The sequence below is a fragment of the Massilia sp. CFBP 13721 genome, from assembly GCF_014842025.1.
Classification (GTDB): domain Bacteria; phylum Pseudomonadota; class Gammaproteobacteria; order Burkholderiales; family Burkholderiaceae_D; genus Telluria.
On record NZ_JACYUY010000026.1, the window covers coordinates 1 to 57182 of the forward strand.

Sequence of the window (57182 nt, forward strand, 5' to 3'; positions counted from 1 at the left end):
TCGTCCATTCCGGTAAGCCCTACGATCCAAAATTTGCGATGTAGGGCTTGACGGTCAAGACGGTATCTACAACGGCACCAGCACCTTCAACGCCGCCTCGACCTGCCGCAACCTGTGCGGCAGGTCCCCTTCCAGCAGCACGAAGCGGATGCCGCGCGCGTCCAGTTCCGCCACCAGCATGGCGAACACCTGCTGGCGCACCGCTTCCGATTCGCGCATCAGGCCATCGGCCACCCAGGGCGTATCGGGCGCGGTCACCAGGGTCAGCGCATAGTCATGCGTCGCCGCCAGCAGCGCCAGCTCCGCATTGACCCTGCCCCAGTACACCCGGCTGTAGAGCGCCGTCATCAGCGGCGTCGTGTCGCAGAACAGGAATGCGTTCGCCGCGGCGGCAGCGGCGTCCTCGCGCGCGCGCTGGGTGCGGGCGATGCCATACTGGTCTTCCTCGAAGGGCACGCGATCATGCGTGTCGACGAATTCGCGCAGGTATTCGGGCACCCATAGCGTGTCGTAGCGGCGCGCCAGCGCGCCGCACAGGGTCGACTTGCCGGACGATTCCGCGCCCAGCACGGCGATGCGGCGCACGCTCATGCCAATCCTTTCGGCTGCGCGATATTGCTCCAGGCGCGCAGGCCACGCGCCGCCAGCACCACGAACACCGCATACAGCACCGCCGTCACGTGCAGGTCCTTGACGATGTACAGGCCCACGTACAGCACGTCGACCACGATCCACACGTGCCAGTTCTCGACTTTTTTACGGGCCAGCAGCAGCTGGCCGACCAGGCTGCCGGCGGTCAGGAAGCCATCCATGTGCGGCACGTCGGTATTCGTATAGTTCTGCAGGAACCACGACAGCGCCAGGAAGGCTGCGCCCCAGCCGGCCAGCGCCCAGGCCCAGCCGGCGCGGCCGAGGCGCGTGACGACCAGCCTGGTCTCGCCCGTGCCACGCAGCCACTGCCACCAGCCCCACACGGAGGCGGCGATGAACACCAGCTGCAGGCCGCTGTCGCCATACAGGCGCGCATCGAAGAAGACAACCGCATAGGTGGCGGACGAGGCGATCGAGAACAGCCAGGCCCAGTGGTTCTGGCGGATGTTGAGCATTACCGTGGTGGCCGCCAGGGCAAACGAAACCAGTTCGAGCGGGGTGGTGGCGAAGCCGAATAAGGCGAGTTTGTCGTTCATGCGTGGGAAAATCGCGGCGACGCGAAACAGGGGGAAATGCCGCGTGCCGGAAGGAGACGCAACGGTCGAAGTCAACAGGGGATTATCCGGCCTCGTGGTCGAATGCGCAAGAACAACGCCGGCCGCGATGCTCGCGTGCCCCTGTGCATCGCGCGCCACAGCCAAAAAAATTATTAACACAATTATTTACTTCGTATTAACTTTGAGAAATTGTTTCGATATACTCATAGCGTTCCGGCAACACTTCCTGCATGCCGGAAGGTCTATCGAGGAGTGGTTCCATGTTTGTGCGTTCTGCCGTCCTGTGCGGCCTGTTGTTGTCGAGCCAGCCTGTCTTCTCCGCGCCCAGCGTGCCGCTCTCGGCATTCGTGCATGAGGACCAGTACTCCAAGCCGCGCCTTGCGCCTGACGGCAAGCACATTGCGATCACGGCGCGGGTCGCGCTGAACGACCGCTTCGTGCCGGTCGTGATGGTCTACAAGCTGCCGGAAATGAAGCAGACCGGCGCGATCCGGATGCCGCTGTTCGAAGTGCCGCTGGACTACCAGTGGGTCAGCCCGACGCGCCTGGCGATCGCCAAGGGACGCGAATTCGGTTCGCGCGAAGCGCCGATGGGGACCGGCGAAGTCCTCTCCGCCGAACTCGACGGCAGCAAGTCGCAATACCTGTTCGGCTACAAGATGTTCCTGTCGTCCAGCCGCGGCGACCGCTATGGCGACGACTATGCCTACGGCTATATCGAAGCGGTGTCGCGCAAGCGCGATGGCCACCTGTTCCTGACCAGCCATGCCTGGGAAGGCAACCACAGCCTGCTGTACGACATCGATTCGAACAAGGCGACCCGCCGCCTGATGGCCGACCTGCCGATGCCCGACCTCGAGTTCGTCCTGCAGCAGGACGGCAAGCCGCGTTTCGCCAGCGGCGTCGACGACCAGAGCCACGCCGTGCTGTTCCGCCTCGACGACGCCAGCGGACGCTGGAACAAGCTCCCCGGCGACAAGGTGCGGCGCTACGAGCCGTTCCAGTTCAGCACCGACGGTAAGGATTTCGTGGCCACCTATTCCGCGGACGGCGAGCCGGACAAGCTGGTGCGCGAAAACCTCGAGACCGGCAAGCGTACGGTGCTGTTCGAGGATCCGGTCGGCAGCTTTACGGGCGCGATGTACGGCACCTCGGCCATGCCCTTCGCCGCCCGTTCGACGGTCGGCTTGCCGCGCGTGCGCTATTTCGACGAGAACAATCCCGACAGCGTCCTGCACAAGCAGTTGAGCGCGCAGTTTCCCGGACAGTACCTGCACTTCATCGACGTCACCGACGACAAGAACCTGATCCTGTTCAGCGTCCGCAGCGACCGCGATCCGGGCTCGTACTACCTGTTCGACCGTACGGCCATGAAGGCCGACATGCTGTTCTCGGCGATGGAGTCGATCGATCCGGAGCAGATGGCCGAACGCCGTCCAATCAGCCTCAAGGCGCGCGACGGCCTGGCGCTGCACGGCTTCCTCACCATGCCGGCCCACGCCAAGGATGCCAAGGTGCCGCTGGTGGTGCTGCCGCACGGCGGACCGCACGGGATTTACGACGCCTGGTTCTTCGAGGAAGACGCGCAGTTCCTCGCCAGCCGCGGCTATGCCGTGCTGCAGCTGAACTTCCGCGGTTCCGGCGGCCGCGGCGTCGACTTCCTGGAAGCGGGCTACCGCCAATGGGCCGGCAAGATGATCGACGACCTGGTCGACGCCACGCGCTGGGCGATCGCCCAGGGTGAAGTCGACGGCGCCCGCGTCTGCTCCTACGGCGCGAGCTACGGCGGCTACGCCGCGATGATGCTGGCCGCGCGCGAGCCCGACCTGTACAAGTGCGCAGTCGGCTATGTCGGCGCCTACGACCTGAAACTGCTGGCCAAGCCGAGCAACAACCGCCACGACACGGTACGCGCCAGCTTCTACCGCAAATATGTCGGCGACGACCGCGAGGAACTGACGCGCAATTCGCCGATCGCGCAAGCGGCCCGGATCAAGTCGCCGGTATTGCTGGTCCACGGCGGCAACGACAAGATCACGCCGGTCGAGCACGCCGAATCGATGCGCGCCGCCCTGATCGCCGCCGGCCGTCCGCCGGAATGGTTCCTGGCCCCGAACGAAGGCCACGGCTTCTACGACACGGCCAACCGCACCGCGTTCTACGAAAAGCTCGAAGCCTTCCTCGGCAAGCATATCGGCACGGCGGCAGCGCACTGACCCGCACTGCAACCCTGCCCGGCATCCGCGGCGCCCCACGCCGCGGTTTTTTTTCGCCGGTTGCCCGAAATCGGACAGGATTGTCCGCAGGTTCACCGTCACATGGACGGCGACATTCGCTTCGCGTAGGGTGGACGGGTTCCCCGTCCACGCGGGTTGACAGCGAGATCATCGAGCCCGACAACGGAGCCGCTGACGATCGCCGCGTGGACGGGAGGACCCGTCCACCCTACAAAAAAGCCGCGAGGGATTTCTCCGGCCGCGGCTTGCTCTGACCAATATCCGAATTACTTCTTCGGATACTTGATCGTCATTTCCTTCAACAGGTTGTCGGCATGGTCGACTTCCTTCATCACCCACAGCATGTAGCGGATGTCGACGTGGATCGCGCGCGTGATCGCGGTGTCGAAGTACCAGTCCTTGGTAATCGATTCATAGGTCGAATCGAAGTTCAGGCCGACCAGTTCGCCGCGCTTGTTCATGATGGCCGAACCGGAATTGCCGCCGGTCGTGTCCGCGCTCGACAGGAAGTTGACCGGCACCGTGTTCAGCACCGGATCCTTGAACACGCCATAGCGCTTGGCTTTCACCGCCTCGGTGAGTGCCGCCGGCACCAGGAACGGATCCTTGTCGGTGGCCTTTTCGACGATGCCCTCGACGGTGGTGAACGGACCCTTGACCAGCCCGTCGCGCGGCGCGTAGGGCGAAACGGTGCCGTAGGTCACGCGCAGCGTCGAATTCGCGTCCGGGTAGACCGGTTTGCCCTGCGACTTCTTGTACGCGATCACGGCCGACATGTATTGCGGGATGGTGCGGTCGAGGTTGCCGTCGACTTCCTTGCGGCGCTCTTCCAGGCTATTGGCGACGTCGTTCATGCGCACGGCCAGCATGATGAACGGGTCCTTCGAGGCGCGGAAGGCGTTCACGTCCTGGCCGATCCAGGCCAGGCGCTTGGCGGTATCGGCCAGTTCGGTCGACTGGTACAGGGCAGCCAGGCCGTTCGCATCCGGTACCAGCGCGTCCAGTCCTTGCGGATGCAGCTTCGCACCGATCTTCGCATAGCGGTTCAGGGCCGCGGCGTAGCGTGCCTGGTCGACGCTGGTGACGAACGACTGTTCGAGGCGGGTCAGGCGCGCCTTGATGAACGAGAGGTCGCGTTCCTGGTAGCCGCTGTCGCGCTGGGCGTCCGGCTTCTGGCGTTCCTGCGCCAGGCGGTACAGCAGGCGCGCACTCTTGAGCAGGTCGCTGTGGGTCGCTTCGGCGTAGGCGGCTTCTTCGCGCGAGAGCGCCATGTCGAGTGCGATCACGGCGTCGAGGTCGGCCAGCAGCGTGGGACCGCTACCGTTCTTCCCATACCACGCGCGGAACTCCGCATCCTGCACGTCCTTGATCGCAGCGATGTCCTTGCGCGCGAAGCCGTCGAGCAGGCCCTGGCTCTTTTTCAGCACGTTGTTCAGGCTCTTGGCGACGCTGGCGTAGCGCACGTCCCAGGCCGGGTTGCCCTTGGTGGCCGAAGCAATCACGTCGAGGTCGGCCGTGATGGTGGACACGCGGCCCGGCAGGTCAGTGTCGCGCGCAAAGCGCACTTCCGACGGCAGCTTGTAGCGGCTGGTGCGGCCCGGATAGCCGGCCAGCAGGATCGGATCGCCATTCTTCAGGCCTTCGGCCGAGACGACCAGGAAGTCCTTCGATTTATAGGGCACGTTGTTCGGCGACGGGTCGGCCGGGCGGCCGTCCGGGCCGACGTAGGCGCGCAGGAAGGAATAGTCGCCGGTCTGGCGCGGCCATTCGTAGTTGTCGATGTCGCCGCCGAAGTTGCCGATCTTGTCCGACGGCGCGTACACCAGGCGCACGTCGCGGATCATCAGCTGCCTGATGCGGTAGTACTCGAGGCCGCGGTGGAAGGCCGGCACCGAGCAACGATACGCCTTGTCGCTCTCGCATTCGGCGATCAGGGCCTTGATGCGTCCCGAGATCGCCTCGTTGCGCTGGCGGCCGGTCAGGTCAGGTCCCAGGTCCTTCAGCACGCGCTCCGTGACGTTTTCGACCTTTTCGGTCACGTACACCAGCGAGTTCGGGCCGCCCGGCAGTTCTTCGGCACGGGTCTTTGCCAGGAAGCCGTCGACGATGTAGTTCTTTTCCGGGGTCGCGTTGCGCTGGATGGCGCCATAGGCGCAGTGGTGGTTGGTGACCACCAGGCCATCGGGCGACACGAACGAAGCCGAGCAGCCGCCGAGCGAGACGATCGCGCTCATCGGATGCTTCGACAGGTCGGCCAGCTTCTCGGCCGGCATCGTGATGCCGATGCGTTTCAGTTCGGATTTCAGTTGCGGCAGCTGGTGCGGCTGCCACTGGCCTTCGTCGGCCACGGCATTGGCCGCGGTGCCCAGCAGCAGGACAGGAAGAACGAGCGATTTGAACAAGGTAGACCCCGGTTGAGAAAAATTCAAGCGGGGAGTATAGCCCGGTTGGGGAGCGCCGGAAAACGATTTTTCGGCGTCAATACATGAGTGCGCGTGTTGAAACCGAACCTTGGAGGCGAGCATCCACGGCCAGCCACGCATCGGTCGCGCTCGGGCTAGAATGGCCGTTTCGCCGCCGGATGACACCATGGGACGTATCGCCTCTTCCTTCTCCACCCTGCTGCGCCGCCTGGCGCTGGACCCTTTTACCATCGGCCTGATGGGAATGGTGCTGCTGGCCAGCCTGCTGCCGGCCAGCGGCCAGGCCGCGCTGGTCCTCGGCGACGTCACCACGGTGGCGATCGGCCTGCTGTTCTTCCTGCACGGCGCCAAGCTGTCGCGCGAGGCGCTGGTGGCGGGACTGACCCACTGGCGCTTGCACCTGCTGGTGCTGGCCTGTACCTTCGTCATGTTCCCGCTGATGGGCCTGGCCATCCAGCCGCTGGCGCTGATGGTGCTCACGCCCGAACTGACGATGGGCATCCTGTTCCTGTGCGTGCTGCCCTCCACCGTGCAATCCTCGATCGCGTTCACGGCGCTGGCGCGCGGGAACGTGGCCGCCGCCGTCTGCAGCGCCTCGGCCTCGAATTTCCTCGGCATCTTCCTGACGCCGGTGCTGGTCAGCGCCTTCGTGCTGCAGGGCGCGCAGGGCGCGGGCGGCTCGGGCCTAGCGCAGGTCTGGAAGATCGTCGAGCAGTTGCTGCTCCCCTTTATCGCCGGCCAGTTGCTGCGGCCCTGGATCGGCGCCTTCATCGACCGCCACAAGCCGCTGCTGCGCTATGTCGACCAGGGTTCGATCCTGCTGGTAGTGTACACGGCCTTCAGCGAATCGGTCGCCGAGGGGCTGTGGCAGCACATCTCGGGCGCCACGCTGGCCGCGCTGATCGGTTTGTCCTGCGTGATGCTGGCGATTGCCCTCGGCCTGGCCGCCTGGACCAGCCGCCGCCTCGGCTTTTCGAAGGAAGACGAGATCACGATCGTGTTTTGCGGCTCGAAGAAAAGCCTGGCCAGCGGCGTGCCGATGGCGAAGGTGCTGTTCGCACCGTCGGCGCTGGGGATGATCATCCTGCCGCTGATGCTGTTCCACCAGATCCAGCTGATGGTGTGCGCGGTGCTGGCGCAGCGCTGGGCGCGGCGGGAGGAACGGGCCGAGTCGTGCGCCTTCGAACCCGGTAGTTAGGGCAACATGGGCTTGCACGAACCGACAACTCACAAGGCAAGCACGATGATCCCAACAACCACCACCCGCGTCGTCATCACCGGCGCCTCCAGCGGCATCGGCGCCGCCACCGCGATCGCTTTCGCCAGGACCGGCGCCATGCTGGTGCTCGCCGCGCGCGGCCAGGAAGGACTCGACGACGTCGCGCGCCGGTGCCGCGACGCCGGCGGCAGCGCCGAAGTGCGCGTCGTCGACGTGACCGACGCCGCCGCCGTCGGCGCCCTCGCCACCGAGGCGCAGGAGATCCTCGGCGAGATCGACCTGTGGTTCAGCGACGTCGGCATCGGCGTGGTCGGCAAGTATGACGAGGTCCCGCTGGCCGACCACCGGCGCGTGATCGAGGCCAACCTGCTGGGCCACATGCATGACGCCCACGCGGTGCTGCCGGTGTTCCTGCGCCAGGGTCACGGCATCTGGGTGAACATGATTTCCTTTGGCGGCTTCGTCGCCTCGCCCTATTCCGCGGCCTATGCGGCCAGCAAGTTCGGCCTGCGCGGCTTCAGCGAAGCCTTGCGTGCAGAACTGCAGGCGCATCCGGACATTCACGTCTGCGACGTCTATCCGACCTTTGTCGACACGCCCGGCTTCCGGCACGCGGCGAATTACACGGGCGCGAAACTGTCCTACCCGCCCGGCACGCTGGCGCCCGAAAAAGTGGCCGATGCCGTCGTCGCCCTGGCCCGGCAGCCGCGCGACACCACCGTGGTCGGCGCGCCGGCGGCGCTGATGAAGATCAGCGAACTGGCCGCGCCCCTGCCCGCGCTGCTGCTGGGCCGCTTCATGGACAGCTGGTCGAAACGGGCCGACCGGACCGGCAACACCGCCGGCGCACTGTACGCACCACAGGACGGCGTCAGCGGCATCCACAGCGGCCAACTGAAGACGCAGCCGCAGTCCAACACTGCGCTGACAGTTGGCGCCGGCCTGGCGCTCGGCGTGCTCGGCTGGCAGTTGCTGCGGCGGCGTGAGCGGTCTCGCTGAAGCGTCAAGGAGGTGTCGATTGCGGCGGATGCGCGGATGTCACTGCTGACTGAGCGCCCGTGGAGACGGGCGCGGAGGGATCGATACGCGTCCCCAGCCGATGTGCACACACCGGCTGGAGCAAAACCTTATTTACCCTGGCGACGCTTGCGCGAAGCGTACAGCATGCCCAGGCCGCTGAGCAGCATGGCGGCGGTTGCCGGTTCAGGCACGTCGGTTGGATCAGGGTCAGGACCCGGGCCAGGACCGGCGTCGAGGTTGGTTATGGTCAGCGTGTAGGTACCAGTACCGCCGAATTCGGTCATGCCGAAGGTGCCGAGACGGAAGGTCGGGGACTCTTCGCTACCGGTGTACAGCTGGGCGCCGTCAGTCACCAGCAGATAGGTATCGCTATAGAAATCAAGGATTTCCATGCCGCCGCCAATGTCGGCGTTGTAGAAAGTCAGGTCGACGACGTCAAACAGCGAACCTGGGAAATTACCCTCGACATCCCACAGGATAAAGCCTTCACCTTCGCCGGCAGCATCCGGCGAGACGGTGGAGTTGAGCTGCCAGCTGGCGGTGTAATCGCCGGTGAGGTTGAACTGGTACAGAGCAGCATTGGCTACGCCTGCCGAAAACAGCAAGGCAATGGCGGCGGCACTTTTCAAACTTTTCATCAGTTTCATCGAGTCGTTCCTGTCCAAGGGTTGGTCGCTAACCTGACCGTTTATGAAAATGTCGGGTGCGGTGCGGGTACTGCTCCGACTGCGCCCGATATGGTTACAACGCTTACAGGACGATTAGTTAGCATAAACTGTGCCTGGAAGAAATTTCCCCTTAAAAACAATTACTTGATGAACATTAATTAAATATAAATTCAATAATCGTAAGATTTTTCGACAACATTCGTTGCCGTAAATGTATTTACGCCCGCTATGGATAATGTCAGCGCCCAGGAGGATTGGCCTCCGGGGAAAGACCAGTCTGGTCACCGATCATTCGTGTCGAGAATGATGCCCCGGCCTGCAAGGTGGGCTGTTTTGAACACGTGCGCACGCTGCACGGATGCCGCGCACCTTGAAACATCGCGACAGATCTCTTGCTGGTTGAACGCGTGGGCGGCGCACACGCCGCTGGTCCGCAAACTGAACAGGTATAGCCGCCCACCCTACGAGTGTGTGAAAAAAACGCCATGGCGGCGTTGCATCGTCTCGCCGTACCCTCGTACTGTCTTCGACAATGCGCCTTGCCCTGACGATTTTTTCACAAACTCTACAGGTCCGAGCCTGCTTTCCTGGGAAAATCTGGCTTAACAGGCATCCTGCGCAGGGGCAGGATGCGACGCCTCGGGCTGGCCGGCCGATGCAGGCGGCGTCTCCACGATGAGCACCGTGCGCGACACGGCCTGCGTGGCTTTCTGCTGCACCACCTGGACGGCGACCGCGCGGCCGTCGATGATGGGTTTCGGATGGCGGAAGAAGAACATGGCGGGCCTGGTTTTAGTAATTGAACAACGGAGATGGGGACCAGGCCCGCTACTTCAAGGCGCGGCCCCCGCCTGCCAGCCGCCGCCGAGCGACTGGATCAGCGCGACGGCGACCGTCTGGCGGTCGCTCTGCACCTGCACCAAGTTGCGGCGCGCATTCAGTGCAGTCACCTGCGCCTGCACCACTTCGGTGTAGCCCACCTGCCCGGCCCGATAGCGGTTCATGATCTGCTGCTCGACCAGGTCGGCCGCTTCCGAGGCCTGGCGCCGCAACTCCTGCTGCTGGGCCAGTACGCGGGTCGCGCTGAGCTGGTCCTCGACGTCGGCAAAGGCGTTCAACACCGTCTGGCGGTATCGCGCGACCGCCGCCTGCTGGCGCGCTTCGGCACCCGCGACGCTGGCGCGGATGGCGCCGGCGTTGAAGATCGACTGCGCCGCCGACAGGCCGAACGACCAGGCCGCGTTCGAGGCCGAGAACAGGTCGCCCACGCGGCTGCCGCCGGAACCCAGGGAGCCGGACAAGCCGATGTTCGGGAAGTAGGCCGCACGCGCGATGCCGATCTCGGCGTTGGCCGCGGCGACGTCGCGCTCGGCGGCGGCGATGTCGGGGCGGCGCTGCAGCAGCGTCGCTGGCACGCCGACCGGCACCTCGGGCACCGTCACCCGCCATTCGGGACTGGCGGCCAGCGTGAATTCGCTCGGCGCCTTGCCGACCAGGATCGCGATCGCATGTTCGAACTGGGCGCGCTGGCGCGCCAGCGTCAAGGCGTCGCTGCGCGCGCTGGCGAGCTGGGTCTGCGCCTGCAGCACGTCGGTACGGGCGGCGATGCCGACGTTGAAGCGGTTCTGCGTGATCTGCAGCTCGCGCTCGTAGCCGGCGATCGTGCGGCTCAATAGCGCGCTCTGGGCGTCGAGCGCGCGGATCGTGAAATAGTTCGATGCCAGTTCGCCCTGGCTAGACAGGCGTGCGCTGGCCAGGTCGGCGGCGCTCGCCTCCAGCCCGGCCTGGGCGCTGGCGACGCCCGCGCGCAGGCGGCCCCAGACGTCCGGCTCCCAGCTGCCGCCCAGGTTCAGGCGATAGCTGTTGTCTGCGCCTTGCGAACGCACGCCCGAACGGTCGCCCGACAGGTTAAGCGAGACCGTCGGGAACAGCGCCGCGCGCTGCTGGGCGACGGCGGCGCGCGCCTGCGCATAGTTGGCGCTTGCTGCGGCCACGTTCTGGTTCGAGACTTCCACGCCGGCGACGAGTTCGTCGAGCAGCGGGTCGCCGAACAGCTGCCACCAGGGCCCGCGCTCGAGCGCGTCGGCGGGCGCGGCCGGCACCCAGCCGTCGAGCTCCTTGAAGGCGGCCGACGGCGGCGCCTCGGGACGCACGTAGGCGGGGCCGACGGCGCAGCCGGCCAAACTCAATGCGAGTGCCAGCAGGGTCAGTCGGAACGGGGTGGATGTCTGCATACAGGATCTCATTTCGAAATGGAAGGAACCGCCTCGTCCTCGATCGGACGGCGCGCCAGTTCGTGTTCGTCGGGCTTGTGGCTGCGCAGCTTGTCGAGCAGGACGTAGACCACCGGCGTGGTGAGCAGCGTGAGCAGCTGGCTGGCGATCAGGCCGCCGATGATGGCGATGCCCAGCGGCCGGCGCAATTCCGAGCCTTCGCCGAAGCCGATCGCCAGCGGCAGCGCGCCCAGCGCCGCGGCCAGCGTCGTCATCAGGATCGGGCGGAAGCGCAGCAGGCAGGCTTCGCGCACCGCCTCCAGCGCCGAGACGCCTTTGCCGCGTTCGAGGTCGAGCGCGAAGTCGATGATCAGGATCGCGTTCTTCTTGACGATGCCGATCAGGAGGAACACGCCAATGAGCGCGATGATCGAGAACTCCATGTTGAACATCAGGAGCGCCAGCACGGCGCCGACGCCGGCCGACGGCAAGGTGGAGAGCACCGTGATCGGGTGGATCAGGCTTTCGTACAGGATGCCGAGCACCAGGTAGATGACGACGATCGCCGCCAGGATCAGCAATGGCTGCTCCTTGTTCGATTCCTCGGCCGCGCGCGCCGTGCCCTGGAAGCTGCCGCGCACGTTGGACGGCATGGCGATGTCGGCTTCCGCCTGCTTCACGGCCGCCTTGCCGTCGTCCAGGTTGGCGCCCTCGGCCAGGTTGAACGACACCGTGGTCGCCAGTTCGCCGTCCTGGTGGTTGACCGAGGTCGGGGTCGAACTTTCGGCGAAGCTGGCGATCGCGGACAAAGGCACCATGGTGGTGACGCTGTTTGATAAGGCCGAGCCGCTGGAAGCGTCGCGCGTGGCCGTCAGGTTCGAGGCCGGCGCAGGCGTGCCGGCCGCTGTGGTGGTACCGCTGGCGGCGCCGCCGGTGGTGCTGGCGGCAACGGGCGTAGACGACGCCGGCGCCGTGCCGCTCGTCGGCTTCGCCGGCACGTACACGTCCTTCAGCGCTTCGGGCGACTGCGCATATTTCTGCGCCACGCCCATGATCACGCTGTACTGGTTCAGCTCATCGTAGATCTTCGACACCTGGCGCTGTCCAAAATTGTTGTACAGCGCATTGTCGACGTCGCGCGTGTTGATGCCCAGGCGCGCGGCGCTGTCCTTGTCGATGGTGACGAACATCTCGACGCCGTTCTCGGCCTGGTCGGTATCGACGTCGACCAGCTGCGGCTGGCGCTTCATGGCGTCGGCCAGTTTGCCGGCCCAGGCTTTCAGATCTTCGGCGTTGTCGCTTTTCAGCGTGTACTGGTAGGTCGAATTGCTGGAGCGCCCACCCATCCGCAAATCCTGCACCGGGTTGAGGAACAGCGAGACCCCGGTCACGCGCGCCAGTTGCGGACGCAGGCGCGCGATCACGGCCTGGCCTTTATCCGTGCGTTCGGAGGCGGGTTTGAGGTCGATGAACATGAAGCCGCCACCGGCCCGGCCGCCGCCGGTGAAGCCGACCACGGTATTCACGGCCGGATCGCGCTTGATGATGTTGACCAGCTGCTTCATCTTGGCCTGCATCGCCTGGAACGAGATGCTCTGGTCGGCGCGGATGCCGCCGCTGATCTGGCCCGTGTCCTGCTGCGGGAAGAAGCCTTTCGGCGCCGCCGAGAACAGGTAGACGTTCAGTCCCACCACGAACACCAGGATCACCATCACCAGCGCCATGCTGCCCAGCGCCCAGTCGAGCGAACGCTCGTACACGCGCAGCAGGCGATTGAAGCCGGCCTCGGACCAGCGCGCAAGGCGCCCCGGCGGGCGTTCGATCGTGTGCCCCTTTTTCAGCAGCCAGGCGCACATCATCGGCGTGGTGGTCAGCGAGATCACCAGCGAAATCATGACGGCGGCGGACAGCGTTACCGCGAACTCGCGGAACAGGCGTCCCACCTGCCCGCCCATGAACAGCAGCGGAATGAACACCGCCACCAGCGACAGGCTGATCGAGAGTACGGTGAAGCCGACTTCGCGTGCGCCGACCAGCGCCGCCTGCATGCGGTCCATGCCGGCTTCGATATGGCGCGCCGTGTTTTCCAGCACGACGATGGCGTCGTCGACGACGAAGCCGGTGGCGACCGTGAGCGCCATCAGCGACAGGTTGTTCAGGCTGAAGCCCAGCAGGTACATGACGCCGAAGGTGCCGAGCAGCGAAACCACCGTCGCCACCGCCGGAATGATGGTGGCGCGCACGCTGCGCAGGAACACGCTCACCACCAGCACCACCAGCAGGATCGAGAGCATCAGCGTGAATTCGATTTCGTGCAGCGAGGAGCGGATCGAATTGGTGCGGTCCGACGCCACCTGCAGCTTGACGTCACCGGGTAGCTGCGCCTGCAGCGCCGGCAGCAGCGCGCGCACGCCGTCCACCGTTTCGATCACGTTGGCCGAGGGCTGGCGCGTGATCAGCACGATCACGGCCGGTTCGCCATTGAACAGGCCCAGCGTATTGATGTTTTCCGGGCCGTCGATGACTTGCGCCACGTCCTGCAGGCGGATCGCGGCGCCGCCGCGCCAGGCCACGACCAGGTCGCGGTAGTCGGCGGCGGTACGGCCATTGGTGGGCGTGTCGGCCTGCGAATAGATCTGCAGGCGGTTGCCGTTCGCTTCCAGCGCGCCTTTCGGGCGGTTCGGGTTGCTCGACTGGATGGCGGCGCGCACGTCTTCGGCCGAGACGCCGTAGCGGTTCAGCGCATACGGCAGCAGTTCCACGCGCACCGCCGGCAGCGAACCGCCGCCGATCTCGACCTCGCCCACGCCGGGCACCTGGGCCACGCGCTGCTGGACGATGTTCGAGACGGCGTCGTAGATCTGGCCGGGGCTGCGCGTCTGCGAGGTGAGCGCAAGAATGATAACCGGCTGGTCGGACGGGTTGGCCTTGCGGTAGGTCGGGTTGCTGCGCAGGGTGGATGGCAGGTCGGCACGCGCGGCATTGATCGCGGCCTGCACTTCGCGCGCGGCCGAGTCGATCTTGCGGTTCAGGTCGAACTGCAGGCTGACGCGGGTCGAGCCATTGCCCGAGTTCGAGGTCATTTCGTTGACGCCGGCGATCACGCCGAGCCGCCGCTCCAGCGGCGTGGCGACGCTGCTGGCCATGGTCTCCGGGCTGGCGCCCGGCAGCGAGGCCGACACCGAAATGGTCGGATAGTCGACCTGCGGCAGCGGCGACACCGGCAGCACGAAAAAGGCGCCGATGCCGGCCAGCGCCAGCCCGAGCGTCAAGAGGACGGTCGCGATCGGGCGCTGGACGAAGGGCTTCGACAGGTTCATGCGCCGACCTCACGCGGCTTTGCCGGCGCCTTGCCGCTCCAGCGCCGCGAAACCCGGTCGAACGCCAGATAGATCACCGGCGTCGTGAACAGCGTCAGCAGCTGCGACAGGATCAGGCCGCCGAAAATCGCCAGGCCCAGTGGACGGCGCAGCTCCGCGCCCTCGCCCCAGCCGAACATCAGCGGAATCGCCGCGAACAGCGCCGCCAGCGTCGTCATCAGGATCGGACGGAAGCGCAGCAGCGCGGCCTGGCGGATGGCGTCCAGCGGCGACATGCCCTGGTCGCGCTCGGCCTCGATCGCGAAGTCGATCATCATGATCGCATTCTTCTTGACGATGCCGATCAGGAGGATGATGCCGATGATGCCGATCACGCCCAGCCCTTGCCCCGTGACCCACAGCGCCAGCAATGCGCCGACGCCGGCCGAGGGCAGCGTCGACAGGATGGTGAGCGGGTGGATGTAGCTCTCGTACAGCACGCCGAGCACGATGTAGACGCAGACCACGGCGGCCAGGATCAGCCACAGCTGGTTCGACAGCGAGTTCTCGTAGGCGCCGGAAGCGCCGAGGAAGCTCAGGGTGACCGCGGCCGGCAGCTTGATGTCGGCGGCGGCGGCGCGGATCGCGTCGACCGCCTGGCCGAGCGAAGCGCCGTTGGCGGTGTCGAAACCGATGGTCGTGGCCGGATATTGCGCCACGTGGGTCACCTGCAGCGGCGCCTGCTCTTCACGGATGGTCGCCACCGCGGACAGCGGCGTCGGTTCGCCCGAGCTGGTGCGCAGTTGCAGGCGGCCCAGTGCCTGCAGCGACATCGCTTCGTCCTGTTGCGCTTCGAGGATCACGCGGTACTGGTTGGTCTCGGTGAAGATGGTCGAGACGATGCGCTGGCCGAATGCGCTGTAGAGCGCGTCGTCGATGCTGGACGCCGTGATCCCGAGGCGCGAGGCGGTGTCGCGGTCGATGTGGACCACGGCGGCGGCGCCGACCGCGCCGGCGTCCGTCGTGACGTTCCTCAGCTGTTTTTGCTCGGCCATGCGCGCCACCAGCTTGCGCGCCCATTCGATCACGGTGGCGTTATCCGCCCCTTCGAGCGAGACGCGGTACTGGGTCGGGCCGCTTTCGGCGTCGATGGTCAGGTCCTGGGTCGGCTGCAAATACAGCGTCAGGCCGGCGACGTCCGCCACGCGGCGCTTCAGGCGCGTCATGATCTCGTCGGGGTCGCCGTCGCGATCGCGCTTCAGGTTGATCAGCATGGTGCCGGTGTGGAGCATGGTGTTGTTGGCGGCATCGACGCCGACGTTCGAGGCCAGCGACTCGACCGCCGGATCCTGCAGGATGGCCTTGGCCGCCGCCTGCTGCATCTCGGCCATGCGTTCGTACGAGATGGCCTGGCGCGCTTCGACGCGTGCCTGCAGCTGGCCGGTGTCCTGGGTCGGGAACAGGCCTTTCGGGATCACCACCCACAGCAGGGCCGTCAGCCCCAGCGTGGCCAGGGCGACGATCAGGGTCAGGCCCTGGCGCGCCAGCACCCAGTCGAGGCCGCGGTCGTACTTGTGGATCACGCGATCGAAAAAGGCCTGGGTCTTGTTGGCCCACTTGCCCGGCTTTTCCTCTTCGTGGCTGCGCAGCCAGCGCGCCGACATCATCGGCACCAGCGTCAGCGAAACGACGCCGGAAATCAGGATCGTAATTGCCAGCGTGACCGCGAATTCGCGGAACAGGCGCCCGACCACGTCGCCCATGAACAGCAACGGGATCAGCACGGCAATCAGCGACACCGTCAGCGAGATGATGGTGAACCCGATCTGCGCCGCGCCCTTGATCGCGGCGGCCATCGGCTTCTCGCCTTCTTCGATATAGCGCGCGATGTTCTCGATCATGACGATCGCATCGTCGACGACGAAGCCGGTGGCGATCGTCAGCGCCATCAGCGACAGGTTGTTCAGGCTGTAGCCGAGCAGGTACATGACGCCGAAGGTGCCGATCAGCGAGATCGGTACGGCCAGGCTGGCGATCACGGTGGCGCGGATGCTGTGCAGGAAGGCGAAGATCACCAGCACCACCAGCACCACGGCCAGCAGCAGTTCGATCTGCACGTGCTCGACCGAGGCGCGGATGCCGGTGGTGCGGTCGGACAGCACGTCCAGGCGCAGCGATGCCGGCAGGCCGGCCTGCAGTTCGGGCAGGCGCTCTTTAATCGCGTCGACGGTGGCGATGACGTTCGCGCCCGGCTGGCGCTGCACGTTGAGGATGATCGCCGGTTTCAGGTTGGCCCAGGCGCCCAGGCGCACGTTCTCGGCGCTGTCGACCACCTGCGCCACGTTCCCGAGGCGCACGGGGGCGCCATTGCGATAGGCGACGATCAGGTTCTTATAATCCTCGACAGTGACCAGCTGGTCGTTGGCGTTGATGGCGTAGGCGCGGGTCGGGCCGTCGAAACTGCCCTTGGCGCTGTTGGCATTCGCCGCAGTGATCGCGGTGCGCAGCGAGTCCAGGCCCATGCCGTACGAGGCCAGCGCCTCGGTATCGGCCTGGATGCGCACCGCCGGACGCTGGCCGCCCGAGAGCGTGACCTGGCCCACGCCCGAAACCTGGCTGATTTTCAGCGCCAGGCGCGTGTTGACCAGGTTCTGGATTTCGGTCAGGGGCACCGTGTCGGAGGTAATGGCCAGCGTCAGCACCGGCGCATCGGCCGGGTTGACCTTGGCGTACACCGGCGGCGCCGGCAAGTCGGCCGGCAGCAGCGAGCCGCCGGCATTGATCGCGGCCTGCACTTCCTGCTCGGCCACGTCGAGCGTCTGGCCGAGGCCGAACTGCAGGGTGACGATCGAGACGCCGGCGGCGCTGGTCGAACTCATGCGCGAGAGGCCCGACATCTGGCCAAACTGGCGCTCCATCGGCGCCGTGACCGTGCGCGCCATGACTTCCGGGCTGGCGCCGGGGTACAGGGTCTGCACCTGGATGGTCGGGAAGTCGACCTGCGGCAGGGCGGACAGCGGCAGGAACTTGTAGCCGACCAGGCCGGCCAATACGATGGCCAGCATCAGCAGGGCCGTGGCGACTGGGCGGCGAATAAACGGGCCTGATGGGCTCATGATTTCACCTCACCATGTGAGACAGACCCGTAGGGTGGGCGGCTTCGCCGCCCACGCGTCCAGCCAGCGGGTGCTTGACCGCGAAGCGTCAAGAAACCAGGAGTAACTGCACGCTCAGCCGCGACGCATCCGTGCGCTGAACGCGTGGGCGGGAGACCCGCCCACCCTACGATCCCTCGCGGATACGTCGGGGCGTGCGAGGAGCCATACAACATCATTGCGTGGCTCCCTCACGCTGCTGGCGACGCGGACGTTCGCCCTGCGCGCCCTGCCCGCCCTGGCGCCCACCTGCACCCTGCGGGCGGTCGCCCGGCAAGGTCACCTTGGCGCCATCCTTGAGGCGGTCGGCGCCTTCGGTAATCACCTGCTCGCCTGCTTTCAAGCCCGTCGCCACCTGCACCTTGTCGCCAGTGGCCTGCCCGCGCGTCACCTGGCGCAGCGCCACCGTCTTCTCCTGCGGATTGAGCACGTACACGAAATCGCCGTTGGCCCCATGGCGCAGCGCGTTGACCGGCACCACGACGGCATCCTCGATCGTGCGCACCTGCAGGCGCAGGTTGACGAACTGGCTCGGGAACAGCTTGTTGTCGGTGTTCTCGAAACGGGCCTTGGCGCGCACGGTGCCGGTCTGGACGTCGACCTGGTTGTCGAGCGCGGCGAAGCGGCCGCTGGCGAGCGCGGTGCTGCGGGTGCGGTCGAGCGCGGTGGCGGCCAGCTTGGCGTTCTCGGCGATGCGGCCCTGCAGTTCCGGCACATGGTCTTGCGGCACGGCGAATTCGACGTCGATCGGCGAGAACTGGGTGATCACTGCGATGCCGTTGGCGTCGCCGCTGCCGACCAGGTTGCCGATGTCGACCGTGCGCAGGCCGACGCGCCCGCCGATCGGCGCCTTGACCTGGGTGTAGCTCAGGTTCAGGCGCGCCAGGTTCTCGGCCGCGGTATCGGTCTTCACCGTCGCTTCCAGCTGCTTGACCAGGGCCGCCTGGGTATCGACTTCCTGGCGCGCGATCGAGTCCTGTTCCAGCAGGGTGCGGTAGCGCGACAGGGTCAGGCGCGCGCTTTCCAGCTGGGCTTCGTCGCGCTGGCGCTGGCCGGTCGCCTGCAGCAGCGCGATCTCGGACGAGCGCGGATCGATCGTCGCCAGCACCTGGCCGGCGCGCACGATCTGCCCTTCGGTGAAGTTGATCTTTTGCAGCACGCCCGATACTTGCGGGCGCACGGTGGCAATCGCCGCCGGCGTCACCGTGCCCAGGGCTTCGAGCGTGACCGGGATGTCGACCTGCTCGGCCGTCGCCACGCCGACCGTGGTGGCCGGTGCGCCGCGCCGTCCGCCGCCCGGACCGCCCCCGCCGGGGCCGCCGCCACCCGCGCCAGGGCCGGCCCCGGCGCCGCCGCGTGCGCCCGCACCCGCGGCGCCCGGACCCGCTCCGGCGCCACCCGCGCCCTGCGGCGTGCGATGCGTCAGGTGCCAGGCCAGCGCCGCCAGCGCCACCATGGCGAGCACGGCAATCACGCTGCCGATCAGCTTGCCGCGCTTCTTGCGGCGCAGGTCGGTCTTCGGGGTCTTGTTCGGGGTAACGGTGGAATCCATGCTCATCCTTGATGTTCGGCGTGCTTGCTGACAAAAGCGCAATGTAATCAGCTTGGAATGTAGCACGCCACGCGGGATGAATATGTTTCGTAACGTACATAGTACCCGCGCCAGATTGGCGGCAAGCGGACGTCTCCGGGACAGGTCTTTACACGGCTTTACGCCATAGGGCGACGTAAGGCGCAAATACACGAAAAACGGGCGCCGGATGTGTCCGGCGCCCGTTTTTCGGCATTGCGCAATTTGTAACAGCGGATACAAATCCGCTACATGGCTTTACCTCGTCAAGCTATGGCAGCTCGCAGAGGCAGTGGGTAACCGCCGCAAACGGCTTTTTGCCGTCCGCCAGTTCCGACAACCAGCCCAGGTCTTTCGCCACGCCGGCCACGGCGGCGTTCGGGATCGCATCGGGCAGCATGCCGAGTTTCACCTGGATGGTCATGGCCTGCGCCGCCGACACGCCGATCGCCGACAGCAAGCGCTCGAAGGTCGAACCCGGACGCTCGACATAGGCGACGCGGAAGTCGTCACCGAGTTTCGCGCGCTTCGCTGCCGAGCGCAGCGCGTCGCCATAGCTGCCCAGGCGGTCGACCAGGCCGCGTTCCTTGGCCTGGGCGCCGGTCCAGACCCGGCCCTGGCCGACTTCGTCGATCTTCGCCGGGGTCGTCTTGCGCGCCGCCGCCGCGCGCGTGGTGAACTCGCGGTAGACGTTGTTGATGCTGGACTGGACCAGCTGGCCGAAGCGCGGATCGAGCGGGCGCAGCGGGTTGTAGGCGTCGGCCAGCCAGGTGGTGGTCACGCCGGCCGTGCGCACGCCCAGCTTGTCGGCCACCTTGTCGGCGGTCGGCAGGATGGCGAACACGCCGATCGAGCCGGTGATGGTGGACGGGTCGGCGATGACTTCGTCGGCCGCCATCGAGATCCAGTAGCCGCCCGAGGCGGCGACGTTGCCCATCGATACCACGACCGGCTTGCCGGCCGCACGCGTCAGTTCCAGTTCGCGCCGGATCAGTTCCGAGGCGTAGGCGCTGCCGCCGGGCGAATCGACGCGCAGCACCAGCGCCTTGACGGCATCGTCCTCGCGCGCGCGGCGGATCATGTTGGCGGTGGAGACGCCGCCGACCACGCCGGGGCCGCCCTGCCCGTCGACGATCTCGCCGGAAGCGACGACCACGCCGACCGCGTCGCCAAAGGCTTTTTGTGGATTGCGCGCGAGGTAGTCGCCGAACGACACCTGGCGGAAGGTTTTGATCGATTCCTCGTACACACCGCGCTTGATCATCAGCGCGCGCACTTCGTCGCGGGTCTTGATGCCGTCGACGAATTTCAGGTTGAGCGCCACCTGCGCGGCGCTGCCGCCGGCCGCTTCCATCAGCTGCGGCAGCTGGTCGACGCTCTTTGCCACGGCGCCGGGCGCCAGCTTGCGGTTCTTCTCGATGCTGGCCGTGTAGCCCTGCCACAGCGCGCCATACAGGTAGGTGTCGGCCTCGATCGAGGCCTGCGACGGGCCATTGCTGATGAAGGGCTCGGCGGCGCTCTTGAATGTACCGACTTTCATCAGGTTGACCGTGACGCCCACCTTGTCGAGCGCATCGCGATAGTAATTGCGGTGCCTGCCGAAGCCCTGGATCATCACCATGCCCATCGGGTGCACATAGACTTCGCTGGCGTGCGAGGCCAGCAGGTAGCGCTTCTGGTCGAAGTTGCCGCCCCAGGCGACGACCGGCTTGCCGGCCGCCTTGACGCGGTCGATCGCGGCGCCGACCTCGTGCAGCATGGCCAGGCCGCCGCCATCGAGTTCGTCGAGCATCAGCAGTACGCTGCCGATGTGCTTGTCCTTGGCGGCGGCGTCGAGCACGACCAGCAGGTCGCGCAACTCGATCATGCGGCGCGTTTCGCCACCGACGTTCGACAGCAAGGCATCGCGCAGGTCGCCGCTGTGCTGCTCGACCAGGTCGCCGCGAAGTTCCAGCACCAGCGCGGTTTTCGACACCAGCGGCTTGGCGCCGCCGCCGAAGATCGCCACCAGCAGCGCGATCACGATGACCAGGAACAGGGCGTTCAGCACGAAGCGGCGGGTGGCGTCCAGGCCGCGCCAGAACATGCCGATACCGCGGCGCAGGGAAGTCAAAGGCTTGAAGGACATCGGAACTCCAATGAGGGGAAGATCAAACGGTCACGGCGAGTTTGCCCGCCGCTTCCTTGTGCGAAATCGCAAACAGGCCGGCGAATACGAGTATGCCATTGAGCATCAGCAGTTCAAGTCCCAGCCGATAGCTGCCAAGCAAATATTGCTGATTGAACTCAAGAACCGCGCAAAGAAGCGGCGCGCCGATCGTCACGAAGGGCACGAGGCGGTCGGTCAGGGTGCGCCTGGTCAGCATGCCGAAGGCGAACAGGCCAAGCAGCGGTCCATAGGTGTAGGCGGCCAGCTTCAGGATCACCACGATCATGCTCGGTTCGTCGATCCATTTAAAACCCAGCACCAGCACCAGGAACAGCAGCGCAAAGCCCAGGTGCACATGGCGGCGCAGGCGTTCCTGGCCAGCCTGGTCGAGGTCGGGGCGGCGCTTGATGCCGAGAATGTCGATGCAGAAGGTGGAGGTGAGCGCGGTGATGGCGCCGTCGGCGCTGGGGAACAGGGCCGACACCAGCGCGATCAGGAAGATGATCTGCACCGCGGCCGGCAGGTGGCCCATGACCACGGCCGGAAAGATCTTGTCGCCGGTGGCGGTGACGCCGGCCAGCGGCGCGTACAGGTACAGCAGGCCGCCCAGGAACAGGAATGACGACAGCACCACTACCAGCACCGCGGTCAGGCTCAGCAAGTTTTTTTGCGAGTCGGCCAGGGTTTTCACCGAGATCGTCTTTTGCATCATTTCCTGGTCCATGCCCGTCATCGTCAGCACGATGAAGATGCCGGCGACGAACTGCTTCCAGAAGAAGTTGGGACTGTCGAAGTCCCAGGTGAAGATGCGCGCCAGGTCCTGCGTCTGCATCGCGTTCAGGCTCTCGGGCACCGACATGCCCAGTTCGTTCAGCAGGAACCAGACGCAGGCGAACAGGCCGAACAGCATGCAGGTGGTTTGCAAGGTATCGGTCCAGACGATGGTCTTCACGCCGCCCTGGTAGGTGTACATCAGGATCATGGCCAGGATCACGAGGGTGGTGGCCCAGAACGGGATGCCGAGGCTGTCGAGGATGATGGCCTGGAGAATATTAACGACCAGGTACAGCCGCGCGGTCGAACCGAGCAGGCGCGAGATGATGAAGAAGCCGGCGCCGCTCTGGTAGGCGCGCCGCCCGAGGCGCACGTCGAGGTAGTGGTAGATAGAGGTCAGTTTCAGGCGGTAGTACAGCGGCAGCAGGATATAGGCCACGGCGATGTAGCCGAACACGTAGCCGATCAGGATCTGGCCATAGCCGAAGGCATCCTTGCCGACGGCGCCGGGCACGCTAATAAAAGTAGCGCCCGAGAGCGTGGTGCCGACCATGCCGAAGGCGACCAGCATCCAGTTGCTGCTCTTGTTACCGATGAAGAAGCTGTCGTTGTTGGCGTTGCGGGAAGTGGCCCAGGCCACGCCCAGCAGGAGCGCGAAATAGCCGATGAGGATGCAGAAGAGGAGAACCGGGGACATGTGTTTTTTGTTGGGTGGTGATGGTGCGCCCAGCAATATACACCCAGATGCCAGCGTGAGCCATCGGCGGTCGTACCATTGCGCATCCCATCGTGCGCAATATGGGGAACGCCGGTGCCGCGAATGGGATCAACGGCGCAAATGTGCGAATGATGAAACCGCGTGGGCACAAGTGCCCACCCTACAAAATCGTCAAGCCTCCTCGCCTTCCACTCGCTCGAACGGTCCGATGCACGCCTCCATCGTCTCGTCGCTGCACATCAGGAACAGCGCGCCCGAGGGATGGAAGCGCAGGAAGTTGGTCGCCTTGGTGCCGACCTTGATGATCTCGCCGGAACAGTCCTGCTTGCCGTTGTCCTTGACGATGCGGTCCTCGAGCTTGTAGAAGCCGTTCTTGCTGGGCTGGTCGGGGATGCGGTATTCGCTTTCGGAGATTTCTTCCTTGCTCGTCACCAGGGTGGTGCCGTCGCCGCGGAAGCGGTAGGTTTCGACGCAGTGGAGTTCGGGCAGCGCCAGGCGCCAGATGCCGAGGATGGGGTGGTTCGTCGCAGGCGCCGGCGGAGCGGCCTGGACGATGGGTGTGAGGACGACGAGGGACAGCAGCAGCTTGGACAGCGCACGCATGACAGCTCCTTTCACCACGGTTGTGATTCATCGGTTAGACCGCCGGCGCCGCACCCGGTTGCGGGTGCCGGTCGGCCCGGCCCGCCAGGGCCGGTATGCTGCTCAGTGCGTGCCCTCAGTGCTGCCCTTACTTGACTATTGCCCTGCCTTCGGCTTGGCCGGACGGCGGCTGCGTGCGGCCGGCTTGCGTGCTGGGCCGGCCGCCGGCCGGTTCGACGCGCCGCGGCCGCCTTTGGCGCGCGCATTACCGCGTTCGCCTGCGGCGACGTTGCCGTTGACGTCGTCGGGCAAGACATACTCGTTCTCGTCATCCTGCGCCAGTGCCGCCACCGGTGCCGCGACCTCGGCCACCGGCACCTCAGCGGGCGCCGGCTCAGCGGGCGCCGCCTCGGCTTCGGCCTGCGGCAGCCCGGGTGCGAGCGCGAGCGGCGCGGCTTCGGTCGCCGCCGCTTCCGGCGCGCCCTTCTTCGCCGCCGGCTTGCGCGGCGCGCGGCGGCGTTCCTTCTTGGCCGGCGCCGCCGCTTCCGGCACTTCCGCCGCTTCTGCCGGCGCAGGCGCGGCTTCCAGCACGGCCGGTTCGACCGCGGCCACCACTTCTTCCAGCGCAGCAGGCATCGGCCAGCGGTCGCCGGCCTCGTCCGCGGCCTGCTCGGCGGGCAGTGTCACCTCGACTGCTTCGGCTGCCTCGTCCGGCGTCACCGCCACGAACGGCGTGTCGCCGCGCGTGTTCTTGCGGCCACGTCCGCCGCGCGTGCGGCCCTTGCCCTTGCCCTCTTCCTTCGGCTCGGCTGCGGCCGGCGCTTCGTCGGTATCGGCGATCACGCTCGTCTGCGCGCCATCGAGGATGGCCTCGGCGGCGCTTGCCCCCTCGGCCGGCGCCGCAGCATTCACGCCGCTGCTGCGGTAGACGTAGGTGCCGGACTTTTCGTCGCGGCCGAACTCGAACAGGCCGCGGACCTGCGCTTCTTCGAGCAGGTTGCCGAAGGTGCGGAAGCCGTAATACACCTCGGAGAATTCGGGACGGCGGCGTTTCAGCGTGTCTTTCAGCAGCGAAGCCCAGATCTTGCCGGTGTCGCCGCGCTCGGAGACCAGCGCGTCGAAGGTCTCGACCACCATCTCCAGCGCCTGCGTCTTGCGCGCTTCGAGTTCTTCCTTGCGGCGGTCGTCGCCGGGGCGCTTGTTCTGCGGCGCCGACTTGCGCGCTTCCTGCACTTCCTTGCGCTTGGCGGCGGCGCGCGTCACTTCGCGCACCAGGTCGTCGTAGAAGATGAATTCGTCGCAGTTCGCCACCAGCAGGTCGGAGGTCGACTGCTTGACGCCCACGCCAATGACTTGCTTGTTATTCTCGCGCAGCTTGGAGACCAGCGGCGAAAAGTCGGAGTCGCCGCTGATGATCACGAAGGTGTTGACGTGCGACTTGGTGTAGCACAGGTCGAGCGCGTCGACGACGAGGCGGATGTCGGCCGAATTCTTGCCCGACTGGCGCACGTGCGGGATTTCGATCAGTTCGAAGTTCGCTTCGTGCATCGTCGATTTGAAACCCTTGTAGCGCTCCCAGTCGCAATACGCCTTCTTGACGACGATGCTGCCCTTGAGCAGCAGGCGTTCGAGCACCGGCTTGATGTCGAATTTTTCGTAATTCGCGTCGCGCACGCCCAGTGCGACGTTTTCGAAGTCGCAGAACACCGCCATGCTGATGTTTTCGGATGAAGCCATAGTTTTTTATTTTCTGATGAGGAGACAGGTACCTGCCGGATTATACGCACAACCACTCGTGCGCCACGCGCAGGTGCGGTCGAGCCTGGCGATAGGGCTCCGCGGCTACAGCCGCGCCAGCGTGGCGGCGTCGGGAATGCCGTCGAAAAACTGGTCGAGGCAGGTCTGGAACACGGCTTCGTCGGGGGCGACGTCGCTGAACAGGGTCATCGAGGAATGGAACTTGCGGTCGTCGGGCGCATCGAAAATGGCGCCGATCTCCATGTCCCGGTGCAGCGATACCAGGCGCGCGCACTCGCGCAGGCGCGGCCCCAGCACCGGATGGGCAAGGTAGGCGGCGGCTTCGTCGCCGTCCGCGATCGCATAGGTGCGCGCCATCTCGCTCTGGCCGAGGCCGGCGATTTGCGGGAACACAAACCACATCCAGTGCGTGCGCTTGCGGCCCGTGCGCAGCTCGGCCAGGACGTCGGAATACACGGGGTCCTGGGCGTTGACGAAACGGTCGAGGTCGAAATCCTTGTCCATGGCAGTTCCCCTTTCGCTTCATGCTACATCGTTCGACAGATTTGCTAAAGTGGCGCTACGATGAAACCCGAACACCTGCAACTGCTGCTGACCCGCGACATGCCTTACGGGAAGTACGAAGGCCGGAAAATTGCCGACCTGCCCGGTCACTATCTCGGCTGGTTCGCACGCGAAGGCTTTCCGCGCGGCGAACTGGGCGAGTTGCTGGCCCTGATGTACGAGCTCGACCATAACGATTTGCGCGGCTTGCTCGACCCGCTGCGGCGCAGCCGGTCAGCCCGGTAAGTAAGTCTGTCTTGTAGTTGATTCAAGCAACGAGTGGACGGGGTGCGCCCTGCCCTTTGGCCATCATCGGCCCACGCCACCGACATGGACAGCGCATGCAAGCAGATCCCGCCCCTAGTGTTCTCGTTGTCGAGGACGACGACCATATTTCGCAGGTCCTGCGCTTCATGCTCGAACGCCAGGGTTACCAGGTCGTGCACATGGCCGACGGGCGCGCCGCCGTGCAGCACGTCGCGCAGGCGCCCCCGCCGGGACTGGTCCTGCTCGACGTGATGCTGCCGTATGTCGACGGCTTCGAAATCCTGCAGCGGATCCGCGCGACGCCAGCCTGGCGCGAGGTGCCGGTCCTGATGCTGACCGCGAAAAGCAGCGAGCACGACGCCGTGCGCGCACTCGACGCCGGCGCCAACGACTTCGTCACCAAGCCGTTCCAGCCGCAGGAATTGCTGGCGCGCGTGCGCCGCTACCTGCGCCCTGGTGGGTAAGCTGGCCGGCTCCGCCCCGCCCACGCGTTCAACGGACGCCCGCTGCGACGCGCGGCTGATCGAACGCTGCTTGAACGCGTGGGCGGCGCACAGGCAGCCGATGATCATCGTCCACGGTAGAGCTGACCACCCTACTCATGTTGGCGCGAGCGGCAGGTCGACCCGGAACACGGTGCCGGCACCCGGCCGTGTCTCGAAGCTGATCTGGCCGCCGTGCTCCTCGACCAGGCTGCGTGCGATCGACAGGCCCAGGCCGGTACCGCCCTTCTGGCGCGTATCGGCGCCGTCGGCCTGGGCGAAGCGCTGGAACACGCGCGCCTGGAAGGCTTCCGGGATGCCGCTGCCCTGGTCGCGCACCGACAGGCGCGCGCCGCCGGCGTGCGCGCACAGCGCCAGCGTCACCGTGGCGCCGCGCGGCGAGAACTTGATCGCGTTCGACAGCAGGTTGGTCAGCACCTGCACCAGGCGGTCGTGGTCGATCGCGGCGCTCAAGCCGCGCGCGCCTTCCGCGCAGTCGAGCAGCAGGCGCACGCCCATCGGCGCCGCGTAGGCCTGCATGCCCGCCAGCGCATGCTCGGCCACCGGCAGCAGCGGCTGCGGATGGCGCGCGAACGCCATGCTGCCGGCTTCGATCTTCTGCAGGTCGAGCACGTCGTTCACCAGGCGCACCAGGCGCTCGCAGCTGGCATGCGCGATCTCGACCAGGCCGGCAACGTCGGGCGGCAGTTCGCCGGCGATGCCGTCGGCCAGCATCGACAGCGAGGCGTAGATCGCGGTCAGCGGCGTGCGCAATTCGTGCGAGACGGTGGCGACGAACTCGCTCTTGAGCTGGTCGACTTTCCTGCGCTCGGAGATATCGTGCAGGAACACGGCAAAGAAGTTGCCGTCCGCACCGGTGACCAGGCCGGCCGTCATCTCGATCGGAAATTCGACGCCGTGGCGGCTGATGACCAGCCGTTCCATGCGCCGCTCCAGGATCGGACTGTGGCCGGTGCTGCGCACCAGGTCGATCGCCTTCCAGGTGCTGGGGCGGAAGCGCTCGGGCACGATCAGTTCCGGCATCGGCCAGCCCAGCACCTCCGCGCGCTTCCAGCCGAACATGCGCTCGGCGGCGCTGTTCCAGTCGGTGACCAGCCCGCGCATGTCGACGCCGACAAAAGCATCCTGGGCCGCCTCGACGATGGCGCCGATGCGCTGTTCGCTGGCCTGCACCGCCGCCAGGGCGCGTTCGAGTTCGTGCGTGCGCGCCTCGACCCGGGCCTCGAGCGTCGCATTCGCGCCTTTCAGTTCGTGGCGGCGATGGCGCAGGTCGGTGATCAGGGCGTTCAGTGTCGCCGACAGGGTTTCGACTTCGACATAGCTGCCGGCGCCCGAGGCCAGCTGCAGGTTTTCGCCGCCGCGAATGCGTTCCGCCTCCTGCACCAGCCGTCCCAGCGGACGCGTGATGTAGCGCGCCAGGATCACGCCGACCAGCGAAAACACCAGCGCCAGGCCGATGCCGCTCCACAGCGCGCGCCGGCGCAGGGCTTCGGCCGGCGCGAATGCCTCGTGCTCCGCCTGGCGCACCAGCACGGTCCAGCCCAGGCCCGGATAATCGCCGAAACCGCGGCTGCGGCTGAAACCGACCAGGTAGGCAGTGCCGTCGGGCCAACGCTCGACCAGGTGGCCGGCATCCTGGCGCTGCGCCGCGCGCAGGCTGGGCAGGTCGAGTTTGGTGCCCTGCAGGCCGGCCGGGCCGAGCAGCACGTTGCCGTCCTCGCCGACGATCAGGGCGTCGACCTGGCCGCGCGTGGCCAGCGGCGCGATCACCGAGCGCTCGACCGCGCGCGCCCACTGCCACGACAGGTGCGCGCCCAGCACGCCCAGGGTCTTGCCGTCGGCATCCTTCCACGGGAAGGCGACGTCGACGAAGCGGCGCGGCTCGCCCTCCTGCTGCGGCAGCAGTTTCGCCAGCAGCACGGCCTCGTGCACGTCGCCGACGTTGATGCCCTTGAGCGCATTGCGGAACCACGGCCGCTGCGACACGTCCGCGCCCTCGAGCAGGCCGCGCCCGGCCACCTGCACGCGACCGTCGAGGCCGGCCATGCCGATCCAGTCGTAATAGCCGTAGGATTGCTGGATGCTGTCGAGCGCGGCGCGGCGCTCCTCCATACCGCCGCGGCCGGGGGCCAGGTCGCGCCGCTGCGCCAGCAATTTGACCTCGCGGTAACGCTCGTACATGCCGCGGTCGAGCTTGTCGGTGGTTTGCAGGGCCAGTTCGCGCAGGCCCTGGCCGATGCTCTCTTTCACCTGGCGGGTGGCGGCGACGTCGGCCACTTCGACCAGCAGCACGGTCAGGAACAGCGACAGCAGGGAAAAGGCCAGCGCCAGCCAGGTGCCGAGGCCGCGCCGGGCCGGGCGGCGGGAAGTGTGCTCGAGGGGGCCAGGCTGTGCTGCGGAAAGCGGTTTCGGGGAACGGTCCATGGGCATCGGATGATTTCTTATGCCGCAAGAGTACCATGCAGCCATGCCGCGACGCCCAGGGCCGGCGCCGCGCGCACGGCCGTGGCCGATTTCTCTTATACTTACCGGTTACTCCAACCGCACCAGAGCACAGCATGTCCAATAACGCCACGCCCGCCGCCCCCCTGCTCGACTACGTCACGTCCTGCGCGTTGCCCACGCCCTGGGCCCAGTTCACGCTGCATGCCTTCGTCGAACACTCGACTGGGAAAGAGCACCTGGTGATGGCGCTCGGCGACATCGGCGACGGCGAGCCGGTGCTGGCGCGCGTGCACTCGGAATGCCTGACCGGCGACGTGCTGTTCTCGCAGCGCTGCGACTGCGGCGCCCAGCTCGAGGGCGCCCTGAAACGCATCGCCGCCGAAGGGCGCGGCGCCCTGCTCTACCTGCGCCAGGAAGGCCGCGGCATCGGCCTGGTGAACAAGATCCGCGCCTACCGCCTGCAGGAAGCCGGCGCCGACACGGTCGAGGCGAACCTGCAGCTGGGCTTCCATGCCGACGCGCGCAACTACGAGCTGTGCCTGCCTATGCTGGAACAGTTTGGCATCAGGCAGGTCAAGCTGATGACCAACAACCCGCGCAAGATCGACGCCTTGACGCGCCTCGGCATCGAGGTGGTCGAGCGGGTGCCGCTGCTGGTCAACCGCAACGCCTTCAACAACAGCTACCTGAACACCAAACAGGCCAAGCTCGGCCACATGATGGCGCCACCAGCCGAGCTGGTGCCTGAAGATGGTGAACTGTAACGTTCTGCAGACAACAAACTAGCGTGGCAAGATGGCAGACAACGACTGCTATCGATGCAGGGGCGCCACTCCTGCATGTGCCCGCATGAAATTTATCGCCAGCCTGCTGCTGTCTTGCTGCTTCGGTGCGGCCCACGCGGCTCATGCCGCCGCTCCTGCCAGCGCGGCGCGCGGCCAGTTGCCCGCCGGGCCGGCCGCCAAGGAGCTGCCTGCGCCGCCGCTGGCGGTTCCACCGGCAACGCCGCCCGGCACCACGCCGCCGGCGCCCGGCCCCGGCGAACTCGACACCACGACCACGCTGCCGCCGCCCTCCTCGGCCGCGCAGCAGCTATACTCAGCGGCGCAGGCCGACCTGCTGCAAATCCGCATGTTGCTGCGTAACGGGCGCACCCAGTCGACCGTCGGTTCGGGCTTTTTGGTCGGAACCAGCAACCTGGTGCTGACCAATTACCACGTGGTCTCGCAGATGGCGCTCGACCCGGAGGTGTACGCCGGCGAGTACGTCGACACCGACGGCCAGCGCGGGCCGGTCGAACTGCTGGCGGTGGACGTGCTGCACGACCTGGCGGTGCTGCGCGTGAACCGCAACGGCAGCGGCTTTTTCAGCGTGCCCGACAAAGCGGTGAAGCTGACCCAGGGCCAGTACCTGTACTCGCTCGGCAATCCGCTCGACCTCGGCTTCGCCATTTCCGAAGGCGCCTACAACGGCGTGGTCAGCCGCAGCTTCTACGACCAGCTGATCTTCAGCGGCCCGATCAATTCGGGCATGAGCGGCGGGCCCAGCGTCACCTCGAGCGGCACCGTCGCCGGGATCAACGTCTCCAAACGGCGCGACGGCGAGGCGGTCAGCTTCCTGGTGCCGGTGAAATACGCGCAGCAACTGCTGCGCCAGGTGGCCGGCCAGCGCACGGTGCCGAAGGATTTCAACCCGCTCATCGCCGAGCAATTGCTGGCGCACCAGCGCGCGATGGTCGGGCGCCTGCTCGACACGCCGTTCTCGATCAAGAACATGGGACCCTACCTGGTGCCGGTGCGCGAATCCGGCCAGGTACGCTGCTGGGGCCGCTCGAACGTCATGGCCGAAGCCTCGTTCAGTTCGGACACGCTCAGTTGCGCGATGGAGTCGGCGATCTACGTGTCGGACAACCAGCAGACCGGGCAAGTATCGATGACCCACCAGTACCTGCGCACGGCGAACCTGCATCCGCTGCGCTTCGCCGCCCTGGCCAGCAGCCAGTTCGGCCTCGACCGGCTCGGCAACACGCGCGACGCGCGCCTGACCGGGCCGCTGTGCAGCGAGCGCTTCGTGCATTCGAACACGCTGCCGCTGCGCGCCGTCACCTGCGTGCGCGCCTACCGCAAGTTCCCGGGCCTGTACAACTTCACCCTGCTCACGGCCAGCACCGACAATCCGCAGGCCAGCCTGCAGAGCCGCCTCGACGTGGCCGGCGTCTCGTACGAGAACGGCATGCGGGTGGCGCGCGCGTTCCTGTACGCGCTCGGGCGGACCGGCAAATTATGACGGGACCCTGGTTCATCGAAACCCTCGCACGCAACGGCGACGTGCTGCACCGGCACCGGGTCGAGCGCCTGCCGATCCACATCGGGCGCGGCTACGACAACGATTACATCCTCGACGACGCCTATGCCGCCCCACGCCACGCGCGCGTCGAGGAGGATGCGGACGGGACACTGCTGCTGACCGACCTCGGCACCCGCAATGGGGTGGTACACGCGGGCAAGCGCAGCGAACGGCTGCCGCTGACGGGCAATACGGTGGTCCGGCTCGGACACACCACCTTGCGCATCCGCGCCGCCGATTTCCCGGTGCCGGCCGAACTGGTCGACCGCACCATGCACGGCTGGGAAGGCGCCCTGCCGGGGTTTGCCGGCGCGCTGCTGGTGTCGCTCGTGGCGCTGTTTACGATGTGGCTGGCCGATACCCAGGCCTTCCGGCCATTCCGCTACCTGCTGGCGCTGGCCTATGGGCTCGGCGCGGGCCTGGTCTGGAGCGGCCTGTGGGCCTTCGGCAACCGCCTGTTCGGGCGCCACGCGCGCCTGGGGCGGCACCTGTTCATCTTCGGCTGCGGCATCGTCGCGCTGATGCTGTTCAGGCTGAGCTCGTCGGCCGTGGGCTATGCGTATTCGATCGAAGTGTTTACCCGCTACGGGTCGCACGTGGCGATCCTGCTGGTGGCGGGCATGGTGTATTTCCACCTGACGACCGTCAAACCCGAGCCGCGCAAGCGCTACGCGGTGGTCTGCGCGGCGCTGGCAGTGCTGGGCTCGGGCCTGGTCCTGATCAGCAACGAGCAGCGCAACGGCCGCCTGGCCGATGAACTCTACATGTCGGTGCTGCTGCCGCCCGACATGCGCGCGACGGCGGACGACAGCGTGGACGACTTCCTGGCGGACGTCGCGGCCATGAAGCAAGAGCTCGACCGCGAGCGCCAGGATGAAGACGGCTAGGCACCGGCCGAGGGAGCGAGAACGAGCCGGCCGGACGCGTTCTTGATCCTCCCCAGTGCCCCTGTTGTCTTAGGCGCCGTGCGCGCCCTTGCCTGCCTGCGCGCTGGAACCGTCCGGCCGCTGCGAACCGATGCCCTGGCTCGAACCGGGATTGCCGCTTTGCAGGCTGGCGCCGGCGCCGCCATTGCCCTGGGCACGGTCATGGCCGTTGCCGGTCGTGAACGGATCGACGAAGCGCTGCAGCGTGTCCTGGCCCTGGCGCAGGCCGCGCTGGGTTTCCTCGGAGGCGGTGCGGGCCACGTCGTCGGCCAGCTGGCGTGCGGTTTGCGTGGTTTTCTGCACGTGCTGTTCGGTCACGCGGGCCAGCTCGACCTGGGCGTCGGCCGCCAGGCGCGAGATGTGCTGCTGGTAGGCGCGCAGCTTTTCGGTGGCGGGCTGGGCGCGCGATGCGGCGGCGCTGAGCACTTCGGTCTGGCGGTCGGCCGTCAGGATCTGCTGGCTCGCCAGGGTCGTTTCCTCGAGCATGGTCTGCACCAGCTGGATGTTCAGGTTGGACATCTGCTGGAAGGACTGGAACAGCGACTTGGACATGTCGTTCATGAAGGCGGTCTGCGCGTCCAGATGGGTGCGCACTGCAGGAGTTACCGATTGGGAAAATGGATACATGCTTGCCTCATTCATGGGTGATGGTTTGTAGGAATATTCGAATTGTGCGGCGCACGACCCGCAGGCCCGCACCGACGTTCCGTCCGGAAACGCCATGGGTTGGAAATGCCGTGGCCTGTCTGAACGAAGGCTCAAGGCTAAGGCAGCGAGAGGTCGACTGTTTGCGCTAAATCAAATGTGCGCCGCAACAGAAAGAGGGTCTGCAGGCGCGAGAATATGGACTGGGGGAAGGATCACGGCCCCGTGATCGAAGGATACGGGGCCGCTGCGCAGGCGCGAATGCCATGCGCATCCGGCGCGTTTAGCCGGTGTGACGCTCGACCCAGCCGGCAAAGGTGTCGACGAAGGTCTGCAGGAAGGAACGCAGCGAGGCATCGGTCAGCTCGTCGCCATTGAACTTGTCGGCGATGCCGCCGAGATAGGCTTCCGGCGCCGGCATGGCGGGCATGTTCAGGAAAGGCAGCATCTGGCGCAAGTGGTGGTTGGCGCCGAAACCGCCGAGCGCACCCGGCGACTGGCTGACGATCGCGCACGGCTTGCCGGTCCAGGCCGCCTTGCCGTAGGGGCGCGAACCGACGTCGATCGCGTTCTTCAGCGCGCCCGGCACCGAACGGTTGTACTCGGGCGTGACGAACAGGATGCCGTCGGCGGCGCGGATGCGCTCGCGGAAGGCGGTGAATGCCGCCGGTGGATTGTCGGTGTCGATGTCCTGGTCGTACATCGGCAGGTCGCGGATCTCGACGATCTCCATCTCGAGCTTGCCCGCCGCCAGCTGGCTCATCACCTTGGCAAGCTTGCCGCTGTACGAATCCTTGCGCAGGCTGCCCACCACGATTGCGATTTTTTTCGATGCCATGCTTTCCCTCTTTCTTCGTTTGCAAAATCCCGATGGTAATCATTTCGTCGATCGCCCCGCGCGCGCCTTCAAATGCGGCCGCGCCGGAATGCGGCCAGGAACTTGCGCGCCTGCGCCGCGCTCAGCACCTGCACCGGGTCGCCATGCCAGGCGTACAGAAAGGGCTCGCCGCCGAGACGGTCGGTCAGCTTGGCGTTGAGCAGGAAACGGGTCCCGGCCGGAAATTGCTCCGGGTTGCGCAATGCCTGCGCGCACTGCACCCGCATCGACGGCGCAAAGGCTTGCCCTGGCATCGGACAAATCCGCAGGCGGCCGCTACGGCCATCCGGCACCGAATGCACGGCCACTTCGCGGTAGGCCCAGCTGTCGCGCGCCATCGTCAAGCCTTTGCCAGCGGCGCGCCGGCGCGCACCACGGGCGCCTCGCGGATCGGCAGGTTGACCAGCGCCGCGGCGAGGGCCAGCGCAATGTCGGCGTACCACATCCAGGTGAAGTCGCCGAAGCGCACGAAGGCCAGGCCGCCCAGCCAGGCGCCAAAGAAGCCGCCGATCTGGTGCGACAGCAGCGTCAGGCCGAACAGCGTGGCCAGGTAGCGCATGCCGAACAGTTTGCCGACCAGGCCGGCGGTGGGCGGCACCGTGGCCAGCCAGGTGAAGCCGAGCGCGGCGGCGAGGATGTAGAAGGTCATGGCCGTCTTTGGCGCGACGAGATACAGGGCGATGATCAGCGCACGGCTGAAGTACATCAGCGCCAGCAGGTTTTTCATGCGATAGCGTGTCGACAGCGCGCCGGCGCTCAGGCTGCCGGCGATATTGAACAGGCCGATCAGGCCGAGCGCCGTGCCCGCCACGCCGACCGGCAGGCCGCACAGCGCCACCTCCCCCGGCAGGTGGGTCACGAGAAAGGCGATATGGAAACCGCAGGTGAAAAAGCCCGCGTGCAGGCACAGGTAGCTGCGGTCGCGCATGGCTTGCTTGAGCTGCTGGGTCAGGCCGATGCCGGCGAGCGGCGCCGCGGCGGGTGCCAAGGCGGCGGCAGCCCCGGCCGCGGCCACGGTCGGCTGCGCGGCCTTGCGCCCACGCACCAGCCAGGCCAGCGGAATCGTCAGCAGGGTCGTGGCCGCCATCGTGAACATGGCGATGATCCAGCCGGGACCGGCGATCAGGAACTGCATCAGCGGCGAAAAAACGAACTGGCCGAAAGAGCCGCCGGCGTTGATGAAACCCGAGGCGAACGGCCGCCGCGCCGCAGGCAGGCGCTGGGCGGTGGCGCCGATCAGGATCGAAAAGCTGCCGGCGCCGGCGCCCGCGGCCGAGAGCAGGCCCATGGTCATCAGGATGCCCCATTCCGAACTGACGAAGGGCGTGGCGGCCAGGCCGCCGGCCAGCAGCAGTGCGCCAAGCACGATTACGCGCGCCGGGCCGTACTTGTCGGCAATAGCGCCGAACACCGGCTGCGAAGCGCCCCACATGAACTGGCCGACGGCCAGGGCAAAGCTGATCGTCGCCACGCCCAGGCCGGTGGCGGTATTCAGGGGCGAGAGGAACAGGCCGGTGGTCAGGCGCGCGCCCATGGTGATCATCAGGATCGCGCTGGCGGCAAGGATCAGGAGCCAGGCGGCGCGTGGCGACATCTCGTTGTGGGTGCTCATCATCATCCCGTTATTTTTTACCGCAATGCAGGCGCATGCGGAACTGGAATGAGAGTTTAACAACGAACCGCGCGCCTTGCTGGCGCCCTGCCGTTTATTGCAAGGCCGCTGCGGGAGGGCGAACTGCTGACATCGAACAAACATCTGCGCGGATATCAGCCGGGTTATTCCAGTCCAACGATACGTACCGGCCCAGCCGGAGCGCTGCCCCGAACCATTTCGGCAGCTTCACCAACCACAAGAGAATGGCACCGGAATGCACGAGCAGACAACAAAAGCGGCTGCGGCCCGCAGGTCGCAGGCACGCGGCGGCAGCGTCGGACCACAACGCCTGCCGCTGCGCACGCCCACTGACACCGCTGCAAAACGCGGAGAGGATGACCACATGGAACTCAGAATCGCGAAGCTGGAAAGTTTTGGCGACGAATGCCGCAGGGACATGCGGTCCGTCGATGTGCGGCTGGCAAAAATCGAGACGATTGCCGAGGCGCTTTCCCGGAATGCGGCGACCAGGGCCGACGTCTCGCAGCTCGAAGCGACGCTGATCAAATGGTTCCTCGGCACGGCGGTCGCGATTGCCAGCGCGGCGTTCGGGTTTGCGCGGCTGCTGCAGTAAGCGGCAGGCTGCGCTGCCGCCCTAGTCCGCGGACAGCTTCATCAGCACCAGGCCGCAGACGATCAGCACGGCGGCGAGGATGCGCGTCGCGTTGACCTGTTCGCCCAGCACGGCGATGCCGACAATGAAGGCGCCGATGGCACCGATGCCGGTCCACACCGTATAGGCGGTACCGAGGGGAATAGAACGCATCGAAATCGACAGCAGGGCGAAACTCGCGATCATCATGACGATGGTGACGACCGACGGCAGCAGTCGCGTGAAGCCCTCCGACTGCTTCATCGAATACGCCCACACGACTTCGAGTACTCCAGCGACAACCAACATGATCCAGGCCATAACGGCTCTCCTTCAAAGAGCCGGGCCGTCCCGGACAGATGATTCCCACAATGGGGGGAGGTCGTCCTCCCTGTGCGCCGCTGGCAGAACCGCCATGGCTGCGTTGCACGCTCTCGCCGTACTCGCGTACTGTCTTCGAGCGTGCGCCTTGCCCTGACGGCCCTGCCAGCGGCGCACGTATATGCGTTAAGCGCCGGTCCTGATCAGCATGGCCACGGCTTCCGCCGCCATGCCCTCTTCCCGCCCTAGGTAGCCGAGCTTTTCGTTGGTCTTGGCCTTGACGTTCACCTGCTGCGGCGACACGCCCAGGTCTTCGGCGATGCGCGAGACCATTTGCGGGATGTGCGGCGCCATCTTCGGCTGCTGGGCGATGATGGTGGCGTCGATGTTGCCGATGGTGTAGCCGGTGGCGACCACGCGGGTGGCCGCTTCGCGCAGTAGCGTGCGCGAATCGGCGCCGGCGAACATCGGGTCGGTGTCGGGGAAATGCTTGCCGATGTCGCCCAGCGCGGCGGCGCCGAACAGCGCGTCGATGATGGCGTGCAGCAGCACGTCGGCGTCCGAATGGCCGAACAGGCCCAGGCGGTGCGGGATGGTCACGCCACCGACGATCAGCTTGCGCCCTTCGACCAGGCGGTGGCAGTCATAGCCGGTGCCGATGCGAAACGGTGGAGTCGGGTTATAGGATGCGAGTGCCATGATGTGCTTACAGTAATTCGGGTTGGGCCGTGGCCAGGTACATTTCGGCGATACGCACGTCCGACGGCAGCGTCACCTTCATGTTGCGCGGATGGCCCTCGACCAGTTTCGGCGACAGGCCCAGCGCTTCCACGGCCGAGGCGTCGTCGGTGACCTGTTTCGGGTCGCGCGCCGCGTCGCTGGCAAACGCCAGGGCCTCGCGCAGCAGTTTATACCGGAACATCTGCGGCGTCTGCGCCAGCCACAATCCTTCGCGCGAGACGGTACCGAGCTCGCCGGCGATGCTGCGCTTGACGGTGTCGACCACCGGCAATGCCAGCAGGCCGCCGACCGGATGTTCGCCGGTGCTGGTGATCAGTTTTTCGATCAGCGCTTCGTCGAGGCCGGGCCGGGCGGCGTCGTGCACCAGCACCCAGTCGTCCTCGCGCAGGGTCGGGGCCAGCGCCGCCAGGCCGTTGCGCACGGACTCCATGCGGGTGTCGCCGCCGCAGCGCAGCACGGTCACGCCGTGGCTCGGCACGATGCTGTCGATGACGGGGTCGTCGGCACTGACCACGACATAGGTATGCGCGATCAGTTCGCTGAACAGGAAGGCGTCGATGGCGTGGCGCAGCATCGGCTTGCCGCCAATTTTCAGGTATTGCTTGGGGCCGCTTGCGGCCATGCGTGCCCCGACGCCGGCGGCGGGGATCAATGCGAAATAACGTGGTGCCTGGGAATTCATGTGGTTCGTTGTCTTTTTGCCGGTCTGATAAGAGACTGTACCTCACCTGCGCAAACTTTGCCGAGACGTGCGTACTCCAGCGGTGTATCAATAGCCGCCTGTAAACGCTCGACTTTCGCCATTTCGCCTTTAATAAAAGGCATCCAGCCGCTGTTGATTTCGCGCTGTAACAAATTGCGCGCCTGGCCCGCCGGGGCGTACAGCGGCTTGCCCTCGAAGCGGCGCGCCAGCGCTTCGCTGACGACCTTTTCGGCGCGCGGCAGGAAATCCAGGTAGATGTTCAGGTGGCGCATCTCGTGCGCCAGGATCTCGCGGTAGGCGCAGGTGCCCGGGGCAAACTCGCGCCCGACGTAGACGACGATCGGCAGGTAGAACAGGTTCACCTCCAGCCGCGGCGCGATACACTCGTAGCCCGTGGCCGGGTCGCTCAGCATGCGGCCCTCCACCTTGACCGCGACGCGCGACTCGGTGCGCGTCAGCCCCAGCACGTAGCTGCCGGGGGCGCGGTCGCCTTTCATGCTGGAAAGCCCGTGGAAAGAATAACTATTGTCGACGCGGTGACCATTCTGCTTCGACGACATCACCGACACGCTTTGACCGATGGTGTCCTCGCAGCGCGCCTGGAAAGCCGTACGCGCGCTGGCCGGCGCCAGCACGCACAACAGCAACAGGGCCACCGGCAACTTCATCGCTCAGGTCGGCGACCAGTTTCCGTTCACGATCTTTTCCAGCCAGAAGGCGCCGATGATCGTCTTCACGTCGGTCACCTGCCCCGCCTTGACCATGTCGAGCAGTTCGGGAACGGTGGCGGTAAAGGTCTCCAGGAATTCGCCTTCGTCGAGCCTGGCTTCGCCGGCGGTGAGGCCGCGTGCCAAGAACAATTCCAGGTGCTCGTCGGAATAGGCGATGGCGTTGTGGATGGTGCAGACGAAGCGCCAGTCGGTGGCCGTATAGCCGGTTTCCTCTTCGAGCTCGCGTTTGGCGCAGGCCAGGTGTTCCTCTCCGAGGTCGATTTTACCGGCCGGGAATTCGACGAAGACCTGGTCGTTCGGGTAGCGGAACTGGCGTTCGAGCAGCACGCGGCCATCCTCGAACAGCGGCAGGATCACCACCGCGCCCGGATGACGGATGTATTCGCGGTGCGAGATTTTGCCGTCAGGCAGTTGAATGCGGTCGCGCGAGACTTTGAGGAACTTGCCGTCGTAGGCAATCTCGCCGTCGAGGCGGATTTCCTTCAGGTGCGAATCCATTGGACTCCTGGGTAAAGCGTTGATCGGACAATCAGCGGCGTTTACGGAGGTACCTGAAGATAAACCCTGGAAACGCCAGCACGAGGAACAGGCAGCCGGTCACCGCATAGAATTCCCAGCCCTGGGAAAACACGTTGCCGATGCGGGATTCCAGCAAGTAAGCGATAGCGCCGACGAGGAAGTATAGAACAAGGAGCTCGAGCAGGCGCGCGAAGAACGACTTCGTGCGCGCCTGCCCGGTGTGCGCGGGTTTCAAGGAGATGAAACCGAACACGCGCTCGTTCGCAAACGGAAGGTTGGCTGCCGCCAGGGCGAGCAGCACGACGATCCAGCCTGCGAACGAGACATCCATCAACTAGCGCTTCAGGACTTGAGGGTCAGCTGGATCGCCTGCAGGCAGGCGCCCAGCAGTGCGCCCGGGATCAGGCCGAGTACCACCACCGCCACGCCGTTCAGCGACAGCGCCACGCGCATGTCGGTTGGCGTCACGATCGGGCTGGTGTCGACGGCGTCGTCGAACCACATCGTCTTGACCACGCGCAGGTAGTAGAACGCGCCGATCAGCGAGAACATGACGGCGACCACGGCCAGCCAGACGGCGCCGGTGTTGGCGACGGCTTGCAGCACTGCCCACTTGGCCATGAAGCCCATCATCGGCGGCACGCCGGCCAGCGAGAACATCAGGACCGTCATGACGACCGCGAACCACGGGCTGCGACGACCCAGGCCCTTGAAGTCGGCGATCTGCTCGGCCTCGAAGCCCGAACGCGCCAGCATCATGATGATGCCGAAGCTGCCCAGCGTGGTCAGGACGTAGGTAATCGACGAATACATCGCGGCGCTGTATGCAGCCGGCATGTTGCTCGCGTCGCCGCCGACGACACCGGCCATCATGCCCAGCAGCACGAAGCCCATCTGTGCAATGGTCGAGTAGGCCAGCATGCGCTTCAGGTTGGTCTGGGCGATCGCGGTCAGGTTACCGATCGCCAGCGACAGCACGGCCAGCACCAGCAGCATCTGCTGCCAGTCGAAGGCCAGGGTCGGCAGCGCTTCCACCAGCAGGCGCATCACCATGGCAAAGGACGCCAGCTTCGGTGCGCCGCCCAGCAGCAGCGTCACAGCCGTTGGCGAACCCTGGTAGACGTCCGGCGCCCACATGTGGAACGGCACCGCGCCCAGCTTGAAGGCCATGCCGGCCACCAGGAACACCAGGCCGAACACGAGGATGGTCTGGTTGGCGCCGGTGGCGGCAACGCGGGCGATGTCCGGCAGGTTCAGCGAACCCGTGGCGCCGTAGATCATCGAGATACCGTAGAGCATGAAGCCCGAGGCCAGCGAACCGAGGATGAAGTATTTCATCGCCGCTTCGGTCGAGGTCGCGTGGTCGCGGCGCAGCGCCACCAGGGCGTACAGCGACAGCGACATCAGTTCCAGGCCCAGGTAGATCGACAGCGTGCTGTTACCCGAGATCATGATCATCTGGCCGAGCATCGTGAACAGCGCGAGCACGTAGAACTCGCCGCCCAGGTTACCCGACAGCATGCCGCGTTCGGTCACGTACTGGCGCGAATACACCAGCGTCAGGCCGACGGCCAGGTAGGTGAACAATTTCAGCAGGTTCGACATCGGGTCGGACACGTACATGCCGTTGAAGGTGTACACGGTCGCACCGGCGTTGAAGTCGGCGGCCGTGATCACCGCGCAGCCGACCAGGGTCAGCAGCGACAGGTAGTAGGTCACGTTACGGCGCGTGCCCTTCAGGTACATGTCGATCAGCAGGATCGCGGAAGCCGCGATCAGGAGGAAGATTTCGGCGTAGACCGGCACCAGGTTGGTGTCGACTGCCGCTAGCAATGTGTTATTCATGGCGTCTATTTCACTTTATTGGGGCAGCTTGCTCACGGACACGTGCTGCAGCAGGTCGGCCACCGACGTCTGCAGCGTCTCGGCGATCGGCGCAGGATACAGGCCCATCCACAGTGTGGCGATTGCCAGCACGGCCAGGATCGCGAACTCGCGCTTGTTCAGATCGACCAGTTCGGCCACGTGGTGGTTGCCCACCGGGCCGAACACGACGCGCTTGACCATCCACAGCGAGTAGGCGGCGCCCAGGATCAGTGCGGTGGCAGCCAGCAGGCCGGTCCAGAAGTTGAACTGCACGGCGCCCAGGATGACCATGAATTCGCCGATGAAGCCCGAGGTGGCAGGCAGGCCGGCATTGGCCATCGAGAACAGCACGGCGAAGGCCGCGAACTTCGGCATCGTGTTGACGACGCCGCCGTAGTCGGCGATTTCACGCGAGTGCACGCGGTCGTACAGCACGCCGATGCAGAGGAACATCGCGCCCGACACGAAGCCGTGCGAGATCGACTGCATCAGGCCGCCCTGCACGCCCATGTCGTTGAAGATGAAGAAGCCGAGCGTGACGAAACCCATGTGGGCGATCGACGAGTAGGCAACCAGTTTCTTCATGTCCTTCTGGACCAGGGCCACGAGACCAATGTAGATCACGGCGACCAAGGAGAGCACGATGACGACCGGGGCCAGGTAGTGCGCGGCGTCCGGGGTGATCGGCAGCGAAAAACGCAGGAAGCCGTAGGCGCCCAGTTTCAGCATGATCGCGGCCAGCACGACCGAACCGCCGGTTGGCGCTTCGACGTGGGCGTCCGGCAGCCAGGTGTGCACCGGCCACATCGGCACTTTCACGGCGAAAGCCATGAAGAAGGCGATGAAGATCAGGATCTGTTCCTTCATGCCCAGCGCCTGCACGTGCCACTTCTGGATGTCGAAGGTGCCCGAGACGTTGTACAGGTAGATGATCGCGATCAGCGTCAGCAGCGAACCGAAGAACGTGTACAGGAAAAACTTGAATGCCGCGTACACGCGATTCGGGCCGCCGAACACGCCAATGATGATGAACATCGGGATCAGCGTGGCTTCGAAGAAGAAGTAGAACAGCACGCCGTCGAGCGAAGCGAACACGCCGATCATCAGGCCCGACAGCAGCAGGAAGGAACCCATGTACTGCGCCACGCGCTCCTGGATGACTTCCCAGGCGGCGAGGATGACGATGACGGTGATGAACGCGGTCAGCGGAATGAACCACAGCGACAGGCCATCGACACCGAGACGGTAGAAGATGTTGAAGCGCTCGATCCAGGCCGACACTTCATAGAACTGCATGCCGTGGGCGGCGTTGTCGAAGTTGGCGATCAGCGGGATCGTCGGCAGGAAGCTGACGACACCGCCGGCGAGCGCCAGCAGGCGCACGAAGCCCCGGTTGGTGTCGCGCCCGACGGCGAGCACGAGCACGCCGAACAGGATCGGGAGCCAGATCGCCAGGCTCAGGTAGGGAGGAAATGTAGAGATCGTAGACTGCATCATTTGTCTTTTTCTTTGCCTGTGATTAGCGCCAGAACGGGAAGAAGTACAGCAGGGTCGCCATGACGCCCACGATCATCACGAACGCGTAGTGATAGATGTAACCGGTCTGGAACGTACGGGTGATCGTCGAGAACCAGCCGATCATCTTGGCGCTGCCGTTGACCATCAGGCCGTCGATCAGCGCGCGGTCGCCGCCCTTCCAGAGGCCGGTACCGACGGCGCGTGCGCCGCCGGCGAACACCGCCTGGTTAAACTTGTCCATGTAGTACTTGTTGTCCAGCAGCGTGTGCAGGAACTTGAACTTGTTGTAGAACCAGGCCGGGACGCGTGGATTGACCATGTAGCAGTAGTAGGCGAATGCAACGCCAGCCAGTGCCAGCCAGAACGGTGCGGTCTGCAGGCCGTGCAGTGCCATGGCGCCGGCGCCGTGGAACTCTTCGCGCAGGGTTTCCATCGCGGTGTGGTTTTCGCCGACGAAGATCACGTCCTTGAAGAAGTCGCCGTGCAGCATCGGACCGATCGCCAGGTAACCGATGATCACCGACGGAATCGCCAGCAGGACCAGCGGCAGGGTCACGACCCATGGCGACTCGTGCGGCTTCTGGCCAGGGGCCAGGCCGTGGTGGCCGTGGTCTTCTTCGTGGTGCGCATCCGAATCGTGCTCGGCGTGCGGGTCGGCATGGCTGTGGTCCGCGGCAACGGCTTGCTTGTGGTCGTCATGGGCATGCGAATCGTGCGCATGGGCTTTACCAAAGCGCTCTTCTCCGTGGAACACCAGGAAATACATGCGGAACGAATAGAACGCAGTCACGAACACGCCGGCCAGCACCGCGAAGTTGGCGAAACCGGCGCCCGGGATGTTCGATGCGTGCACCGCTTCGATGATCGAATCCTTCGAGTAGAAGCCCGAGAAGAACGGGGTACCGATCAGGGCCAGCGAGCCCAGCAGCGAGGTGATCCAGGTGATCGGCATGTACTTGCGCAGGCCGCCCATGTTGCGCATGTCCTGGTCGTGGTGCATGCCGATGATGACCGAACCGGCGCCCAGGAACAGCAGTGCCTTGAAGAACGCGTGGGTCATCAGGTGGAACACGGCGACGGAATATGCCGATGCGCCCAGCGCGACCGTCATGTAGCCCAGCTGCGACAGCGTCGAGTAAGCGACGACGCGCTTGATGTCGTTCTGGATGATGCCCAGGAAGCCCATGAACAGCGCGGTGATCGAACCGATGACGATGACGAAGGACAGTGCGCCATCCGACAGTTCGAACAGCGGCGACATGCGCGCCACCATGAAGATGCCGGCGGTAACCATCGTCGCGGCGTGGATCAGTGCCGAGATCGGGGTCGGGCCTTCCATCGAGTCGGGCAGCCAGACGTGCAGCGGGAACTGCGCCGACTTGCCCATTGCGCCGATGAACAGGCAGATGCAGGCGGCGGTCAGCAGCGGCCAGCCGATGCCCGGCACGACCATGCCGGCCAGCTTGTCGGCTTGCAGGAAGGTTTCGCCGTAGTGCATCGTGCCCGAGGCGGCCAGCAGCAGGCCGATACCGAGGATGAAGCCGAAGTCGCCGACGCGGTTGACCAGGAAGGCCTTCATGTTGGCGAAGATCGCGGTCGGACGGGTGTACCAGAAACCGATCAAGAGGTACGAGACCAGGCCCACCGCTTCCCAGCCGAAGAACAGCTGCAGGAAGTTGTTCGACATGACCAGCATCAGCATCGCGAACGTGAACAGCGAGATGTACGAGAAGAAGCGGTTGTAGCCGTCGTCCTCGGCCATGTAGCCGATCGTGTAGATGTGCACCATCAGCGACACCGAGGTCACGACGCACATCATCATTGCCGACAGCGTGTCGATCTGGAAGCCGACCGCCAGCTTGATGGTGCCGACCTGCATCCAGGTATAGATGTCCTGGTTGAAGGTGGCGCCATCGAGCACCGCCAGCAGGGTCTGCACCGAGATGATCAGGGCGATCAGGACACCGAGGATGGTTGCCGAGTGGGAGACCTTGCGGCCGACCACGTTACCAAGGAACTTGGTACCGAGCAGGCCGGCAATTGCCGAGCCTGCCAGCGGCGCCAGCGGCACCGCGAGTAGGAGTGAGGAAGAAAGCTGCTCCGCCATGTTGAACCTTATTCGTTATTGTTAATCAACCGAGACCGGTCAGCCCTTGAGGCTGTCGAGGTCTTCCACATTGATCGTGTCCAGGTTGCGGAACAGGACCACCAGGATCGCCAGGCCGATCGCCGATTCGGCGGCCGCGACGGTCAGGATGAAGAACACGAAGATCTGCCCCGCCGCATCGCCCAGGTAGTGCGAGAAGGCGATGAAGTTCAGGTTCACCGCCAGCAGCATCAGTTCGATGGCCATCAGCAGGATGATGATGTTCTTCCGGTTCAGGAAGATACCGACGATCGAGATCGCGAACAGGATCGCGCCCAGGACCAGGTAGTGTGCAAGCGATACAGTCATGGGGTCTCCTTGTTCGGCGCGGCCGCGGTTGCTGCAGCAGCTGCGGCGGCCACGTTGGCTTCGTCGATGGCGCGCTGGTTCACCGGCGCCATCTTGACGATGCGCAGGCGGTCGTTACGCTGGACGCGCACCGCGGCGCCCGGGTCGATGGCTTTGCTGTCCTTGCGCTTGCGCAGGGTCAGGGCCACGGCGGCGATGATCGCCACCAGCAGGATCACGGCGGCGATCTCGAAGCCGTAGATGTACCTGGTGTAGATCAGGCGGCCCAGTTCCTTGGTGCCGCCGATGTTCAGCGCGGCCGCTTCCGGCGTCTGGGCAAAGCCGCTGTAGCCGTTCCACAGCACCAGCGCCATCTCGATGACGACCACGGCGCCGATGATCAGGGCCATCGGCAGGTAGCCGAGGAAACCTTCGCGCATGCGGTCGACGTTAATGTCGAGCATCATGACGACGAACAGGAACAGCACCATGACCGCGCCGACGTACACCAGCACCAGCACGATGGCGAGGAACTCGGCCTTCAGCAGCAGCCAGATGCCGGCGGCGTTGAAGAACGCGAGCACGAGGAACAGCGCGGCGTGCACCGGGTTCTTCGCAGTGATGACGCGCAGCGCGGACAGCACCATGATGGCCGCGAAGACGTAGAACAAACCAGTTGTGAATTGCATGACTTGACGGGCCTTTTTCTTATCGGTACTTCGCGTCAGCCGCTCTAGCGGCAGCGATGTCGGCTTCGTAGCGGTCGCCCACGGCCAGCAGCATCTCTTTGGTGTAGTAGAGATCGCCGCGCTTTTCGCCGTGGTATTCCAGCACGTGGGTCTCGACGATCGAGTCGACCGGGCAGGACTCTTCGCAGAAGCCGCAGAAGATGCACTTGGTCAGGTCGATGTCGTAGCGCGTGGTGCGGCGGGTGCCGTCTTCGCGCTGCGCCGACTCGATCGTGATGGCCATCGCCGGGCACACCGCTTCGCACAGTTTGCAGGCGATGCAGCGCTCTTCCCCGTTCGGGTAGCGGCGCAGCGCGTGCAAGCCGCGGAAGCGGTTCGACATCGGCGTCTTTTCTTCCGGATACTGCACGGTGATCTTGCGCGACAAGGCGTACCGGCCCGTCAGGGCCAGACCCTTGAACAGTTCGGACAGCATCAGGCTGCCGAGGATTTCTTTGATTCGGTTCATTTTGATGTGCTTCCTTACTTCCAGATATTCCAGGACGTCTGCATGACGCCGGCCACCAGCACCAGCCACACCAGCGTGATCGGAATGAACACTTTCCAGCCCAGGCGCATGATCTGGTCATAGCGGTAACGCGGGAAGGTGCCGCGGACCCAGATCATCATCGAGACCAGCGCGAACATCTTCAGGAACAGCCAGAAGAAGCCGCCGAAGGCGCCGCCGAATTCCAGGAACGAGAACGGTGCGTGCCAGCCGCCGAGGAACATGATCGATGCCAGGGTGGCGATCAGGATCATGTTGGCGTATTCGGCCAGCATGAACATCGCGTACGACATGCCCGAGTACTCGACCATGTGGCCGGCGACGATCTCCGACTCGCCTTCCACCACGTCGAACGGGTGGCGGTTACATTCGGCCAGGCCGGAGACGAAATAGATCACGAACAGCGGCAGCAGCGGCAGCCAGTTCCACGACAGGAAGTTCAGGCCGTTGGACGCTGCCATGCCGACGTTCTGGCCGGCGACGATGTCCGAGAAGTTCAGGCTGCCCGAGACCATCAGCACCACGACCATCACGAAACCCATCGGGATTTCATAGGAAATCATCTGGGCCGAAGCGCGCATCGCGCCCATGAACGAGTACTTCGAATTCGACGACCAGCCGGCGATGATGATGCCGTAAACTTCGATCGAGGTAATCGCCAGGAGCAGCAGCAAGCCGGCGTTGACGTTGGCCAGCGCCGCGTCCGGGCCGAAAGGCACGACCGACCAGGCGGCCAGTGCCGGCATGATCGTCATGATCGGGCCCAGCACGAACAGCTTGGTGGTGGCTTTCGCCGGAATGACGATCTCTTTCAGCAGCAGTTTGACCGCATCGGCGATCGGCTGCAGCAGGCCCATCGGACCGACGCGGTTCGGGCCGACGCGGATCTGGATCCAGCCGATCAGCTTGCGTTCCCACAGGGTGGCGTAAGCGACCAGGCCCATCAGCGGCAGCAGCACGCACAGAATCTTGGCCACGGTCCAGGCCAGCGGCCAGACCGGGCCCAGCAGCGATTCGCCGCCGGTATAGATGTTATCGATAAAACCGGGCGTTGCCATTACTTGCCCTCCCCTGCTTTTTCAACTGCTTTTTCAATGGAAATCGAACCGAACATCGCGCCCAGCGTGGCCGTTGCCGGATGCGCGGCGGCGACGCGGACGACGTTCGCCGGCAGGCGCGCGTCGATGTCGGCGACCAGCAGCGCGCTGCCGTTGCCTTGCGTGACTTTCACCACGTCGCCGGCCTTCACGCCCAGCTTTTCAGCCAGCGCCTTCGGCAGGCGTGCCAGCGGCTGCTGGCCATCGGCCGTACGCAGCAGCGGTTCCGAACGGCGCGCGATGGCGTCGGCGAAATAGATCGGCACGTCGGCGATACGCTGCAGCGAACCGGACTCTTCACGGTCCGCCGCTGCGGCACGGTTGGCTGCCGACGGGGCCAGCTTGGCCACGTTGTTCAGCTTGCTGGAGTGATCGGTTACACCTTTACCCAGCGCTTCGTCGCGGATCGATTCGGCGGTGTCGTAGTCAAAACCTTGCAGGCCGAGCAGGTTGCCCAGCACGCGCAGCACTTTCCAGGCCGGACGGGTCTCGCCCAGCGGTTTCACCGTGCCGTTGAAGCTCTGTGCGCGGCCTTCGCAGTTCACGAAGGTACCGGCGGTTTCGGTAAACGGCGAGATCGGCAGCAGCACGTCGGCATACTCGAAACCATGCTTGAACGGCGACATGGCGACGACCATCTCGGCGCCGGCCAGTGCGGCGACGGCTTGCTGCGGATTGGCCGCATCGAGTTCCGGTTCCGCGTTAAGCAGAACATAAGCCTTCTTCGGTACGCTGAACAAATCGGCATTGCTCGTGGCGCCCACCAGGTGGCCGCCGACCGTGTTCGCCGCTTCGACGAAATAACCGAACTTGGCGCCGGTGGCGTTGGCGATCCATTGCGCGGCGGCGTGGATCTGCGATGCCTGCGGATGGTGCGTCACGGCGTTACCGAGCAGGATCGCGCCCGGCACCTCGCCGTCGATCGCGCTAAGGGAAGCGGCGATGGCTTTGGCCACGTCGCCGGCCTGCACGTTCTCGAAGCCGCTTGGCGCTGCGGTTTCCTTGGCGGCGGCAACGGCCGAGACCACTTCCGACAGCACGGCCAGCCAGTCAGCCGGCGCGGCGATGAGCTTGTTGGCGGTCGGGATCAGGTTGTCGTCATCAGCGCCGTGCAGGATCGACAGCTTGGCGCCGGCTTTCACAGCGGTACGCAGGCGGGTCGCGACCAGCGGGTGGTCCTTGCGCAGGAACGAACCGATCACGAAGGCACGTTTCAGGTTCGACAGCTCGGCGATCGGCATGCCCAGCCATGGCGTGACGGCACCGTCCAGCGCGAAATCGCTCTGGCGCAGGCGGAAGTCGACGGCGTTGACGCCGAAGCCGCGCATGGCTTTGTTCAGCAGGAACAGTTCTTCGACGGTCGAGTGCGCGGTGGCGACGGCGGCGATGCTGTCGGCGCCGTGCTCGTGACGGATGTTGCGCAGGCCGTGGGCGACGTATTCCAGCGCCGTCTGCCAGTCGGTCTCTTGCCACTGCCCGCCCTGCTTGATCATCGGATTGATCAGGCGGTCGGCATTGTCCAGCGCTTCGTACGAGAAGCGGTCCTTGTCGGACAGCCAGCATTCGTTGATGTGCTCGTTCTCGAGCGGCAGCACGCGCATCACTTTACCGCCCTTGACCTGGACGATCAGGTTGGTGCCGAGCGAGTCGTGCGGCGACACCGACTTGCGGCGCGACAGTTCCCATGGACGAGCGCTGTAGCGGAAAGGTTTACTAGTCAGCGCGCCGACCGGGCACAAGTCGATCATGTTGCCCGACACTTCCGAGTCGACGGTCTTGCCGACGAAGGTCGTGATTTCCGAGTGCTCGCCGCGGCCCAGCATGCCGAATTCCATCACGCCGGCCACTTCCTGGCCGAAACGTACGCAACGGGTGCACTGGATGCAGCGCGCCATCTCTTCCATCGAGATCAGCGGGCCGGCTTCTTTCGGCGTGACCACGCGCTTTTCTTCGTTGTAGCGCGAATTGCTTTTACCGTAGCCGACGGCCAGGTCCTGCAGCTGGCATTCGCCGCCCTGGTCGCAGATCGGGCAATCGAGCGGGTGGTTAATCAGCAGGAATTCCATGACCGACTTCTGCGCCGCAACAGCCTTGTCGCTGTGGGTGCGCACGATCATGCCCGGCGACACTGGCGTGGCGCAGGCAGGCATCGGCTTCGGTGCTTTTTCCACTTCGACCAGGCACATGCGGCAGTTGGCGGCGATCGACAATTTCTTGTGATAGCAGAAGTGCGGAATGTAAGTTCCGAGTTTGTTTGCGGCGTCCATCACCATGGAACCTGGTGCGACTTCGACTTTTTTGCCGTCTAATTCAATTTCAACCATTTGATCGTTACCTGACCTGGCTTAAAGGTATGCGGGCACTAGACACTGCTTGTGCTCGATGTGATGAATGAATTCCTCACGGAAGTTCTTGATCATGGCTTCGACCGGCATCGCGGCGGCTTCGCCGAGTGCGCAGATCGTGCGGCCCTTGATGTTGAACGCGACGTTGTTCAGGAGCTCGATGTCCTCCGGGCGGCCCTGGCCGTTTTCGATACGGTGCACCATGCGGTACAGCCAGCCGGTGCCTTCGCGGCACGGCGTGCACTGGCCGCACGACTCTTCGTAATAGAAGTAGGACAGGCGCAGCAGCGACTTGACCATGCAGCGCGTTTCGTCCATGACGATGACGGCGCCCGAACCGAGCATCGATCCCGCTTTCGCGATCGAATCGTAGTCCATGTCCGTTTCCATCATGACTTCGCCACGGATCACCGGCGCCGACGAACCGCCTGGAATCACGGCCTTGATCTTCTTGCCACCGCGCATGCCGCCGGCCAGCTCGAGCAGCTTGGCGAACGGGGTGCCCAGCGGAATCTCGTAGTTGCCCGGACGCTCGACGTCGCCCGAGATCGAGAAGATCTTGGTGCCGCCGTTGTTCGGCTTGCCCATCGCCATGTAGTTTTCCGGGCCGACGTTCAGCAGGAACGGCACCGCGGCGAAGGTCTCGGTATTGTTGATCGTGGTCGGCTTGCCGTACAGGCCGAACGAGGCCGGGAACGGCGGCTTGAAGCGCGGCTGTCCCTTTTTACCCTCGAGCGACTCCAGCAGTGCGGTCTCTTCGCCGCAGATGTAGGCGCCGTAGCCGTGCGCGGCGTGCAACTGGAAGTTGAACGTCGAACCCATGATGCCATCGCCCAGGAAACCGGCGGCGCGCGCCTCTTCCAGCGCTTCTTCGAAACGCAGGTATTCCTGGAAGATCTCGCCGTGGATGTAGTTGTAGCCCACGGTGATGCCCATCGCGTAGGCGCCGATGGCCATGCCTTCGATCAGCGCGTGCGGGTTGTAGCGAATGATGTCGCGGTCCTTGAACGTACCCGGCTCGCCTTCGTCGGTGTTGCAGACGAGGTATTTCTGGCCAGGGAACTGGCGCGGCATGAAGCTCCACTTCAGGCCGGTCGGGAAACCGGCGCCGCCGCGGCCGCGCAGGCCCGAGGCCTTCAGGTCGGCGATGACCTGTTCCTGGGTGACGCCACCCTCGAGGATACGGCGCAGGGCCGAATAGCCGCCGCGCTTGACGTAGTCTTCCAGGTGCCAGTTTTCGCCGTTCAGATCCTTCAGGATCAGCGGATTGATGTGACGGTCGTGCAGGCTGGTCATTACTTGATTTCCTTCAGTTCATCCACCAGGGCGTCGATCTTGTCGTTGCTCATGAACGAGCACATGCGGTGGTTATTCACCAGCATGACCGGCGCATCGCCGCAGGCGCCCATGCACTCGCCCTCTAACACGGTGAACTGGCCGTCTTCGGTGGTGCCGCGGAACTCGACGCCGAGCTTGTGCATCAGGTGGTGGGCGGCACGCTCGCCGCCGGACAAGGCGCACGGCAGGTTGGTGCACACGGTGATCTTGTGCTTGCCGACCGGGCGGGTGTTGTACATGTTGTAGAAGGTCGCCACTTCCTGCACGGCGATGGCCGGCATGCCGATGTAGTCGGCGACTTCCTGCATGGTATCGGGCGACAGCCAGCCCAGTTCGACCTGGGCGTGGGCCAGCGCGGCCATCACGGCCGATTGACGCTGGTCCGCCGGGTACTTGCCCAGCTCGCGGTCGATTTTTTTATAGCACTGCTCGGATAACAACATAATCTTTCTGCCTTTGAACTTATCGGTCAATGGAACCGAAAACGATGTCCTGGGTGCCGATGATCGTGACGGCGTCGGCGATCATGTGGCCACGCGCCATCTCGTCCAGGCTCTGCAGGTGGGCATAGTCGGGGGTGCGGATCTTCAGGCGGTATGGCTTGTTGGCGCCGTCGGAAACGATATAGATGCCGAACTCGCCCTTCGGGTGCTCGACCGCGGCATACGCCTCGCCCGGCGGGACGTGGAAGCCTTCGGTGAACAGCTTGAAGTGGTGAATCAAGGACTCCATGTTCGACTTCATCTCTTCGCGTGCAGGCGGGACGATCTTGTGATTATCGATCATCACCGGGCCCTGGTTCACGCGCAGCCAGGCGATGCACTGCTTGATGATGCGGTTCGACTGGCGCATCTCTTCCATGCGGACCAGGTAGCGGTCGTAGGAGTCGCCGTTGGTGCCAACCGGGATGTCGAAGTCGAGCTTGTCGTACACGGCGTACGGCTGCGTCTTGCGCAAGTCCCAGGCCACGCCCGAACCGCGCAGCATGGCGCCGGTGAAGCCCATCGCTTTCGCGTCTTCCGGCGACACCACGCCGATGCCGACGGTACGCTGCTTCCAGATACGGTTATCGGTCAGCAGGGTTTCGTATTCGTCCACGTAGCCGTCGAAACGCTTCGTAAACGACTCGATGAAGTCCAGCACCGAACCCTGGCGGTCTTCGTTCAGGGCATCGATCGCCTTCTTGCTGCGGATGATCGATTCCTTGTGCTTCGGCATGAAGTCCGGCAGGTCGCGATACACGCCGCCCGGGCGGTAGTAGGCCGCGTGCATGCGCGCGCCCGACACCGCCTCGTAGACGTCGAACAGGTCTTCGCGGTCGCGGAAGGCGTACAGGAACGGACCCATGGCGCCGATGTCGAGCGCGTGTGCGCCGAGCCACATCAGGTGGTTCAGCAGGCGCGTGATCTCGTCGAACATGACGCGGATGTACTGCGCGCGCACCGGCGCTTCGACGCCGAGCAGCTTTTCGACGGCCAGCACGTAGCCGTGCTCGTTGCACATCATCGACACGTAGTCGAGGCGATCCATGTACGGCACCGACTGCAGGTAGGTGCGCGTTTCGGCCAGCTTCTCGGTGCCGCGGTGCAGCAGGCCGATGTGCGGGTCGGCGCGCTGGATCACTTCGCCGTCGAGTTCAAGCACGAGGCGCAGCACGCCGTGCGCTGCCGGGTGCTGCGGACCAAAGTTCAGGGTGTAATTCTTAAGCTCAGCCATTATTTCATCCCGTAGGTTTCTTCGCGGATCACGCGCGGGATGTTCTCACGCGGCTCGATCGTCACGGGTTGGTAGATCACGCGCTTCTGCTCGGGGTCGTAGCGCATTTCGACATAGCCCGAAATCGGGAAGTCCTTGCGGAACGGGTGGCCGATGAAGCCGTAGTCGGTCAGGATGCGGCGCAGGTCACCGTGTCCGTCGAACAGGATGCCGTACAGGTCGAAGGCTTCGCGCTCGTACCAGTTGGCGGCGCGCCAGATCGACGTGATCGATTCCACGATCGGCATTTCGTCGTCGGGGGCGAAGACGCGCACGCGCACGCGCCAGTTATTCGCCAGCGACAGCAGGTGGGTGGTGACCGCGTAGCGCGGGCCGTCCCAGGTGCCTTCCCCATATTGGGAGTAATCGACGCCGCACAAGTCGATCATTTCTTCGAATGCGAGCGACGGGTCGTCGCGCAGGGTCTGCATCGCCTTGAGGTAATCGGCGGCCTTGACCACCACGGTCACTTCGCCGAGCGCTGCCGAAATGGCGGCGCCCTCGCCGAGTGCTTTTTCCAGGGCGAGTTGGAGGACTTCGAGTTTTGTCGTCATGGTGTTTCCGGCAGTGTATTAACGCGCGATCGTGTTGGTGCGCTTGATCTTGTTCTGCAACTGCATGATGCCGTACAGCAGCGCTTCCGCCGTCGGCGGGCAGCCCGGCACGTAGACGTCGACCGGTACGATGCGGTCGCAGCCGCGCACCACCGAGTACGAGTAGTGGTAGTAGCCGCCGCCGTTGGCGCAGGAACCCATCGAGATAACCCAGCGCGGCTCGGCCATCTGGTCGTAGACCTTGCGCAGTGCCGGCGCCATCTTGTTGCACAGCGTGCCGGCCACGATCATCACGTCGGACTGGCGTGGCGATGGACGGAACACAATGCCGAAGCGGTCGAGGTCATAGCGGGCTGCGCCCACATGCATCATCTCGACCGCGCAACAGGCCAGGCCAAACGTCATCGGGAACATCGATCCCGTGCGCGCCCAGTTGATCAGCTTATCGGCTGTGGTGGTAATGAAACCTTCGTTTAGAACGCCTTCATGAATAGCCATGGCTTATTCCCAATCAAGGGCACCTTTCTTCCAGATGTACCAGAAACCAACCACGAACTCGGCAATGAACACCATCATCGTGATGAAGCCGGTCCAGCCCAGTTCGCGCATGGAGACGCCCCATGGGAAGAAGAATGCCGTTTCCAGATCAAACAAAATAAAGAGAATCGCGACCAGATAGTAACGGACGTCGAATTTCATGCGCGCGTCTTCGAAAGCTTCGAAGCCGCATTCATAAGGGGAGAGCTTGGCAGCATCGGGCCGTTGCGGTCCGAGCAGATACCCGAGCACCTGGGGTGCGACGCCGACACCGACGCCAATCAGGATGAAGAGAAGAACGGGGAAATAATTTTCGAGGTTCACGATGGAGCCTATTTTGAACGATCGGGTTAATGAAACCACTGCATGCCTGCAGCGCCGTATCGCGCAATCCTGGCCACTGTCACCAGGACCGTACGACTGATCCTCGTAAAAAAAGCCAGCTCAGGCACGAGAGCAATCGCTCGTTTGCCCTTGCTGGCTTTTTCTGTATCTTGGTGCCGACGGCGAGACTCGAACTCGCACAGCTTGCGCCACTACCCCCTCAAGATAGCGTGTCTACCAATTTCACCACGTCGGCTGGAGACCAGTATTCTACCCTGCTTTAGCACCCTTTTTCAATGCTCAAATTGAGCCATCGCAAGGAAAAACAAGGAATTTCTCAAACTTTCCTTCGTTATGCCTTTGAAAACATGGCGAAAGAGGCATGAGGACCGGATAAATGCCCTGGTCAGGTAAATACCGGCTGTACTACGAGGACCTGCAGCAGCCTTGCGGCCGCTTTACTGCCAGAGACCGTAGGGTGGACGGCTCTGCCGTCCACGCGTTCAACACACGCTAGTGCATCGAAACGCCCCCACCAGCCTGTTGACTGCACGCGTGGACGGGAAATCAGTCCACCCTACAATGACAATTACTTGGCCGGACCCGGTTCCGACTGCGCAGGCGGCGCCGGCGACACCGTCGCGGGCACCGTCTCGGCAGGACCAGCCGGCGGCACGTCGACAGCCGGCGCCGTCGGCACGCCCGCGGTCGGGGCAAGCGCTTCAGGCGCAGTGGTCGTGGCCGGCACGTTCGCGCCGGCATTCGCAGGCACGCCATTGGCCGGCGCCGCCATCCGTTCCATCACGCCGCCGCTTGGCGCCGCGCTTGGGGTACGGTTGTTGCTCATGTACGCCAGCGACAGGGTCGAAGCGAAGAAGATGGCGGCCGCCACCGCGGTCGACTTCGACAGGAAGTTCGACGAACCGCTGGCGCCGAACAGGCTACCCGAGGCGCCGGAACCGAAAGCGGCGCCCATGTCGGCGCCCTTACCGTGCTGCAGCAGGACCAGGGCAATGATTGCCAGTGCGGAGATAACCTGCACGACAACAACAAGATTGAACATCACGCTCATACCAATTCCATTCCAAGTTTAACTACGTTGCAAATACTGAATTTCTGAATCAGGTGCTTGGTGGCACCGGGCGACTTCAGGCCGCCGCTTCCGCCGCGCCGATGATCGCCAGGAAGTCGGCCGCCTTGAGCGCCGCGCCGCCGATCAGGCCGCCGTCGATGTCAGGCTGCGCCAGCAGTTCGACCGCGTTATCCGGCTTCATGCTGCCGCCGTACAGGATCGCGACTTTTTCACTCGCCGCCGCGCTGCGTTCGCGCAGCTGGCTGCGCAATTGCGCATGCACTTCCTGCGCCATCGCCGGCGTGGCCGTCTTGCCGGTGCCGATCGCCCAGACAGGTTCGTAGGCGACCACGATACGCGCGATGGCGTCGTCGTCAAGCAGTTCCAGCACGGCAGACATTTGTTTGCCGACTACAACATTTGTTTGTCCCGCTTCGCGCTCGTCGAGCGTTTCGCCCACGCAGACGATCGGGGTCAGGCCGGCGTTCAATGCCGCCAGGGCCTTGTGCGCCACGTGCTCGCTCGTCTCGCCATGGTAGGCGCGGCGTTCCGAGTGGCCGACGATCGCGTAGCGGCAGCCGAACTCGGCCAGCATCGACGCGGCGACTTCGCCGGTGTAGGCGCCGCTCGCATGGAGCGACACGTCCTGCGCGCCCCAGGCCAGCGGCGTGCCGGCCAGCGCATCGGCGCATTGCTGCAGGTAGGGCGCCGGCACGCACACGGCGGCGTTTGCCTTCGCAATACTGCCCAGACCGTCAACAATGCCGCCGAGCAGCGTCGCGTTATTCGCGCGGCTGCCATTCATTTTCCAGTTACCTACAACGAGTTTGGGACGCATATTACCCCACAGTCAAATAACCCGCTATTCTAGCTGCCGTTCATGAGCGGGTCAAACAATGGCTGGGCTGGCGTGTTGAAAAGAGGTCAATGGAATTCGATGGTGTTGTAGGGTGGGCACTCGTGCCCACGCGGTCTTACTATATGCATATGGCAGAGCATTCGTCAGTTGAACGCGTGGGCGGAGGACCAGCCCACCTTACAGGTCTGATCCTAACGGCTAGCAAGTTCGACCGATAAGACTTGCATGAGATGTAAGGTGGGCGGGTCTCCCGCCCACGCGTTCAAGCAGCGCCAGCGCAGCCGTGCTTACACCACCGTGAGTACGATCTTCCCCACATGCGTACTCGACTCCATCAGCGCATGCGCCGCAGCCGCCTCCTCCAGCGGGAAGGTTTTATAGATCACCGGCTTCACCTTCCCCGCCTCCAGAAAGGGCCACACCCGCTCGCGCAGCTTGTTCGCGATCTCTCCCTTGAAGGCAACCGGCCGCGGCCGCAGCGTCGAACCGCTGATGGTCAAACGCCGCCGCAGCACCTGACCCAGGTCGACGTTCGCCTTGGCCCCACCCAGCAGCGCGATCAGCGCAATGCGCCCATCGTCCGCCAGGCAATCGATCTCGCGCGCCACGTAATCGCCGGCGACCATGTCCAGCACCACGTCGACGCCGCGTCCGCCGGTCAATTCCTTCACAACAGCGACGAAATCCTCGTCGCGGTAATTGATGCCGCGCTCGGCGCCGAGTTGCTCGCAGGCGCGGCATTTGTCGGCGCTGCCGGCGGTGGCGAACACGCGGTGGCCCAGGGCGGTGGCCAGCTGGATCGCGGTCACGCCGATGCCGGAAGTGCCGCCCTGCACCAGCAGCGTCTCGCCCTCGCTCAACTGGGCACGGTCGAACACGTTGGTCCAGACGGTGAAAAAGGTTTCCGGCAGCGATGCCGCCTCGACCATGCTCAAGCCGGCAGGCACCGGCAGGCATTGCGCCAGCGGCGCCGCGCAGTACTCGGCATAGCCGCCGCCCTGCACCAGCGCGCACACCATGTCGCCTTTTGAAAAACCGCTATCGCCCAGGTCGCCGTCGACGATCTCGCCCGCCACTTCCAGTCCCGGCAGGTCGGATGCGCCCGGCGGCACCGGATAGTTGCCCTGGCGCTGGAACACGTCCGGCCGGTTGATGCCGGCGGCGTGGACCTTGATCAGCACCTCGCCCACTTTCAGTTCCGGCGTTGGCCGCTCGCACGGCTGCAATACCTCGGGTTTGCCCGGCTTGGTGATTTCGATCGCGCGCATGGTTCGGCCTCCATTGAGAAAACAATCATTGTACGGCAGCGTTATCAGCCGTGTTTTTGTTGCTCTTTGGCGAAGCTATTTCCTATTGCTGTGCTCAAACGCAAACAAATTCTCTAATGCATGAGCTTTTTGGGGAACTTTAGAGCTGGCACAACGAACGCGTCCGTAACCAT

General features: G+C 64.9%; 51 protein-coding genes and 1 tRNA gene. 9 read left to right on the plus strand and 43 right to left on the minus strand.

Annotation, left to right across the window (positions count from 1 at the left end; all coding sequences use genetic code 11):
* Window positions 1-66: 66 nt before the first annotated feature.
* Window positions 67-591, minus strand: coding sequence for an ATP/GTP-binding protein (locus tag IFT60_RS20895; protein ID WP_192055279.1), 525 nt, complete (start codon window positions 589-591; stop codon window positions 67-69).
* Entirely contained in the window at window positions 588-1187 is a 600-nt protein-coding gene (gene pnuC, locus IFT60_RS20900; RefSeq protein WP_192055282.1) for a nicotinamide riboside transporter PnuC, read from the minus strand. The genes IFT60_RS20895 and pnuC overlap by 4 nt, the downstream gene beginning before the upstream one ends.
* Window positions 1188-1468: 281 nt before the next feature.
* Here pnuC and IFT60_RS20905 point away from each other — a divergent pair, with 281 nt between their 5' ends.
* Complete coding sequence (locus IFT60_RS20905) at window positions 1469-3424, plus strand: alpha/beta hydrolase family protein (protein WP_192055284.1); 1956 nt, start codon at window positions 1469-1471, stop codon at window positions 3422-3424.
* A 287-nt stretch (window positions 3425-3711) separates the two neighbouring features.
* Here IFT60_RS20905 and IFT60_RS20910 read toward each other — a convergent pair whose 3' ends face one another.
* Complete coding sequence (locus IFT60_RS20910; RefSeq protein WP_229511053.1) at window positions 3712-5847, minus strand: S46 family peptidase; 2136 nt, start codon at window positions 5845-5847, stop codon at window positions 3712-3714.
* A 187-nt stretch (window positions 5848-6034) separates the two neighbouring features.
* Between IFT60_RS20910 and IFT60_RS20915 the strand changes: the two genes are divergently transcribed.
* Entirely contained in the window at window positions 6035-7066 is a 1032-nt protein-coding gene (locus tag IFT60_RS20915) for a bile acid:sodium symporter family protein (protein WP_192055286.1), read from the plus strand.
* Window positions 7067-7111: 45 nt separating this feature from the next.
* Entirely contained in the window at window positions 7112-8086 is a 975-nt protein-coding gene (locus tag IFT60_RS20920) for an SDR family oxidoreductase (protein ID WP_192055289.1), read from the plus strand.
* Window positions 8087-8214: 128 nt separating this feature from the next.
* Here IFT60_RS20920 and IFT60_RS20925 read toward each other — a convergent pair whose 3' ends face one another.
* The 11 genes from IFT60_RS20925 to IFT60_RS20975 all read right to left on the minus strand — a co-directional run bounded on the left by IFT60_RS20925 (window position 8215) and on the right by IFT60_RS20975 (window position 25497).
* On the minus strand, window positions 8215-8754 hold the full coding sequence (locus IFT60_RS20925; protein WP_192055291.1) for a PEP-CTERM sorting domain-containing protein: 540 nt from the start codon (window positions 8752-8754) through the stop codon (window positions 8215-8217).
* Window positions 8755-9377: 623 nt separating this feature from the next.
* Window positions 9378-9554, minus strand: a complete 177-nt coding sequence (locus IFT60_RS20930; protein WP_192055441.1) for a hypothetical protein — start codon at window positions 9552-9554, stop codon at window positions 9378-9380.
* A gap of 54 nt (window positions 9555-9608) precedes the next feature.
* On the minus strand, window positions 9609-11009 hold the full coding sequence (locus IFT60_RS20935; protein ID WP_192055293.1) for an efflux transporter outer membrane subunit: 1401 nt from the start codon (window positions 11007-11009) through the stop codon (window positions 9609-9611).
* 8 nt (window positions 11010-11017) lie between these two features.
* On the minus strand, window positions 11018-14308 hold the full coding sequence (locus IFT60_RS20940) for an efflux RND transporter permease subunit (RefSeq protein ID WP_192055295.1): 3291 nt from the start codon (window positions 14306-14308) through the stop codon (window positions 11018-11020).
* Complete coding sequence (locus tag IFT60_RS20945; RefSeq protein ID WP_192055297.1) at window positions 14305-17403, minus strand: multidrug efflux RND transporter permease subunit; 3099 nt, start codon at window positions 17401-17403, stop codon at window positions 14305-14307. Before IFT60_RS20945 ends, IFT60_RS20940 begins: the two co-directional genes overlap by 4 nt.
* A 214-nt stretch (window positions 17404-17617) precedes the next feature.
* Window positions 17618-18994, minus strand: a complete 1377-nt coding sequence (locus IFT60_RS20950; RefSeq protein WP_192055299.1) for an efflux RND transporter periplasmic adaptor subunit — start codon at window positions 18992-18994, stop codon at window positions 17618-17620.
* Between the two features lie 289 nt (window positions 18995-19283).
* Complete coding sequence (sppA, locus tag IFT60_RS20955; protein ID WP_192055302.1) at window positions 19284-21140, minus strand: signal peptide peptidase SppA; 1857 nt, start codon at window positions 21138-21140, stop codon at window positions 19284-19286.
* A 22-nt stretch (window positions 21141-21162) separates the two neighbouring features.
* Window positions 21163-22632, minus strand: a complete 1470-nt coding sequence (locus IFT60_RS20960; RefSeq protein ID WP_192055304.1) for a sodium:solute symporter — start codon at window positions 22630-22632, stop codon at window positions 21163-21165.
* Window positions 22633-22824: 192 nt separating this feature from the next.
* On the minus strand, window positions 22825-23256 hold the full coding sequence (locus IFT60_RS20965; RefSeq protein WP_192055306.1) for a hypothetical protein: 432 nt from the start codon (window positions 23254-23256) through the stop codon (window positions 22825-22827).
* A 135-nt stretch (window positions 23257-23391) separates the two neighbouring features.
* The gene (locus IFT60_RS20970) at window positions 23392-24972 is read right to left on the minus strand and encodes an NYN domain-containing protein (RefSeq protein ID WP_192055308.1); all 1581 of its coding nucleotides are present in this window, start codon (window positions 24970-24972) and stop codon (window positions 23392-23394) included.
* Window positions 24973-25077: 105 nt separating this feature from the next.
* Window positions 25078-25497, minus strand: coding sequence for a DUF1810 domain-containing protein (locus IFT60_RS20975; protein ID WP_192055310.1), 420 nt, complete (start codon window positions 25495-25497; stop codon window positions 25078-25080).
* Window positions 25498-25557: 60 nt separating this feature from the next.
* On the opposite strand from IFT60_RS20975, the gene IFT60_RS20980 reads away from it, so the two are divergent.
* A complete protein-coding gene (locus IFT60_RS20980; protein ID WP_192055312.1) occupies window positions 25558-25782 on the plus strand; it encodes a DUF3820 family protein in 225 nt (74 codons plus the stop codon).
* 95 nt (window positions 25783-25877) lie between these two features.
* Complete coding sequence (locus IFT60_RS20985; RefSeq protein ID WP_192055314.1) at window positions 25878-26267, plus strand: response regulator transcription factor; 390 nt, start codon at window positions 25878-25880, stop codon at window positions 26265-26267.
* A 135-nt stretch (window positions 26268-26402) separates the two neighbouring features.
* Here the strand turns inward: IFT60_RS20985 and IFT60_RS20990 are convergent, their stop codons facing one another.
* The gene (locus IFT60_RS20990) at window positions 26403-28730 is read right to left on the minus strand and encodes an ATP-binding protein (RefSeq protein WP_192055316.1); all 2328 of its coding nucleotides are present in this window, start codon (window positions 28728-28730) and stop codon (window positions 26403-26405) included.
* A gap of 134 nt (window positions 28731-28864) precedes the next feature.
* Between IFT60_RS20990 and ribA the strand changes: the two genes are divergently transcribed.
* The 3 genes from ribA (at window position 28865) to IFT60_RS21005 (ending at window position 31984) form a co-directional block, all read left to right on the plus strand.
* Entirely contained in the window at window positions 28865-29515 is a 651-nt protein-coding gene (gene ribA / locus IFT60_RS20995; RefSeq protein WP_192055318.1) for a GTP cyclohydrolase II, read from the plus strand.
* A gap of 85 nt (window positions 29516-29600) precedes the next feature.
* Complete coding sequence (locus IFT60_RS21000) at window positions 29601-31037, plus strand: S1 family peptidase (protein WP_192055320.1); 1437 nt, start codon at window positions 29601-29603, stop codon at window positions 31035-31037.
* Window positions 31034-31984 (plus strand): FHA domain-containing protein, encoded by a 951-nt coding sequence (locus IFT60_RS21005; protein ID WP_192055323.1) that lies wholly within the window; start codon window positions 31034-31036, stop codon window positions 31982-31984. The genes IFT60_RS21000 and IFT60_RS21005 overlap by 4 nt, the downstream gene beginning before the upstream one ends.
* A 69-nt stretch (window positions 31985-32053) precedes the next feature.
* On the opposite strand, the gene phaP is transcribed toward IFT60_RS21005, so the two are convergent.
* The 4 genes from phaP to IFT60_RS21025 all read right to left on the minus strand — a co-directional run bounded on the left by phaP (window position 32054) and on the right by IFT60_RS21025 (window position 35160).
* The gene (gene phaP, locus IFT60_RS21010) at window positions 32054-32650 is read right to left on the minus strand and encodes a phasin family protein (RefSeq protein WP_192055325.1); all 597 of its coding nucleotides are present in this window, start codon (window positions 32648-32650) and stop codon (window positions 32054-32056) included.
* 301 nt (window positions 32651-32951) lie between these two features.
* Entirely contained in the window at window positions 32952-33506 is a 555-nt protein-coding gene (locus IFT60_RS21015) for an NADPH-dependent FMN reductase (protein ID WP_192055327.1), read from the minus strand.
* Between the two features lie 68 nt (window positions 33507-33574).
* Window positions 33575-33883, minus strand: a complete 309-nt coding sequence (locus IFT60_RS21020; RefSeq protein ID WP_192055328.1) for a hypothetical protein — start codon at window positions 33881-33883, stop codon at window positions 33575-33577.
* A gap of 2 nt (window positions 33884-33885) precedes the next feature.
* Window positions 33886-35160 (minus strand): MFS transporter, encoded by a 1275-nt coding sequence (locus IFT60_RS21025; RefSeq protein WP_192055434.1) that lies wholly within the window; start codon window positions 35158-35160, stop codon window positions 33886-33888.
* 253 nt (window positions 35161-35413) lie between these two features.
* Here IFT60_RS21025 and IFT60_RS21030 point away from each other — a divergent pair, with 253 nt between their 5' ends.
* Window positions 35414-35773, plus strand: a complete 360-nt coding sequence (locus IFT60_RS21030; protein WP_192055330.1) for a hypothetical protein — start codon at window positions 35414-35416, stop codon at window positions 35771-35773.
* A gap of 21 nt (window positions 35774-35794) precedes the next feature.
* Here the strand turns inward: IFT60_RS21030 and IFT60_RS21035 are convergent, their stop codons facing one another.
* The 24 genes from IFT60_RS21035 to IFT60_RS21150 all read right to left on the minus strand — a co-directional run bounded on the left by IFT60_RS21035 (window position 35795) and on the right by IFT60_RS21150 (window position 57009).
* Entirely contained in the window at window positions 35795-36112 is a 318-nt protein-coding gene (locus IFT60_RS21035) for a DMT family transporter (RefSeq protein ID WP_192055332.1), read from the minus strand.
* Between the two features lie 186 nt (window positions 36113-36298).
* Window positions 36299-36811 (minus strand): 2-C-methyl-D-erythritol 2,4-cyclodiphosphate synthase, encoded by a 513-nt coding sequence (gene ispF / locus IFT60_RS21040; protein WP_192055334.1) that lies wholly within the window; start codon window positions 36809-36811, stop codon window positions 36299-36301.
* Between the two features lie 7 nt (window positions 36812-36818).
* Entirely contained in the window at window positions 36819-37535 is a 717-nt protein-coding gene (gene ispD / locus IFT60_RS21045) for a 2-C-methyl-D-erythritol 4-phosphate cytidylyltransferase (RefSeq protein ID WP_192055336.1), read from the minus strand.
* Window positions 37532-38212 (minus strand): hypothetical protein, encoded by a 681-nt coding sequence (locus IFT60_RS21050; protein WP_374001235.1) that lies wholly within the window; start codon window positions 38210-38212, stop codon window positions 37532-37534. Before IFT60_RS21050 ends, ispD begins: the two co-directional genes overlap by 4 nt.
* Before the next feature lie 15 nt (window positions 38213-38227).
* Window positions 38228-38785 carry an NUDIX domain-containing protein gene (locus IFT60_RS21055; RefSeq protein ID WP_192055341.1) on the minus strand — a complete coding sequence of 186 codons (558 nt, stop codon included), beginning with the start codon at window positions 38783-38785 and terminating at the stop codon, window positions 38228-38230.
* A 31-nt stretch (window positions 38786-38816) separates the two neighbouring features.
* On the minus strand, window positions 38817-39137 hold the full coding sequence (locus IFT60_RS21060) for a DUF2818 family protein (RefSeq protein ID WP_192055343.1): 321 nt from the start codon (window positions 39135-39137) through the stop codon (window positions 38817-38819).
* Between the two features lie 11 nt (window positions 39138-39148).
* Window positions 39149-40651 carry an NADH-quinone oxidoreductase subunit NuoN gene (gene nuoN, locus IFT60_RS21065; protein WP_192055345.1) on the minus strand — a complete coding sequence of 501 codons (1503 nt, stop codon included), beginning with the start codon at window positions 40649-40651 and terminating at the stop codon, window positions 39149-39151.
* Between the two features lie 15 nt (window positions 40652-40666).
* Complete coding sequence (locus tag IFT60_RS21070) at window positions 40667-42169, minus strand: NADH-quinone oxidoreductase subunit M (RefSeq protein ID WP_192055347.1); 1503 nt, start codon at window positions 42167-42169, stop codon at window positions 40667-40669.
* Window positions 42170-42191: 22 nt separating this feature from the next.
* Complete coding sequence (nuoL, locus tag IFT60_RS21075) at window positions 42192-44297, minus strand: NADH-quinone oxidoreductase subunit L (protein WP_192055349.1); 2106 nt, start codon at window positions 44295-44297, stop codon at window positions 42192-42194.
* A 39-nt stretch (window positions 44298-44336) separates the two neighbouring features.
* Window positions 44337-44645: an NADH-quinone oxidoreductase subunit NuoK gene (gene nuoK, locus IFT60_RS21080; protein WP_192055352.1), complete on the minus strand. Its 309-nt coding sequence runs from the start codon at window positions 44643-44645 to the stop codon at window positions 44337-44339.
* Window positions 44642-45313, minus strand: a complete 672-nt coding sequence (locus IFT60_RS21085) for an NADH-quinone oxidoreductase subunit J (RefSeq protein ID WP_192055354.1) — start codon at window positions 45311-45313, stop codon at window positions 44642-44644. The genes nuoK and IFT60_RS21085 overlap by 4 nt, the downstream gene beginning before the upstream one ends.
* Before the next feature lie 19 nt (window positions 45314-45332).
* On the minus strand, window positions 45333-45821 hold the full coding sequence (gene nuoI / locus IFT60_RS21090) for an NADH-quinone oxidoreductase subunit NuoI (protein WP_136218556.1): 489 nt from the start codon (window positions 45819-45821) through the stop codon (window positions 45333-45335).
* 14 nt (window positions 45822-45835) lie between these two features.
* The gene (gene nuoH, locus IFT60_RS21095; protein WP_192055356.1) at window positions 45836-46918 is read right to left on the minus strand and encodes an NADH-quinone oxidoreductase subunit NuoH; all 1083 of its coding nucleotides are present in this window, start codon (window positions 46916-46918) and stop codon (window positions 45836-45838) included.
* A complete protein-coding gene (nuoG, locus tag IFT60_RS21100) occupies window positions 46918-49281 on the minus strand; it encodes an NADH-quinone oxidoreductase subunit NuoG (protein ID WP_192055358.1) in 2364 nt (787 codons plus the stop codon). Before nuoG ends, nuoH begins: the two co-directional genes overlap by 1 nt.
* A gap of 21 nt (window positions 49282-49302) precedes the next feature.
* Window positions 49303-50598, minus strand: coding sequence for an NADH-quinone oxidoreductase subunit NuoF (nuoF, locus tag IFT60_RS21105; protein ID WP_192055359.1), 1296 nt, complete (start codon window positions 50596-50598; stop codon window positions 49303-49305).
* Window positions 50598-51083: an NADH-quinone oxidoreductase subunit NuoE gene (gene nuoE, locus IFT60_RS21110; protein ID WP_192055361.1), complete on the minus strand. Its 486-nt coding sequence runs from the start codon at window positions 51081-51083 to the stop codon at window positions 50598-50600. The genes nuoF and nuoE overlap by 1 nt, the downstream gene beginning before the upstream one ends.
* 19 nt (window positions 51084-51102) lie before the next feature.
* Window positions 51103-52356: an NADH-quinone oxidoreductase subunit D gene (locus IFT60_RS21115; protein WP_192055364.1), complete on the minus strand. Its 1254-nt coding sequence runs from the start codon at window positions 52354-52356 to the stop codon at window positions 51103-51105.
* Window positions 52356-52949: an NADH-quinone oxidoreductase subunit C gene (locus IFT60_RS21120; protein ID WP_192055366.1), complete on the minus strand. Its 594-nt coding sequence runs from the start codon at window positions 52947-52949 to the stop codon at window positions 52356-52358. The genes IFT60_RS21115 and IFT60_RS21120 overlap by 1 nt, the downstream gene beginning before the upstream one ends.
* Before the next feature lie 18 nt (window positions 52950-52967).
* Window positions 52968-53447 (minus strand): NuoB/complex I 20 kDa subunit family protein, encoded by a 480-nt coding sequence (nuoB, locus tag IFT60_RS21125; RefSeq protein ID WP_056333529.1) that lies wholly within the window; start codon window positions 53445-53447, stop codon window positions 52968-52970.
* A 3-nt stretch (window positions 53448-53450) separates the two neighbouring features.
* Entirely contained in the window at window positions 53451-53810 is a 360-nt protein-coding gene (locus IFT60_RS21130) for an NADH-quinone oxidoreductase subunit A (RefSeq protein WP_056336180.1), read from the minus strand.
* Between the two features lie 171 nt (window positions 53811-53981).
* A tRNA-Leu gene (locus tag IFT60_RS21135) sits at window positions 53982-54066 on the minus strand.
* A gap of 333 nt (window positions 54067-54399) precedes the next feature.
* Window positions 54400-54882, minus strand: coding sequence for a preprotein translocase subunit SecG (secG, locus tag IFT60_RS21140; protein WP_192055369.1), 483 nt, complete (start codon window positions 54880-54882; stop codon window positions 54400-54402).
* A gap of 76 nt (window positions 54883-54958) precedes the next feature.
* On the minus strand, window positions 54959-55720 hold the full coding sequence (gene tpiA, locus IFT60_RS21145; RefSeq protein WP_192055372.1) for a triose-phosphate isomerase: 762 nt from the start codon (window positions 55718-55720) through the stop codon (window positions 54959-54961).
* A gap of 308 nt (window positions 55721-56028) precedes the next feature.
* On the minus strand, window positions 56029-57009 hold the full coding sequence (locus IFT60_RS21150) for an NAD(P)H-quinone oxidoreductase (protein ID WP_192055374.1): 981 nt from the start codon (window positions 57007-57009) through the stop codon (window positions 56029-56031).
* Window positions 57010-57182: the final 173 nt, after the last annotated feature.

Coding starts and splice junctions, on each gene's coding strand:
- IFT60_RS20895 (WP_192055279.1), bottom strand. CDS start 591: ATGAGCGTGCGCCGCATCGCCGTGCTGGGCGCGGAATCGTCCGGCAAG.
- pnuC (WP_192055282.1), bottom strand. CDS start 1,187: ATGAACGACAAACTCGCCTTATTCGGCTTCGCCACCACCCCGCTCGAA.
- IFT60_RS20905 (WP_192055284.1), top strand. CDS start 1,469: ATGTTTGTGCGTTCTGCCGTCCTGTGCGGCCTGTTGTTGTCGAGCCAG.
- IFT60_RS20915 (WP_192055286.1), top strand. CDS start 6,035: ATGGGACGTATCGCCTCTTCCTTCTCCACCCTGCTGCGCCGCCTGGCG.
- IFT60_RS20920 (WP_192055289.1), top strand. CDS start 7,112: ATGATCCCAACAACCACCACCCGCGTCGTCATCACCGGCGCCTCCAGC.
- IFT60_RS20925 (WP_192055291.1), bottom strand. CDS start 8,754: ATGAAACTGATGAAAAGTTTGAAAAGTGCCGCCGCCATTGCCTTGCTG.
- IFT60_RS20930 (WP_192055441.1), bottom strand. CDS start 9,554: ATGTTCTTCTTCCGCCATCCGAAACCCATCATCGACGGCCGCGCGGTC.
- IFT60_RS20935 (WP_192055293.1), bottom strand. CDS start 11,009: ATGCAGACATCCACCCCGTTCCGACTGACCCTGCTGGCACTCGCATTG.
- IFT60_RS20940 (WP_192055295.1), bottom strand. CDS start 14,308: ATGAACCTGTCGAAGCCCTTCGTCCAGCGCCCGATCGCGACCGTCCTC.
- IFT60_RS20945 (WP_192055297.1), bottom strand. CDS start 17,403: ATGAGCCCATCAGGCCCGTTTATTCGCCGCCCAGTCGCCACGGCCCTG.
- IFT60_RS20950 (WP_192055299.1), bottom strand. CDS start 18,994: ATGGATTCCACCGTTACCCCGAACAAGACCCCGAAGACCGACCTGCGC.
- sppA (WP_192055302.1), bottom strand. CDS start 21,140: ATGTCCTTCAAGCCTTTGACTTCCCTGCGCCGCGGTATCGGCATGTTC.
- IFT60_RS20960 (WP_192055304.1), bottom strand. CDS start 22,632: ATGTCCCCGGTTCTCCTCTTCTGCATCCTCATCGGCTATTTCGCGCTC.
- IFT60_RS20965 (WP_192055306.1), bottom strand. CDS start 23,256: ATGCGTGCGCTGTCCAAGCTGCTGCTGTCCCTCGTCGTCCTCACACCC.
- IFT60_RS20970 (WP_192055308.1), bottom strand. CDS start 24,972: ATGGCTTCATCCGAAAACATCAGCATGGCGGTGTTCTGCGACTTCGAA.
- IFT60_RS20975 (WP_192055310.1), bottom strand. CDS start 25,497: ATGGACAAGGATTTCGACCTCGACCGTTTCGTCAACGCCCAGGACCCC.
- IFT60_RS20980 (WP_192055312.1), top strand. CDS start 25,558: ATGAAACCCGAACACCTGCAACTGCTGCTGACCCGCGACATGCCTTAC.
- IFT60_RS20985 (WP_192055314.1), top strand. CDS start 25,878: ATGCAAGCAGATCCCGCCCCTAGTGTTCTCGTTGTCGAGGACGACGAC.
- IFT60_RS20990 (WP_192055316.1), bottom strand. CDS start 28,730: ATGGACCGTTCCCCGAAACCGCTTTCCGCAGCACAGCCTGGCCCCCTC.
- ribA (WP_192055318.1), top strand. CDS start 28,865: ATGTCCAATAACGCCACGCCCGCCGCCCCCCTGCTCGACTACGTCACG.
- IFT60_RS21000 (WP_192055320.1), top strand. CDS start 29,601: ATGAAATTTATCGCCAGCCTGCTGCTGTCTTGCTGCTTCGGTGCGGCC.
- IFT60_RS21005 (WP_192055323.1), top strand. CDS start 31,034: ATGACGGGACCCTGGTTCATCGAAACCCTCGCACGCAACGGCGACGTG.
- phaP (WP_192055325.1), bottom strand. CDS start 32,650: ATGTATCCATTTTCCCAATCGGTAACTCCTGCAGTGCGCACCCATCTG.
- IFT60_RS21015 (WP_192055327.1), bottom strand. CDS start 33,506: ATGGCATCGAAAAAAATCGCAATCGTGGTGGGCAGCCTGCGCAAGGAT.
- IFT60_RS21020 (WP_192055328.1), bottom strand. CDS start 33,883: ATGGCGCGCGACAGCTGGGCCTACCGCGAAGTGGCCGTGCATTCGGTG.
- IFT60_RS21025 (WP_192055434.1), bottom strand. CDS start 35,160: ATGATGAGCACCCACAACGAGATGTCGCCACGCGCCGCCTGGCTCCTG.
- IFT60_RS21030 (WP_192055330.1), top strand. CDS start 35,414: ATGCACGAGCAGACAACAAAAGCGGCTGCGGCCCGCAGGTCGCAGGCA.
- IFT60_RS21035 (WP_192055332.1), bottom strand. CDS start 36,112: ATGGCCTGGATCATGTTGGTTGTCGCTGGAGTACTCGAAGTCGTGTGG.
- ispF (WP_192055334.1), bottom strand. CDS start 36,811: ATGGCACTCGCATCCTATAACCCGACTCCACCGTTTCGCATCGGCACC.
- ispD (WP_192055336.1), bottom strand. CDS start 37,535: ATGAATTCCCAGGCACCACGTTATTTCGCATTGATCCCCGCCGCCGGC.
- IFT60_RS21055 (WP_192055341.1), bottom strand. CDS start 38,785: ATGGATTCGCACCTGAAGGAAATCCGCCTCGACGGCGAGATTGCCTAC.
- IFT60_RS21060 (WP_192055343.1), bottom strand. CDS start 39,137: ATGGATGTCTCGTTCGCAGGCTGGATCGTCGTGCTGCTCGCCCTGGCG.
- nuoN (WP_192055345.1), bottom strand. CDS start 40,651: ATGAATAACACATTGCTAGCGGCAGTCGACACCAACCTGGTGCCGGTC.
- IFT60_RS21070 (WP_192055347.1), bottom strand. CDS start 42,169: ATGATGCAGTCTACGATCTCTACATTTCCTCCCTACCTGAGCCTGGCG.
- nuoL (WP_192055349.1), bottom strand. CDS start 44,297: ATGGCGGAGCAGCTTTCTTCCTCACTCCTACTCGCGGTGCCGCTGGCG.
- nuoK (WP_192055352.1), bottom strand. CDS start 44,645: ATGACTGTATCGCTTGCACACTACCTGGTCCTGGGCGCGATCCTGTTC.
- IFT60_RS21085 (WP_192055354.1), bottom strand. CDS start 45,313: ATGCAATTCACAACTGGTTTGTTCTACGTCTTCGCGGCCATCATGGTG.
- nuoI (WP_136218556.1), bottom strand. CDS start 45,821: ATGAACCGAATCAAAGAAATCCTCGGCAGCCTGATGCTGTCCGAACTG.
- nuoH (WP_192055356.1), bottom strand. CDS start 46,918: ATGGCAACGCCCGGTTTTATCGATAACATCTATACCGGCGGCGAATCG.
- nuoG (WP_192055358.1), bottom strand. CDS start 49,281: ATGGTTGAAATTGAATTAGACGGCAAAAAAGTCGAAGTCGCACCAGGT.
- nuoF (WP_192055359.1), bottom strand. CDS start 50,598: ATGACCAGCCTGCACGACCGTCACATCAATCCGCTGATCCTGAAGGAT.
- nuoE (WP_192055361.1), bottom strand. CDS start 51,083: ATGTTGTTATCCGAGCAGTGCTATAAAAAAATCGACCGCGAGCTGGGC.
- IFT60_RS21115 (WP_192055364.1), bottom strand. CDS start 52,356: ATGGCTGAGCTTAAGAATTACACCCTGAACTTTGGTCCGCAGCACCCG.
- IFT60_RS21120 (WP_192055366.1), bottom strand. CDS start 52,949: ATGACGACAAAACTCGAAGTCCTCCAACTCGCCCTGGAAAAAGCACTC.
- nuoB (WP_056333529.1), bottom strand. CDS start 53,447: ATGGCTATTCATGAAGGCGTTCTAAACGAAGGTTTCATTACCACCACA.
- secG (WP_192055369.1), bottom strand. CDS start 54,882: ATGAGCGTGATGTTCAATCTTGTTGTTGTCGTGCAGGTTATCTCCGCA.
- tpiA (WP_192055372.1), bottom strand. CDS start 55,720: ATGCGTCCCAAACTCGTTGTAGGTAACTGGAAAATGAATGGCAGCCGC.
- IFT60_RS21150 (WP_192055374.1), bottom strand. CDS start 57,009: ATGCGCGCGATCGAAATCACCAAGCCGGGCAAACCCGAGGTATTGCAG.